Origin of the sequence: Clostridium sp., assembly GCF_016650035.1 — a bacterium.
Lineage (GTDB): Bacteria > Bacillota > Clostridia > Clostridiales > Clostridiaceae > Clostridium_AD.
This window is the reverse complement of sequence record NZ_JAENWM010000026.1, coordinates 1-42,723: the sequence shown is the minus strand read 5'-3', so window position 1 is coordinate 42,723 and position 42,723 is coordinate 1. Positions and strand designations below refer to the sequence as shown.

Below are 42,723 nucleotides of genomic sequence, written 5' to 3'. Positions count from 1 at the left end.
CCCTCTGCTTGTAAGGCAGATGCTCTCCCAGCTGAGCTATGCTCCCATATATGTTTTTTGGTGACTCCTAGGGGAATTGAACCCCTGTTACCACCGTGAAAGGGTGGTGTCTTAACCGCTTGACCAAGGAGCCTTATTAAAAGTTGTAACTTATTAAGTTTGTGCTTTAGTTAACATTGCACTTCCGTCTCGCAACCCAACATAGACTATAATACATAATTTTTGTCGAAGTGTCAACATATTTCCGTATTTTTTTTATTTTTTTTTTTTATACAACGAATAAGTTGAGTAAATTCATCAGTTTTTATTATAAATTTAATATACATTATTTAATACATATTGGTCTTCACTCATCAAATTCTATAATTTATCGTGTCCTAAAATAAAAATTCATGTTCAATCTACTCATTTTAGGGTAAACTCATAAGTAAAACACTTTATATTAAAAACATAATTCACTTTCTTGAAGGGAGAGATTTTTTTGAAACATTCTCTTATAATAATTGGCGGAGGAGCCGCTGGTCTAACCTCCGCTCTTATAGCTAAAGACTACGGAATAGATGTAGCTATAATTGAAGGCACTGATCGAATAGGTAAAAAAATATTAACCACCGGTAACGGAAGATGTAATATTAGCAATGCAAACATAAATAGCGATAGATATCACAGTGAAAATTTATATTTTCAAAATAACATACTAGATTCTTTTACCATAAAAGACACTATAGATTTTTTTGCATGTTTAGGATTACCCTTAGTAACTTTAGATGGCGGTAAAATGTTTCCTATGTCCTTACAAGCCTCCTCAGTTCTGGATATACTGCGCTTTGCTCTAGAAGAGAAACACATTCCTGTATATATAAACACTAAGGCTAAAAAAATTGTAAAGAAAAAGAATGAATTTATTATTTCTAGTACAGATGATGCTACATACAAGTGTGAAAAGTTGATTATTGCTACCGGTGGTAAATCCGCCCCTAAAACCGGTTCTGACGGCTCTGGATATACCTTGGCTAAACAACTAGGCCATAGTATAATATCTCCTGCACCAGCCCTTGTGCAGCTTAAATTAAACTATAACAGATTAAAGGCTTTATCTGGAGTAAAATTTGATGGTTATGCAGAAATATTTATAAATGATAAATGTGTACAAAAAGAATTTGGAGAAATACTCTTCACAGACTATGGTATTTCTGGCCCTCCAATTCTTCAACTTAGTAGAATTGCATCCCTTGCAATAATTGAAAATAAAAAAGTATCTTTAATAATTGATATGTTACCAACTACTCCGCATAAAGCGCTAAATGATTTTTTATCTAATCATTGGTCAATATTTGAAGATCGTTCGGTTTATGATTCATTCATTGGAATAATTAATAAGAAAGTCATTCCAATAATTTTAAAAGAAGCAAGAGTAGAAGATATTCATAAACCTTGCTCCAATCTAAACATAAAAGAAAAAAAAGCTATATATGAACTTCTAAAAAAATGGAAATTCGAGATTTCTGGCACTAATTCTTTTGCCAATGCTCAGGTAACTGCTGGAGGCATTAATACAAAAGAAATTAATGCTGATACTTTAGAATCTAATATCGTTTCAAATTTATTTTTTGCAGGAGAAGTATTAGATGTAGATGGGGATTGTGGTGGTTATAATCTTCAATGGGCATGGAGTTCTGGTGCGATTGCAGGGAAAAGTGCTTCCAAATAAATAGACATATAAAAACCGACTTTTCTTTAATAGATAAGTCGGTTTTTATATGTCTATATCCTAAATTTAAATTACTTAAACCAAGTACTTTCTAACAATGTAAGCTCAGTTCCATCCTCATTTACAATTTTATGTTTACATATTGTTTTACTTTCTTCTCTTATAATTTCCGTGCTTACATTTACGGTTTCTCCATAGGTTGTTTCCTTTATGTATGTTACCCTAATGTTCTTTAGTTCATAATTTAGAACTATATCCTTAGGAATTGTTTCTAACGCCCACGCCACATATTTAACATTATTTACATGCATATTTGTATCAATGTCACTATACCTAACATTAAAACTTTTCTCTTCATGAACTGTATTTATTCCTTGTATATCCTTAATGTTTAAAGCATCATTATTGCTGTCATCTATTCCATAGACCTCATACATATCACTGATAATTCTTATTGGTCTTCTTCTATCTGTGTTTATTAGAATCCACACAGAACTTGCATATCCTATTTTATTTCCTCTTCCATCAATAATTTCATATTTTCTATAGGCATAAAATTTCCTAAATGAATGAGCAAAAGTTTTTACCTTTATAGTTTCGTTTAGCAATGGATATGACTCCATTGTTATATCCCATTTATATAATACCCAAGCCATCTTGTTCTCTTTAAGATAATCTACCCCTACTCCAAGTATTTCACTTTGGTACATTGCCATATCCCCAAGATAATCTATAATGCTCGTAATTAAAGCTCTTTTATGAATATCTACTTCATAATAATGAACGTTATAATTTCTATCTGTAATTACTGGAATTCTACTCATAATACCACCCCTATATTTCTTATTATTACATCGTAATTATTAATTTTTAATTTTTAATTTTTAATTTTCTTCATTACTAAAATAATATCAAACTAAAGTAATCGGGTAAACATTAACAATCAAATGTTTACATAAAGTTTTATATTGCTATCTACATAAATTTATAAAATTCTTTATATCTATGTAATTTTTATTAAAAAAGTGCTAAAATATTAATGTCGGTATTCATTTATGAAACTGAACTATTAATAAGGCTTATAAATAAGGTCGACTTATATCCTTATGGAATAAGAGCGGAGGGAAAACATGATTACGAATTCTATTAAAAGAAGAAAAGCAAAAACAAATCAACTTACAACAATCGGTATGCTATCAGCTATTTGTGTAGTACTAGGATTAACTGGGTATGGGTTTATTCCACTTCCAGGTGCAAAAGCAACAATTATGCATATTCCTGTTATTATAGGTTCAATAATTGGCGGCCCAATCGTAGGAATGACTATAGGACTCATATTTGGGATTTTTAGCATTATGCAAAATATTATGGCTCCAAATATATTATCTTTTGCCTTTATAAATCCTCTAGTATCCGTATTGCCAAGAGTTCTTATTGGTCTTACTTCTTATTATGTTTATAAACTAAACTTTACTAAAAATGATAGCCTAAAAATTGGCCTTGCTACCGTAATCGGTTCTTTAACTAACACCTTTGGAGTACTTACTATGATATATTTTCTATATGCAGCTAAATTTGCTGTTGCTAAGGGTATACCAGCATCTACAGCCGCTAAAACCATATATGGTATAGCTATACTAAATGGTGTTCCTGAAGCCATCATAGCTACTATAATTACAATACCTGTTGTACTTTCAATAAAAAAAATGAAAAAACAATAACATTTTAATCTCCACTAATAAAGTAAAAAATGAAGACACCTAGCATTTGCTAAGTGTCTTCATTTTTTTATGCGTTTAATTTAGTCATTAATTCTTCTATATTAAGACCATGAACCATTGCTGCTTCTTCTAATGTTTCAGCTTGTGCTGAAGGGCATCCTACGCAACCCATTCCAAATCCCATTAATATCTCTACTGAATCTGGAAATTGTCTTACAACTTCTCCTATTGTCATATCCTTAGTTATTTTCATATCATCTACCTCGCTTTTTTAAATTTGAAATAATTGTACCATAATTAGCTACTAATTAAAATAATTATTTAGTAACTAATTATCATTCTCATTGTACTTTATTTAATTGAATTTTACAAGTACCACTTTCTAATTTTAATTATGACCTTTTATGCATAACTATATGTCTCAATCTACTATATTTCTGTTAATACCATAGTTTGATCTCTTTTAGGTCCTACTGATACTATGGAAATTTTTGTTCCTGTAAATTCTTCTATTCTCTTTAAATATATTTTTGCATTTTCAGGAAGTTCTTCATAACTTCTTGCATCTGCAATACTCGCGTCCCATCCATCAAATTCTTCATATACTGGAACACAACAAGCTAAATCCTCTAGACTTGCTGGGAAATAATCTATAACGCTTCCTTCAAATTTATATCCTACACATATTTTAATTTTTGGGAGTCCCGCTAAGGTATCTATTTTAGTTACAGCAAAACTAGTAAGACCTGAAATTCTTGCTGAAGTTTTTAATATAACAAGGTCAAGCCATCCACATCTTCTTGCTCTGCCTGTTGTCACACCAAATTCAAAGCCTTTTTCGCGAATCCATTCTCCTACTTCATCATTAAGTTCTGTTGGAAATGGTCCTTTTCCTACTCTTGTAGTATATGCTTTTGCTATTCCTATAGCATTTGTTATCATAGTAGGCCCTATTCCTGTTCCTGTACAAACTCCTCCTGCAATAGTGTTAGATGAAGTTACAAAAGGATATGAACCATAATCTATATCTAGAAGAGTACCTTGTGCCCCTTCAAATAAAACATTTTTCCCTGATTTTATTGCATCATAAATTTTAACTGATATATCTTTTACAAATGGTCTCATTCTCTCTGCATACTCTAAGTACTCAGTATATATTTTATCAAAATCTAATGCTTTTCCACCCAAAACTTTTGTTATAATATCATTTTTCATTGATAAACTGGTTTTAAGTTTTTCTTTAAAAACATCTTTTTTAAGTAGGTCACACACTCTTATTCCGCTTCTTTCAAACTTGTCAGTGTAACATGGTCCTATACCTTTTTTTGTAGTTCCTATATCATTTTTACCTCTTGCTATTTCGTATAAATTATCTAACTCTCTATGGTATGGCATTATAACCTGTGATCTATCACTGATCATTAGTCTTTCTGGAGTTATGTTTTCACCTAATGCTTCTAAGTAATCAATTTCTACAAATAACGCTTTTGGGTCTATAACCACCCCATTACCTATTACATTCAATTTATCTTTATATAATATTCCTGATGGTATTAAGTGTAGTTTATATTCCTTTTCTCCTACTACTACAGTATGACCTGCATTGTTTCCACCTTGGGATCTGACAACTAGGTCAGCTCCTTCAGCAAGATAATCCGTCATCTTCCCTTTACCTTCATCGCCCCATTGGGCTCCTAAAACAACAAATGCTGACATATAAATTCCTCGCTTTCAATTATTTTTACAATAAAATTCATTTCATACTAAGTTCAAAAATTTTACTGATCATATGTTTACTTACTCTTTAAATTATACACGTTAACTGTTTAAATAACCAATTATTCAAGTCACTTCTTCTTAATATGACTTTTCTACTATGTTTCTCGCTACTACTACACCAGTTGTAGATGCTTGCATAAGTCCTCTAGTTATTCCCGCTCCATCTCCAATGGTGTACAAATTACCAATAGATGTTTCAAATTTATCATTTGTACTAATCTTACTAGAATAAAACTTAACTTCCACTCCATATAGTAATGTGTTCTTGCTATATAACCCTGGTGCTATCTTGTCAAAAGCCTTTAACGCTTCTACAATGGATGTTAAATGCCTTTGTGGCAATACAAAGCTTAGGTCACCTGGCACTGCTGATTTTAGAGTAGGAACAGTAGTTGATTTAGCTAATCTATCATAATCTGTCCTTCTTCCCTTTAGTAAATCCCCCAGTCTTTGAACCATTATACCCCCACCAGTTAACATATTACCTAACTTAGCTATATACTTACCATAATCGATAGGTTGATTAAAGGGCTCTGTAAATGTAGTAGATACAAGCATTGCAAAATTTGTATTAGTTGTTCTAAGCTCTTTATCTGAGTAGCTATGACCATTTACAACAGCAAGTTTATTATCATCATAATATTCAGCTGAGACTACTCCACCGGGGTTCATACAGAAGGTTCTAACCTTACTGTCAAAGGTATCAGAATAATATACTAATTTTGCTTCGTATAAATCCTTTGTTAGATGGTCCATAACAGAATTAGGAACCTCTACTCGAAGTCCAATATCTACTGCATTGTTAGTAACCACAATATTATGTTTTTTAGCTTGATTTGAAACCCACTCTGCTCCACCTCTACCTGGTGCTGCTACAACGTAATTTGCATTAACTTTAACCATACCTTCACTACTTCTTAATAAGACTCCAGTGGCTTTGTTATCTTCTACTAATATTTCTTCTACTTCACTAAGTTCAACGAATTCTGTGTTTGTATTATCCATTAAATGATGGTACATAGATTTTAAAACTTCATAGGCAAGTTCTGTTCCTAAATGCCTTACAGGACATTCAATAAGGCGAATATTATGTTTGCTTGCTTCATATTTAACTTCTTCAACTTTGTCACTATTAAGTCCATATACTTTTTCATTTGCTCCAAATTTTATGTATATATCATCACAATACTTAATTAATTTTTTTGATTCATCTTCAGAAAAATATTCAAGAAGTCTTCCACCCACTTCAGGGCTTAGCGAAAGCTTACCATCCGAAAAGGCTCCTGCACCTGACCATCCAAATGTTATACCACAAGGATTACATTTAACGCATTTGCCACCGTTATCTCTAGCTGGACATTTTCTCTTCTCTATACTTCTTCCCTTGTCAACTATAAGTACACTAAGTTCAGGTTTTTTATTAGAAATTTCTAGGGCCGTAAATATACCCGCAGGTCCAGCTCCTACAATAACTACATCGTAAAAATTTTTCATCTCACTGTTCCTCCTGTCTTCTTCGACTTAAAATAAAAGTTATCCATGTTTTTATACCTACTTAATAATATCAGAGCAGTTTAACTCAGTCAATACAAAATGCGAATACTAATTAAATATTTGCACTAATAGTTCGTATATATTCGGATTACTAACTTAAAATGAACAACACACTTACTCACAATACTGAATAAGTGTGTTGTTCTATTCGATAACTAATTATAATTAGTTATCGTCCCACAAATTTTCTGTCAATTTCTCTATTTCACTTCTTCGTTTTATAGTCTCCTCATTGTTAATAGTTATACACTCTGTGATATCTATAACCATTCCTTCCTCTACTTTTATTGGTAATTGTTCTTTATTTATATTAATCATTTTCCCATCTTCTAATTCTACAACAGCATATTCCACTTCAAATCTATCTATTATCCCCTTCATTTTCATCACCTTCATAAAAAAAATTGAGCCTATTTACTAATAAAACTCTTATAAACACTTATGTTATCTAGTGAAAATATTCTTTCTGAAAATTTACCTTCTTCTGTATCCCTTAAAGCCTTATTAATGTCATACATTCTAGCATCCATTATATCCAAATGATGTAACATTTCTGCTTCTGGTATCATAGGCTTTTTAGGGCTTCCATATTCAGCCTCATAATGATGAGATAATACCATATGCTGCAGTAACATGGATACTTCCTTGCTTGCTTTCACTTCAATACTTGCCGTTTCTATCATTTTAATTCCCTGAACGATATGGCCTATTAGTTGCCCTTCCACTGTATATGTACTTACAATTCCAAGCTCACTAGCATCCATTTCATATATTTTACCAATATCATGAAGTATTATACCTGCATAAAGTAAATCCATATTTAGAAAGGTATAAATTTCACTTAACTTTTCTCCTGCCTTAAGCATAGTTGTCGTATGATATAAAAGGCCTGATTTTACAGCATGATGGTTAGATTTAGCCGCAGGATAATACATTAACTTTTCTTCATTATCACTTAAAATATTTGTGACTATATTTTGAATATCTATATTGTTAATTTTAGATAGGTAATTTAAAATATCATCGTACATACTTTCTGGAGAATATGGTGCAACTGCAACGTAATCTCCAATTTTAACTTCATCTTTTTCTTCAACAAGTCTTATAGCTTCAATTTTTAATTGAAGTTTTCCTCTCCACTCATTTACACTGCCTTTAACTTTTACTAAAGTATTTTGTTTAAACTTATTTTCTAATTCCTCATTACATTCCCAAAGCTTTGCATTTATATCCCCTGTGACATCCCCCAAATTAAAATCTAAATATTTATTTGTATTACTATTGTTGGGAACCTTGCTATCTACAGATTTTATAATATAAAATCCTTCAATCCTGTCGCCTTTTTTTATTTCACTAATTTTTTTCATTTCCATATTTATCTCCTTATATTGTATTAAACTTATTATATATTAACCCCATAGTAACATATTCATACTACATTATATAGTAATCTTAATGACGAGTAACCCGTTTTTCGAAAAAAGATTCAGACTAATATTAGCCTGAACCTTTAAATTTTTTCTATATATTTTACTTTTATTTAAATGATTACTTATTTTTTGTAAAAATACCATTTTCAAGTATATCTATAATTTGGTCAACAACAAGATCATAATCTAAATTTTCTTCATCAAACATTACATATTTTAAACCTATAAAGTTTGAGATTCCCATAAGAAGATAACTTATAACCATAGGATCACCTTGTATTACCTCTCCTGCCCTCTGAGATTCTGTCATTCCACTCAAATACCTAGCCGCAAAGTTATCATAGTAGTTAATAAAAAGATTTTTATCAATATATAATGCTTCCCAGATTATATTATAAGCATGCTTATTTTCTCTAATATAATTAAGAAAGGTTTTAAGTCCAACTCTTTCTTTTTCTCTTCTTCCTTGCACCAACTTAGTTTTGGTGCTTATTTCCTTACGAATCTGATGACTGTATCTAAACAGAAGATATTTATATAGGTAGTACTTATCTTGAAAATATATATAAAAGGTTCCTGTAGCTATTCCCGATAAGTTAGTTATATCTACTATTGAAGTATTGTAATAGCCCTTCTGGTAGAAAAGAGTTTTCGCAGCCTTACATATTTTTTCTAAGGTTGCCTGACCTCTTTGGGTTTTGGGCATATGTACTATCTCTTCCATACAAATTCTCCTTTCCATCCAGCAACTGTTTTTTCAAGCTTAACGTAAATAATTTCAATAAGCTTAAAAACTATACTATTTGAAACTTCTTTTGCACCATATTAATAAATCCTAGCACCAAGGTTACAAATAGCACAGGTCTCTCATACATTGATGCATGCCCTGTGCTAGGTAGCACTACAAGCTCTGAAGTACTTATAAGCTCATGAAGCCTTTCTTGTTCAGGCATAGGTGTGACATAGTCATTCTCACAGCTAACTATTAAAGTAGGCGTTTTTATTTTAGGTAAATCCTTAGTAACATCATGGTTATCTGCACTTTCCGTGAGCCTTACCATCGCATCCATGAATGGTTTCTGATTAAATACCTTGTCTACCAGTAATTTCTTTCTATTATTCACCCACTCACTATTTGCATTATAAAAATTTGGGGAATAAATTACAGGAATAGTTGTACAATAATAATTCAAAGGATCTCCTGCGCTTCTATTCCATGCAATTCCTATATCCTTAAGCCATGGTGTTGTTTTTGATGTGGTATTAAATAAAACCATCTTATCAACATATTCCTCATACTTTACCGAGAAGTTTAAAGCAACCTCTCCCCCATAAGATATACCTACAAGATTTATTTTTGTAAGATTAAGTTCATGTGTCAACGCCTTCAAAGCCTCAACCTGAATATCTAATGTGTAAGAAACATCCTCCATCTTGTCAGATCTCCCTTGGTCAAGAAAATCCAAAAGTATAAGTTGATTGTTTACAGAAAGCTCACCCTTAAACATCTGCCAGCTTAGAGTTGACATCATAATTCCATTTAGAAGGACTATAGGTTTTCCCTGTCCATATGTTTCGTAATATACTTTCTTTCCCTTAAAATTAAAATAAGACAATGTTTTACCCCCTTACTTATCATATATTAACCCTATTTCATGAGCCCTTAGCCTAAGTTCTTCTTTGAATTTAGGATGAGATATTTCAATAAGTCTTTCCACTCTTTCTTTTATATTTGTACCTCTAAGTGAAGCTACTCCATATTCAGTTACAACATAATCCACATCATTTCTTGAAAGACTTACTATAGCACCTTGCTTAAGCATGGGTACGATTTTTGATATTTCTTCCTTATTACCGGTTTCTTTACTTCTAACCATTGCAGTCGAATAAAGTGCTATAATTGAACGACCATTTTTAGCTTTCTGTGCTCCTATTGCTGTGTCTGCCTGGCCACCTGTTCCACTGAACTGAATAGGACCTATAGATTCAGAGCAACATTGACCTGTTAGATCTACCTCTATAGTTGTATTTATGGATACCATATTATCATTTTTAGCTATTATATGAGGATCATTTACATAATTTCCATCCATTATAAGAACTGAAGGATTATCGTCAAGAAACTCGTAAAGTTCCGTAGTTCCAAGAGCAAAGGTACAAACTATTTTTCCCTTGTGTAGAGTCTTCTTACTTCCATTCACTACCCCAAGCAATGCAAGCTCAACCATTCCCGAAGTCATCATCTCTGTGTGAATTCCTAAATCACTCTTACCTTTTAATGCCGCAGCTACTGCATTTGGAATACCACCTATACCAAGTTGGATGCAATCCCCATCGTTAACCATATCTGCAATGTATTTTCCTATGCTCATATCTTTTTCACTAGATACGACATCTGGAATAGATGGGACCTGGTATTCAGCTTGAATTAAATAATCTATCTCCGAATAATGAATTTCTACATCACCAAAGGTTCGTGGATAATTAGAATTTATTTCAAGTATAACAATATCCGCTTCATCAATCATTCGCCTTTCATAGGTATTACTTAATGAAAGAGAAATATACCCATGCTTGTCAGGCATTGTTGCACTTCCTACATATATATTAGGTTTTATATGAGCTAGTCTCTTTACCCCAGCTAGATGAAGATGGTTAGGAATAAAAGAAATATTCCCGTTTGGATGTGATTTTCTTAAAGGTGGGCAATAAAACCACCCATCAATATTGAATGCTTTTCTATATTCAGCCTTTAAAAACTCACCACTTGACATAGGCAGACAATTTGTGATCGTAACATTCTCTACTCTATCCGCTATGTTGTGAAGGTTGTTCATGAAAAGTTGAGCCTCTGCAGCGCCAAGTCCTGTAACAATCATATCATTTGACTTCACCATACTCAGAGCATCTTTAATAGTAATTATCTTATCTTTATAACTCATTTTCCCCCTCCAAATTATAGAATAAAAAGGCAGGCACTACCTGCCCATTTAGTTTTAAGTTATTTAATACATTCTTTTAATATACTATATATAAATATTAATTTATATATAGTGATATTAATTTCCCACTATTTCTTTTATAGATTGAAGTGGTTTCACTGCATCCCAAGCACCTTCTAAATTTGTATGACTAACTTTAGAAAGATTCATCTCTTGAGTTCCTGCTCTAAGTCCATCACCAAAGTTTATTTCACCACCAAATGGATTTTTTATAGGATCTTTTTCTAAAGCATCCATGTATTTTTCCCAGGTTACAGTTCCTTCAACTCTCTTTAATCCTTCAACAAAGAAGTGAGCTGCTATCCATCCTGTCATTGCATATACATTGTCTTTATATTCTGGAGTAAATTTTTGGTATTCTGTTAAAGCTGCTGCTCTATCTCCGTCAAACGAAACCCATCCATTACCATATACATCAAATTTGCCCTTAATTTCATTTACTACTGCTTTTGCAATAACTGGAGAAACATTAACGTATGTTGTAATAACATCTTTTTCTACTCCTTGGCTTGCTAATTCCTTTACAATTGTTGGAATTGTTGCTTGAATTGCAGCACCAATAATAAAATCAACATTGGCATCCTTAATTTTTGTAACCGCCGAGGATACATCTGTAGCCCCTGCAGTAACTTGTTCAGCTACTACTTCTACCTTTAATTCCTTAGCTTTTTCCTCAATACCCCAAAGCAGATCTTTTCCAGCATCATCATTAGTATAGATAACCCCTAATTTTTTAGCCTTAAAATCTCCCACAGCACGAGCAACCATTATTTTGCCTTCTGTCTTATAAATAGGCTGTACTGGGAATATCCCTCTGTCTGCACCTTCTGCTTTATCGTTATAAAGCTGTCCAATTCCAGTAGCCAAGTAAACAACAGGGATTCCTTTATCTTTTAAATCTTGCAGAGTTGCACCAACTACTGGAGTTCCAAAATGTCCAACCATAGCAAATATTTTATCATCTTCTACTAGCTTTGATAGTATTGCTTTCCCTTTAACTGGATCAAATTCATCATCCTGATGTACAAATGTAATTTTACGACCATTTACTCCACCAGCATCATTTATCATCTTTATATAGGAATTTATGCCAGCATTAAATGGAACTCCAACTGGGGCATAAACTCCAGATGTAGCTGCACTGTTACCAATCTTTATTTCAGTATCAGTAACTCCTTGTGCTTGTGTTTCGGTCTTCGCTGTAGCACAACCAACTAAACTACCTACCAGGGTTAACGTTGTTAAAATAGGAATTATTTTTTTCATTTAACTTTCCCTCCTTATTATATAACAATGCATTCGCATTATTTACAACTAATGTACACCTAAATAAGCTTCAATTAACTTTGGATCATTTCTTAACTTTTCTGCTTTCCCATATGTTGTAATATTTCCAAGTTCTAAAACATATGCATAATCAGCAATTTTTAATGTCTGAGCTGCATTTTGCTCCACAATTACTACAGTTGTTCCTTCTTCTTTTATCTCTTTAATAATTTTCATTATATCTTGAATAATTAAAGGTGCTAGCCCTAAAGATGGCTCATCTAAAAGGAGAATTTTGGGACTACTCATTAAAGATCTAGCAATCGCAAGCATTTGCTGTTCTCCTCCAGATAAAGTAGCTGCTGTTTGATTCTCTCTTTCTTTCAGCACTGGGAAATATTTATATACCCTCTCAAAGTTTCTTTGAATTTGCTCTGAATCTTTTATAGTGAAGGCCCCTATTTTAAGATTTTCTTCCACTGTTAAATCTTTAAATACCTGCCTACCTTCGGGACATTGTGCAATTCCAAGCTTTGCTATTTTCTCAGGTTCAAGCTTTGTAATATCATTTCCATAGAATTGAATTGAACCTTCTTGAGCCTCAATGAGTCCGGATATCTTATGAAGAGTTGTAGTTTTTCCTGCACCATTTGCACCTAAAAGCGCAACCACTTGGCCTTGTCTAACTTCAATATTAATACCTTTTAAAGCCTCAATTGCACCATATTTAACTTTTAATCCACTTATGGACAATGCTATTTTCTTCTCCATCTTATTCATCTCCATCATTTCCTAAATAAGCTGCTTGAACGTCCTTATTTTGTTGAATTTCCACTGTAGTTCCTATTGCTAAGAATCTTCCAAAAGAGATAGCGCAAACTCTATCGCAGACATCCATAACTAATCTCATATCATGTTCAACTAAAAGCACTGAACAGTTAAATTCGTCCCTAATCTTTCGAATCATCTTTGTAAGTTGCAACGTTTCAATATCATTTAACCCTGCAGCTGGTTCATCTAAAATGATAAGTTTTGGCTTACACATTAGAGTTCGAGCGAGTTCTACCTTTTTGAGTATTCCATAAGGCTGACCAGCTACAATCATATCTTTCCGCTCTTCGAGTTCTAAACTTTTAAGAATACTTATTGCTTCCTCTCTTAATACTTTTTCTTCTCTTAAAGCTCTTGGAAGTTTCAATGCTTGCTCAAAAATTGATGCTTTAAAATCAATATGCCCGCCAACTAATACATTATCTAAAATACTAAGTTCTCTTATAAGTTCAACATTTTGAAAAGTTCTAACTAATCCCAGCTTAATAATTTCATGTACCTGATGATCAAGTAAATTTTGAACATTATTAACTCTATCTCTAAAATATATATTTCCTGAGTCTGGTTTATAAAATTGAGTTATACAATTAAATGCAGTGGTTTTACCTGCTCCATTTGGTCCAATTAATCCAAATATTTCATTTTCTTTAATATCAAAAGATAAATTATCAACTGCTTTTAGACCACCGAAAGCAATACTCAGATTTTCAAGCCTTAGAACAACACCCTCTGGCAGTATCCTCTCTTTATTCATTTTTTTGCCCTCTCTTTTTAAATTTCTCTCTCCATTCTTTGATATCATGCCCTATGTAGATAATACCGTTTGGATAAAACATAACAACGAGTATTATAAGCACTCCATTAAATACATAGGATAATTGATTAAGAAATGGAATTTGTTTTAAAAATAAATCTGGAACTGCAAAAACTATAAAAGCTCCCAGAACCGTCCCAAAAATTGATCTTAAACCACCAATTATTATCATAGCTAAAAAGTCTAATGAAAGCTTTAAGTTCCATGTAGTAGGATAAGAAAACCGAATAAAATGAACATATAAAACTCCCGCTACACTTGCAAATATTGTTGCTAGTGCAAATGCTACCAATCTGTACTTTAGAAGATTTATACCCATAGCTTGTGCTGCAGCTTCACTGCCACGCATAGCGTTTAGTGCTCTTCCCAGTTGGCCATTTATCATGTTGTAAGTTATTAGCATAATTACTATTAGAACAAAAACTATTAAATAGTAAGTCGTTGTTCTGTCTAGTTTTAAAAATCCGAATAATACTGGAAATCCAGCTTGTTTTCCACTGAATCCATTGGTAAACATATTTAATTCTTCAAAGGTTTTTTTTAGAATTTCAGATACGCATAAAGTTGCAATTGCAAGATACATTCCTTCCATTTTTAATGAAACTAGTCCCACAAGAATTCCTATTAAAGTTGGAATTATCACCGCTAAAAGTAATGCAACTTCAAACGGTAATTTCATATTTATAGTCACGTAGGCAGAAATGTAAGTAGCCAGGCCCATAAATCCAGCAGTTCCTAGTGAAATAAGCCCTGAATACCCTAAAAGAATATTTAAACCCAGTGCAGCTATTGCATAAATAAGTGTTCCACCTATAATTGTAATATGGCTTGTTTTAAGCATTCCAATATTTGCCAAACTAGGGATAGTAGCGAGCACAATACCAAATAATATAAATTGAAAACGTGGATTTCTTAGTTTTTCTATTATTATTTTCATATTCACACCTATACTTTCTTTACAATTTTCTTACCAATAAGACCATGAGGTCTAAATACCAAGAACACAAGAATAAGGATATATAATATTTGTTCTCCCCATATTGAAGACACATAATATAATAATAAATTTCTGCTAATTCCTATGATATAAGCACCTAATACAGGACCATAAAAGGACTGAAATCCTCCTAACACACAAGCAATTAAGGCATCAATCTGTATTCCATCCATTAAATTAAGCGTAACTGATGTCATAGGTGCAACCATGACTCCTGCTAAAACACCAAGTATCCCCGCAACTGCCCATGCTCCCATAGTCACGGTCTTCGTAGGAACTCCCATTAGCTTCGCAGTGTTTTCATTAGATGCAGTTGTTCTTACCGCGAGCCCCCACTTAGTCTTTTGAAGAATGAAGAAAAGACTTGCCATAATAGCGAGACCAAAAACTATATTAATCAATCCATTGTAAGAAATTGAAGCAGCCAGTAGTTTAATATCTCCACTTTCTATTAATCTTGGAAGGCGCATTGGATCCACTCCAAATAATAGTGGTACGATTCCCAGTAAGACCATCATTAATCCAAGAGTTATAATCTGCTTTGCAACAGCTGAAACTTTTTTTGTATGCCTAATTATCAAAACATCTATTAAAAGTCCCATGATCATAGCACTTATGACTCCAATAATGATTGAAAGCCATAAAGGAAGTCCAAATTTTGAAAAAAAGAATGTTACGACATAAGCGTTGAACATGCCAATTGCACCTTGAGCAAAATTTACAGTATTAGAAGTACGATAAACAATGATTATTCCAAGTGCGGCAAGGGCATAGATACTTCCCGTTTCCAAACTCCTTAATAGGATTTGCAAAAGAACTCCCATTACATTACACCCCATTTAATAACATTTGCTGCCCATACATAACCTATCCCCGCTGCAATCATAGAAATTACAGACCCATCTCTTATTTTCCCTTGTTCAAGCCCAAGATGAAGCGATAATATTTGATCAACCTGCCCCATATGACCATAGTCTTCAAGATAAATTGACTGTTCAGGTCTAAGCTTTAGCTCCTTAAGCATATCTATATGTGATGAACGCTTCATATGAAGTATTGCTAAATAGTCTACCTCGCTTTTATCAATACCTGATTTTTCAAAAGCACTATCTATACATTTGTACCAATTTGGCATTGATACTAGTTTAAGTCTATTTTTCATGACTATAGGCTCCATTAATCTTAAGGATTTACTCGCCTCATTTATATTGCCGCTATTTATAGGGTTGCATATACCTCCTATTTCAACTCCTGCAGCTCTAGATAAAGAACCGTCTCCTATTATATGAGAACCAAGTACTAGGTTTCTCCCATAATTTTTCTTAAGGATTATAGCACCTCCTCCAGCTGAAAGATTGTACATCATAGACATATTTTTATCAGTATAATCCACAAAATCCCCATTTCTATAGCCTCCAGCTATCATTATTGTATTTATAGAATCATCAGCTATAAGCATATCTTTTGCTATCTTTATTGCAGAAACAGTTGTACAACATCTATTTTGAACATCTATTCCCCAAGCATTTACGGCTCCTAGTCTACCCTGTATATATAGTGCTGAAGTGGTAAGTGGGTATTCTTTCCACTCCTCTCCCATACAAATAATAACATCTATCTCTTCTGCACCAATTCCCGTATTCTTAAGGCAGTCAAGAGCAGCCTTTGCGCCCATTTCTTGAGTGCCATCATCCGTACCTGGTACTGGCTTCTTTCTTACTCCAAGCTTTTCGAAAATTGCCTGTTCAGACCAAATACCCTTTGTAGCCTTTGCAATGTCTGCTGCTGTCATAAATTTTTCAGGTATATAAATTCCAGTGCCTACAATACCTACATTTGCCCCCATTTTAACCCTCCTGTATTTCTTTTATAATCTCATGTTTTTTAATATAATTCACAGAAAATATATTAAACATAACGCACCCCCCATGTTTATTGCATTATACAAATATTATTCTTTAAATACATTTATTGTTAATTAATTGTTTTTAATATTTATGCTTAAATGGGAATTTAAAACGCATATAATTAATATGAGTGATGCCTCATGTTTCATTTTATGTAAAATATTCAAATATTATGATTACTTTATGAAGAAAGGATGGAATAAAAAATTATTATCCTTCCTTAAAAATATATAATAAGTTGACAATACTTCTATTAAATATTTTTGTTTAGGTGTAATCCATCTATATCCGTAAATGAATTAGTAGCAATCAAAATAATATCAATTATTGTCCATAATCCAAATCCACCAAAGGTTAATAACATTAAAACTCCTGTACCTGTTTTTCCCACATAAAACCTATGAATGCCAAAGGATCCAAGAAAAATTGATAGTAATAATGCAACTAGCCAATTCTTTTCACTTATATTCCTTATGCCTGTTTTCTCCGAATTAATTAATAAATTAATCCCACAAGTTTTACAAAAATTTGATGTATCATCATTTTGAGACCCACAAATTGGACAGAACATTAAATCACCCATTCCTATTATTTTATTCCAACTACATTTTATCATATATGCAAAAGATTTAATATATGTATTAGATTTATCTGTTTAAACTGAAAAAAGGAATGGCCTTTTGGTCACTCCAATCTATAAAGACATATCTTTAACACAATTAAGCTTTTTCATATACTCACTCTCAACAGAATCTATATCCCTCTCTTGTTGTTCTCTCTTTAATTTTTTAACTATATCTATATCATTAATTTGTGAATCAGAATTTGGTATAGCACTTCTAAAAAGATCTCCAACTATATTACCTATATATTTTTTAACTTCAGGGTTATCCAGGATGTTTGCAATATCTACTGTATCTAGTTGTTTAACTTTATTTCCATAGTCCCTGTAAAATCTTAGTGCCTGCTTTATAAGTTTAGAATTATTGATACCCTTCTTCTCCATATTGCTCACATAAACAATTAAATCTTTATCTGTTTCCTCTCCTAAGTTTGATGATACAGTTTTACGGAGTGCTCCCATAATTAATATCCTACTTCTGTAGTTGCAGCAACTTCTTTATTTCCATCTAAAAATTCTAATACTAACAGTTCCTTATATCTTTCAGCAAATAGTATAGCATTAGCACATTGAGGATTTTTATTGTCTATTAATTTTGGCTCGGTTCTAATAAATTCATTTTGTAAGTATTCAAGTAGTATCTCGGCAGGACCTCCTATTATTCTAATATCTTTACAAATGTTAGGCTTGAAAGAGCTATTAATCGAACTTATTGCTTTCTCCACATACGGTCTCAACACTTGGTCCTTAATTTCTTGTAACACATTTGATTCTCCAAATGGTAGTTCGTTATCTTCTAAATATTCAATAGCATCTGATATATCATAATTACCGTCAGACCCTTCTGCAGAATTAAATTTAGTTAGTATAGATTCAATTATCGGCTGGAACCCGTGTTGAGCAAAACTACTAGCCTTAGTCATTCCAAGCACCTTGTTACCAAATTCATCTTTTTCATATTTCCAATGAGATACATCTAAAGTACCACCACCAAAGTCAAGTAGAAGCATTGGGTAACTAAATATTTCCATAGTTTCAGCACTAAGTGTACCCCCTTGTTTAAATACTTGTACATCTAAAATTTCTATATCATATGTTTTACTATTTAATGTTATAGATTGCTTTTCCATCTTCTTAATCTCATTTTTAAGAGAGACACTATGATCTATATAGTATTCCGCAGGAAGTCCAACAGCAAGTCTTACCTTTATGCTAGTTTCACCTTTAAAACTTAGCGCAATAGCATTAAGCAAGTTCAACTTATAATGGTCTGACATGTATTTGTTAGCTTCCATATTAAGCTTACCTTCTTTGTTGCCCACTGTATATAACTTTCCATTCCAAGTGATGTTACTTACTCCAGTAGCCCTTGAACCATGTTTATTTACTGATGATACCCTACTAGCAAAAGTAACATCCGTACTTGTTTTTGTAAAAGTATTTCCTATGTCTACAGTTAGTACAGAGGCTAACACTTTACTTAGCGCAGGGTATTTTTTTGATATTTCAACTAAATTCATTTTTTTATCCTCCTAAATGTTTCTTTTTATGGTTTATAACTATATATTCTGTATTAAAATGTAATATCCTTCTTTTATATTGAAATACTTTCAAATATTTGTAAACTTATATATAGACATTTATATATCTACTTATATACATTTGTAAATATATCTATAAATGTTTATATATATACCTCTTGCTACTCTTTTGTCTTATTCTCATTATATATTACTAATCTTTATATAAAAACATAACTATGTGGCTTCTTTTGATTTTACAGTTCGTTATTTGCTCTAACTAAATATTATTTAATCACCTATTTGTAAATATATATGTTTATCTACCTATATATTTATTTATATATATAGATATATCTACAAATGTAGATATATCTATATTGAACCAAATAGCCACAACAGCTCATTTGTAATAGAAAATTCTTGTTATTATCTATAAAAAATAGGATAACAAAACTTTATAAGTTTTGTTATCCTATTCTTGTTTTAAAAATTTAGTAAATGATTAATCACTATAAATCACATCAAGTTTTGCAAATTTACTAAATTGACCTATCCATGCAAGCTTAACTGTTCCTATAGGGCCATTCCTTTGTTTTGCTATTATAAGCTCTGCTATATTTTTATCTTCCGTTTCAGCATCATAATACTCATCTCTGTATAAGAACATAACAACGTCAGCATCCTGCTCAATAGACCCTGATTCTCTAAGGTCAGATAGCATAGGTCTATGGTCAGCTCTCTGCTCTGGTGCACGAGATAGCTGTGATAGTGCAATAACTGGACACTCCATCTCTTTTGCAAGAGCTTTAATTGATCTTGATATTTCTGATACCTCTTGTTGTCTACTTTCTGTATTGCTACCAGACATAAGTTGAAGATAGTCAATAACTATCATATCGATACCGTGCTCCATTTTTAATTTTCTACACTTTGAACGCATATCCATAACAGAAGTTCCCGCTGTATCATCAATGAATATTTTAGCAGCCGCTAGGGGACCAGAAGCTTTGGCTATGTTTTCCCAATCCCTATCTTCTAAAGCACCATGTCTAAGCTTTGACATGTCAACATTTGCTTCTGAACAAAGTAATTTATAAGAAAGCTGTTCCTTAGACATTTCCAGAGAAAATATGGCTACGCTTTTTCCTCCCCTAAGTGCTGCATACTCAGCTAAGTTTAGTGCGAAAGTAGTTTTACCCATAGAAGGTCTTGCCGCAATAAGAATCATATCTCCCTTTTGAAATCCAGCCGTTTTATCATCAAGTTCTGGAAACCCACTAGATATACCTGTTGTTTCACCTTTATTATTAAAGATTCTTTCTATTTCTAAAAAACCTCTCTCAAGAACTGTATTCATCGGTTCTAATTCACTTGAATTCTTTCTCTCTGCTATATTAAATACCTTTTGTTCTGCAAGATCCATAACTGCTTCCACGTTGTCTTGCTTATTATAACAATTCTCCATAATCTCAGTTGAAGCTCTAATAAGTTTTCTTAAAATAGATTTATCATCTACAATTTTTATATATGAACTTAAGTTAGCAGTAGATGGTACTGAATTACTTATCTCTGAGATATATGTAATTCCACCTGAAGCTTCTAATTTTTCAGAAGAACGTAAATGTTCGAGTAAAGTAATCATGTCAATAGGTGTATCCTTTTGGTATAATTCAAAAATAGCGTTAAATATAACCTTATGAGAATCTCTATAAAAATCTTCAGTTATTAAAACCTCCACCACCCTTGATATGGCGGTTTTATCAATAAGCATTGACCCAATTATTGATTGTTCTGCTTCTAAATTATAGGGTAAACTTCTAAGAGGTGTATCCATTTTTTATCGCTCCTAAACTAATTATATTAGTTAAAACTAATTGTATTAGTTAAAAAACTAATTTCATTAGTTGTTCTATGTTTGATATAGCTTTTGTTTCAATGTCCACAAGACCAATAGGTACTTCTTTTTCATTGTCCTTTGGAAGTATAACCAGCTTTATTCCCTTTCTCCTTGCGCCGTAAACTTTTTCGAATATACCACCTACAGGTTTTATAATGCCTCTTAGTGATATCTCTCCAGTTACTGCAACGTCTTGTCTTAATGGCTTATCTAGGAGTGAACTGATTATACATACCGTTATAGCCGCTCCCGCTGAAGGTCCATCAATTTTACCGCCACCTATTATATTTACATGTATGTCATAATCCTTTATATCTCTATTAGTAGTTTTTCTTATTACGGATGCAGCATTAAATACTGAGTCCTTAGCCATACTTCCAGCCGTATCATTGAATCTTACTTGGCCTTTACCACTTTCCTTTGCCTCAAACACTGATGTTTCTATTTCAATAGTTGACCCTATATAGCCTGATACTCCAAGTCCATATATATGCCCAACTTCAAATTTAACCTCATTATTTAATTCTTCATATGGAGTTAATCTACTTATAGATATAATATCTAATAAATCCTTAACCTCAATTTTAACTTTAGAATTAGATGATATTTCCCTATTATGCAATACATATCCATAAGCATCCGCTAAAATATTTATAGCTTTTCTTCCCTCAATAGTATATCTACTAATAGTCTCTGCAACTCCATCACCAACTTCAACCTCTAACTTATTCGCAGCGTTTACTACGATATTTTCAATATCCACAGCAGATAATGGTTCGAAATAAACTTCAGTACACCTTGACCTTAGTGCCGGACTTATTTCTGATGGTTCACGAGTTGTAGCGCCTATTAAAACAAAATCTGCTGGAGCACCTTTATCAAACAAATATTTTATATATTTAGGTGTGTTTTCATCCTCAGGATCGTAATATGATGATGAAAATTCAACTCTTTTATCTTCTAATACTTTAAGTAATTTATTTTGGAGTATGCTATCGAGTTCTCCTATTTCGTCAATAAATAATACCCCTCCATGAGCCTTTGTTACAAGACCCGTTTTTGGTTCTGGGATTCCAACATCAGCTAAATCTCTTTTACTTCCCTGATATATTGGGTCGTGTACAGAACCGAGTAGTGGATTTGTTATTTCTCTTGGGTCCCATCTCAGCGTTGTACCATCCACCTCTACGAATTTAGCATCTTTATCGTAAATTGTATAGCTTAACTTTTTAGCTTCCTCAAGAGCAAGCCTAGCTGCAGTGGTTTTACCAATGCCTGGCGGTCCATAAAGAATAATATGTTGAGGATATGGCGATGCCATTTTAGATAGCAGAGATTTTATTGCTCTTTCTTGTCCAACTATCTCGTTAAAACACTCTGGTCTTAAAATAGCTTGTATATTTTTAGTAAGTTTTCTCCTATCAAGTGCTTTTAACTCTTCATATTTTTTAAGTGTTTTAGCATTTTCAGGACCCTTTTGTTTCTTAATTATACCAAGTCTTACTTCGTCAATATACTTATCTTGCTTTTCCATTAGGTTTTTTTCTACTTCAGCCTCAATCTTATTTTGGACATATCTTTTAGCTATTTCTTCAGTGAGCCACTCATTAGTATTGTCTAGCACCTCATGTATATTTTTCTTGTTAGGTACTACTTCTATACCTTTACCATTACTAATAATTTTATTTAAAGCATATGCTCTTCTATATATATCATCACTTTTAATATATTTTTGAAGTTTAAACTTTACAGTTTTCGCTTTTATACTACTCTCATCTATTACATTTCTCATTATTTCATATAAAACGTCAATTTGGGTATCTATTGGTAACGCATCTTTTGCCATCTCTTCTCCTGCTTTATTAACGAATAATGTATTCAAAATTAGTCCGCTCTAATAAATAAAACTATCATTTATTTACTAAAGCGTTTCCCCCCTCCGTTTTATATAATTATTACTCACAAACAAGAACTTTTATCTTAGTAGATATTTCTGGATATATTTTAATTTCTACATCATAAGTTCCTAATAATTTTATTGTGTCTGTTACTATTTTCTTTTTATCAATATCTAAATTACATTGTTTATTTAAAGCTACTGCTATATCTTTAGTTGTAATTGCTCCAAAAAGTTTTCCATTTTCTCCAGCTTTCATAACCATTTTTATAACTTTATCTTTAAGCTCATTAGCTAATTTCTGCGCCTCTTCAATTTCAGAAGTCTTCTTTTTTCTTTCATTTTCATCTTTCCTATTTAATATGTGCATATTGGCATCTGTAGCTTCCTCAGCAAGTTTCCTAGGAAATAAAAAATTCCTGGCATACCCATCTGCAGCATTTATCACATCGCCCACTTTACCTACACTTTTAATATCTTTTAATAATATAACCTTCATTATTTTCCACCTTCCCTTAAGTATTCCTGTATAGCACTATTTAATTTTGCTACTACTTCTTCCATTGTAAGTGACGTAAATTTTGTTCCAGCCATAGTCATATGTCCGCCTCCCCCTAAAGTCTCCAGGATTAACTGCACATTTATTTTTCCAAGAGACCTTCCGCTAATAAATATTTCATCTCCTATTTTAACAACTACAAATGACGCTTCGATACCAGTAATGTTTAGAAGTTCATCTGCTGCCTGAGCAGCGAGTACTGTATCTTCTATAGCTTTTGGACAAACTGCTACGGCAATTTCATTTTCAACTTTTGCTGATCTTATAATATCAGTTCTTTTTAAATAAACATTTAGGTCATCAGAAAACATTTTTTTCACATCCAAACTATCTGCACCATGACGCCTTAAGAAAGCAGCAGCTTCAAATGTCCTAACCCCTGTTTTAAAATAAAAATTCTTTGTATCCACACATATCCCTGCCAAAAGGCACACCGCTTCTATATGTTTAAGCTTTGGTTTATCTACCATATATTGAATCATTTCAGTAACTAATTCAGAAGCAGATGACGCATAAGGTTCCATATAGCTAACCACTGCACCCTGTATAAAATCCGGTGACTTTCTATGATGGTCAATTATAACTACTTTTTCTACTTCTTTAACTATTTCAAAGTTTTGCACATAGCTTTCATTATGAACATCTACTAATATAAGCAGATTATTTGATTTTTTAACACTTTTAAATTTTTCGGTTGTTATAAAAGTATTTTTATAATCTACATCTTCTGATATTATATCCATCATACTTTTTATGCCAGTATTTATTCCTTCTAAAATAATATAACATTCTTTATTTAAGTTTTTAATAACACTATACAGTCCTATGGCAGAACCTAAACAATCAGCATCGGGATTTTTATGACCCATAATGAAAATTGCGTCACTCTCATTTACTAAATCCATTAATACATGAGCAATAACCCTTGCGCGAACCTTAGTTCTTTTTTCAACTTCTTTTGTTTTTCCTCCGAAGAAAGATAGTTTATCACCTTTTTTTACTACAACCTGGTCTCCCCCCCTACCTAAGGCAAGCTCCTTAGCCGATCTAGCAAATTCAAAGTTTTTAAGAGGTGTATCTTCTCCTCTTCCTACTCCTATACTTAGAGTAACTGCAAGTTTGTTTCCATTACTTATTTCTCGAACATTATCTAGTATATCAAACTTTTTTTCTATTTCTTTTTCAATATACTTATCTTGAACTATAATAACATATTTATTGGATGTATATTTTTTTACCACAGCATTCACACTCTGTCCATAGCTGTTTATTGTTCTTTCAATATCTGCCATAAGGAGTGGCGCCTTATCTTCATCTGTAGTTTTAATAACATCATCGAGATTATCAACCTCTACTAGCATAACACTTTCTCTATTACCGTTAATACTTTTTATTAGATTAGTTTTTTCCGTTATATCGTAAAAATATAAAAGCATAATCTTATCTTTAATATTTTTATTTTCGTTTGTATCCACCATATTAGTATAAACTTCGTAAAAATTATCTTTTATTTTAACATTTGGGAATAAATTCTTCTTACCCTCTAAAACTTGTTTTAGGTTAAGTTCCTTAATTATATCTTTAATGTTTTTATTTAAAAGATCTTCACCTTCGAGCATTGTAGTTACACTCTGATTATACCATAAAATGTTTCCCGTATAACCTATTATTAATAATGGAAAAGGAAGCTTTACTAAAGTACTTGTGGTTGCTATATCAAGTTTAGATGAAAAGTTTTCGATGAATTTTTTCCATTCACTTTTTTTAACTTTTGAGTTGTAAATATTATACACTACTAGTATTGCGTATAATCCAAGTGCTAGCATTCCTGCTTCAATGTGTCCATAATAAAATATTATACATATGAGTAGGGCCATGGTCACCATATATATTTTATTATTAACACTAAAGTTATTATATTTATTATCCATAATAAGCCCCCATTATTTTCTTTTAATTCTATAAGGGTCAAGCTTTCTAAAATCAAAAGCCATTTCCATGAATCCTATTGAAAAGTAAAAACTACTTAGTTGTGTGAGCATTGTTAACCCTAAAATTAATACTACTACTGGTTTAGATAACTTTCTTTTGACTCTTAGATAATATGTACTTGCAGCGAGTCCATTTATAATAAATACCCACCAGGCAAGAAGCTGAGAAGCATTTAGTATATATTCTCCACCTGGTATGTTTTTCGAAGAAAATATTATGCCTATACATACTATGCCTATTAATAACGCTCCTACAATGTTAGAAACACAAACTTTGCTAAAAGGTAATACTTTATCCATTTTATAATTTAGTTTCTTTAGTATTGCTCTAGACACCATATAATTCATATAAGCTGCTATAACTGCATAAATAAATATAGTAGCCGGTATTAATATCAGAACTAGCCCTACATCTATTTGTTTTATAAGTTTAAAATTTTCATCTAACTGCTGGATCTGTTTTGTGTTTACTCCTGATTGTAAGTAAAGCGTTTTTACTTCAACTATGGATGCCTCTATTGTTTTCTTCATAAACTCTAAGTTTTTAGAAATAAAACTAATAAAACTTGTTTTTTCTATAAGTAACATAGTAAAAGCTATCGTTAATATATTAGATATTGCACAACTTATAGCTAAATACCATAGAGTCATTGTTGATGTTTTATTACGCTTAACACAATAGCCAAGCGTAATACCAACAATGCTACAAGTTATAGCAGTATATATTGCCATTATTGGATTATAGACTAAGGATGTTAAAATTACACTTAAAAATATAGACGTGATTGTTATTTTATAATTATGCCTAATATAGAGTATTGCCACAGGAATTGGTAATATTAAAGTCCCTATAAATGATACAATAGGCAGGTATCCTGTTATGATCATTATTATTGAAATTATAACAGATATAAGCGAAGCCTCTACAATTGCCTTTGTGCTAAAACCTTTATTATCTATTTTTTTATCCATTATTACCTTCCTTTTATGTGCATATATAATTTACTTAGATCTTTTCCATCCTTTTCTATATTATCTCCTTCAACTATTCCAACTTTTAGTTTCTTTTTCATACTTTCATCTACAGCTACATTGGAGTATCCTAACCTTTCTCCTAAAATATATAGGAGTATTATTGCCCCTGAAATGCAATCCAGTATAGCATCTTGAGCTACATTACTTCCCTTACTTAATAATTTGAAGAAATCCCCTATTATACATAATAGTTCAGCCTTCAAGCTTTCAATTATCCTAACGTTAGACATTATATTAAAATCTTCTTTTTTCATATTATACCATCTCCCCTTGTAGCCTTATACATATAACTCTATTTTAGTGATTTGTCCCTGTTTATGCAACTAAAGTTTATTTTTATATATGTAATTTATAATTACATATATAATGCTCCACAACATTTACATTATATGGGTTATAACTACAAGTATACTACAAATTGTACTGTAGCATATACACTTTTATAATTATATATTGATTATTTACTAAAATCTTTATATTTATTTACAAATATTATAAATAAAAAATAAAAGCAGCTACCATAAGGTGCTGCTTTCAGTCATTTACTATTCAGTAGTAAATGGTAATAATGCTATGTTTCTTGCTCTTTTTATAGATACAGTAAGCATCCTTTGATGTTTTGCACAGTTTCCAGAAATTCTTCTAGGAAGAATCTTTCCTCTTTCTGTAACATATTTTCTAAGTTTATTTATGTCTTTATAGTCGATTGCAGTTGCTTTGTCCATACAGAAAGCACAAACTTTTCTTTTCATTCTCTTCCTGTTTCCACCAGCACCGCCGCCGCTTTTTTTACGCTCGTTCATAGCCATTGTTTTTTTCCCTCCTTACCTAATATTAGAATGGAATATCTCCATCATCAATTGGTGTTATATCGCTAGCACTGCCAAAATCATTTGATCCAGCATTTGCATCGCCTTTATAGCCACCTTGATTAGTATTCGTATCTGATGTTTTATTTCCTCCCCATTCAAGGAAGTCAACTTCATCAGCAACTACTTCAGTAACATATCTTCTAGTACCGTCTTTAGCTTCATAATTTCTAGTTTGAATGTTTCCAGATACGCTTAAAAGTTTGCCTTTACTCATGTAATTGGCAGTATTTTCAGCTTGCTTACCAAATACCACTACTGGTATAAAGTCAGCGTCTGGTTGACCTTCTCTTTTAAATCTTCTATTAACGGCAATAGTAAAAGTGGTTACAGCTGTTCCTGTTCCTTGAGCAAATTTTAACTCAGGATCTTTTGTTAATCTACCAACTAAAACAACTTTATTCATAAAAGCACCACCTATTTCTCTGGATTTATTATGATATGTCTTATAACACTGTCTGTAATTCTGAATACTCTATCTAATTCTTTTGGTAAATCAGGATTTGCATTGAAATTGATTAATGTATAGTGGCCTTCACCAACCTTTTGTATTTCATAGGCTAATTTTCTTTTACCCCAAGCATCAACATTTTCAATTACTCCACCATTGTTTTCTATTACACCTTTAAATTTTTCAACATTAGTTTTAACTGCTTCTTCGTCTAATGATGGATGTAATATGAATATAGTTTCATATTTTCTCATTAATTTCACCTCCTCCCCTCGGACTAACGGCCATGCATTGCACGGCAGGGATTACAATAATAAATTATATCACTTATTAGTATAAAAAACAAGTTATTATTCTTTTAGAGGGTTTTCTCTTATAATTTTCTTTACCGCCGAATCAAATTTAATTCTTGGAAGCATAACTATTCTTGCACAACCTAAACATTTTATTTTTATATCAGCACCCAACCTAATAATTTCCCAGTTCTTACTTCCGCAAGGGTGAGTTTTTTTCATTTCAACAATATCTCCTAAATTAAAAACTTTCACTACACATCCCACCTTTGTATTCCACAACTATATAATCATAACTTTTATACTTTCTCCATTTCGAATAAATATTTCTTTAACTTTTATAATTTCTGATTTTATAAGTTCAATTATATTTTGAATGTTCTCTTCTCCTATTTTCAAACTAATACCACAGCTCTTAGTTATATAAGTAGGTGTAGGAATCACTATTACCTTAATTTGTTTTTTTATAGCTTCTCTTTCTGCTTTCATAGCTTCAAGTGTATTCTGAAATGTTACTATATAATATTTATTCAATGTATTTCACCCTATTTCATGTATTATAGTTTTATAGTCTTGTCTGCATTATTCATTAATTGTACTATGGTGTACATGTTTGATATTTCTCCAAGAGAAAGCTCATCCTTTAGATTATAAAAATCAAGACACACCCCACAAACTAATATATTTGTTCCTCTTTGTATAAGCTGTTTTAAGCTGTCAAGTACCGGTGAACTGTTTATAATAAGCTTTACCCCGCCGTTAATAAGAAGTAAATCATCAGGTATTAAATCTGCTTCTGATAATGCAAATATATAGCTTTTCATAAGAATATCTCCAAGCTTGTCATCCCCATGGCCTAGCTTATCACTAGATAGTACCAATGTAAATTTTTTCTTTTCTTTAGTTTCAGTATTTAAGACTTCACATTTTTCTTTAGATATTTTTATAAAATACATTTTATCTTTTACTTCTACAATACTCTTATATCCACTACCTTCAGCTAATTTTACTATATTGTTTTTAGCAACTAAATTATCTACAATTATTGTACTATCTCCACTTTCTATGGAATCAAAATATTTTTTAGTCTTAACTACAGGCATTGGGCATTTTAAACCCTTGCAATCTATTATATTATTCATATTATTTACGTTTCAAATTAATTTTTAATAATTAACTTAAAACTTTCACACCCCTTTCTCTAGGAAAACTGCTAATTTCATATACATTTACTGTGCTTTAGATTATAATATTCTATTATACGTTAATTAATAAATATGTAATTATTTTTAGTTTTTAATCTTTTATATATATAATGTTGTTTTATTTATTATAATAATAGTTTATTTTATCTTTTTATAATATTATTATAGACTATTTATCGTATAAATACATCAAAACAAAATTTATCTTGTTATTGATAATATTAATAGATATTACACCTTCTATTAGATGTAGTAATACTATTGTATTTTTCTTTAAAATTGGAGGGAATTATGAAAATATATTTAGATAATGCAGCCACTACATTTCCTAAACCATCGCTAGTTTATACTTCAATGATGAACTATATGATGAACGTGGGAACAAATCCTGGAAGAGGTGTAACTACTGCTTCCCTTGAAGGAAATAAGGTTATTTTGAATTGTAGGTACGCATTAATGGAACTTTTCAACTTTGATAAAGTTGAAAACGTAATTTTCACACCAAACATTACCACTTCTTTAAATACACTTATAAAAACAGTGGTAAAAAGTGGTTGGCATGTAATAACATCCTCAATGGATCACAACGCGTCGCTAAGACCTTTAAACTCTCTTTTAGAAAAAGGTATTATAGAACTAGACATAGTTCCCTGCTCAAAACAGGGCCTTATTAACATAGATGATTTTATTAATACAATTAAACCTAATACGAAACTCGTAGTTCTATCCCATGCCTCAAATATTGTTGGAAGTATTCAACCACTAGAAGCTATAGGTAAAATATGCAAAGAAAAAGGCATCTTTTTTATTATAGACTCTGCACAAACCGCTGGAGTAATACCTTTAGATTTTTACAAATTAAATTGCAACGCCCTAGCTTTTACTGGCCACAAAAGTCTACTCGGACCTCAGGGCACCGGTGGATTTTTAATTGACGATAATCTAAATGAAGCATGTACTTCATTTATGGAAGGTGGAACTGGTAGTCTTTCTTCAAGTATTATTCAACCGGATTTTTTGCCTGATAAATTTGAAAGTGGGACACTAAACGCTCCTGGTATAGCCGGACTTTTAGAAGGTATAAATTTTATTAATACGCAAGGTATAGACGCAATTCGCCAGCATGAAGAATATTTGTTAAAAAAATTTGTAGAAGGACTATTAAATATAGACACCATTAAAATTTATGGATTAACAGATAATTCTAAAAGAACAGCAACTATCTCTGTTAATTCTACAAAAATTGATAATTCAGAATTGGGATTTATACTTGATAGTGACTATGGTATTATAACAAGAACTGGACTTCACTGTGCGCCACTGGCTCATAAAACCATAGGCACATATCCATGTGGCACCTTAAGATTTGGTATTGGCCCTTTTAACGATATTAAAGACATTAATTATACCCTGAATTCTCTAAGTACTATTATAAGGAAGGTGTGATTTTTTACATGGATAAATTTCTACAAAAAATTGATAAATTAGCTATATTCTTTATTTTGTATACTTTAGTTTTTGTAATATTTTTTGGAACAATAGGCTACACCCTTCCTTTTGTACTAGCTCTTATTTTAGCTTTAACTCTTAAATTTCCAACAAAATATTTGATGCAAAAGTTTAAAATTAAAAACACTGTAGCATCATTATTTACGACTACCATTTTTTTCACTATAATTGTAGTGGTAATATCCTTAATAATTACCACTATAACTTCAGAAACGATACAACTTGCAAAAAATATTCAATCTTATATCTCCTCTAACGAAGCTAGTATAGTTGATTTTGTTAATAATTTACGGAATTATTATAAAAATTTGGACCCCAACATAATTACTAATATCGAGCTAAATATTACTAATTATATAACCAAAACTATAGATATTAGTATGAATGCATCTACAAAAATTTTTTCACAAACGCTATTATTTGTATCTACTATACCCTATGCTATAATGGTTTTATTATTTACTTTACTTGCCACATATTTCTTCACAAAAGATTTATCATCATCAAGTAAAAAACTATCGGATTTAATTCCTCATAAAAATGAAGATAGAATAACCTCCATTTTCGAAGAATCAAAAAAAATGTTTAAAAATTATTTACTTTCTTACTTATTAATAATCACTATAACATTTTTAGAAACCTTAGTTGTTTTTTTAGTTTTTAAAGTTAAGTATGCCGTTTCATTAAGTATATTGTGTGGAATATTTGATTTGCTACCTATTTTTGGTATAGGAGCTATATATCTTCCTTTAATAATAATATTTTTTATATCACATAATTATGTAGCAGCTTTAGGACTTTTAATATCTTATATAATTATAACTATAGTGAGACAAATCATTGAACCTAAAATTGTATCTACCTCACTAGGGATTCATCCTGTAGCGGTTCTAGCCTCTATATTTATAGGACTCCGAGCAAACGGTATTCTTGGAATGTTATTCTGCATGTTTTTAGTAGTTTTTTACAATATATTGAAAAAAGTTGAAGTTTTATAGAATAAAAAACCTCCTACATGGATAAAATCCAAATAGGAGGTTTTTTTATGGTAGATAAAGTTATTTTAGATTCTATGTCCAAAGATTGCACTTATAAGTTAAGAGATATTATAAGCCAGTATATCGTTCCCATAGCTAAATGCTCACGTCCTATTGTTGTTTTATGTATTGGTACAGATAGGTCTACTGGTGATAGTTTAGGCCCCCTAGTTGGAAATAAACTTAAATTTTTAGTTAGAAATGAAATTCATCTTTATGGTAGTCTTGAGTGTCCAGTACATGCTAAAAATTTATGTGAAACAATTGATGAAATCAACTATTCTTACACCAATCCTTACATTATTGCAATTGATGCTTGCCTAGGCAGTTTGCAAAATGTAGGAAAAATCATTGTTGAGGAAAAGCCCTTAAGCCCTGGTGCAGCTATGAATAAAGATTTGCCTAAAGTGGGTGACCTAAGCATAACAGGGGTTGTAAATATATCTGGTGCCTTTGAATTTATGGTTCTCCAAAACACAAGATTATATACAGTAATGATGCTTGCTGATGCTATATCAAATGGTTTATATCATTCAATACTCAAAACTATAGGTGGTCGAAAATTTAATTCTCTTTATAATGAATCAACTATAAAGGATGTTGAAGTTTAATTCCAGTATATAAAGAGAAATAACAAGAAAAGTATAATAGTCTACTTTTCTTGTTATTTCTTTTTGTATTCCAAAGTATATTTTATAATAGTGTTTGTACATATTTATTATCAATTTAAAAATATACTCAAAATTAATTTTAAAAAATATTACTATACACTCTATTACTTAATATATATTCTATTTCATCAATAGTTTTACTTCCACTATCGATAATTAAAGTTCCTTCTCTTCTTATGTTATTTTGCATGTTTAATTTTATGAGTCCACCGTCTTTAAGATTACATATAATTGCGTCACAACATACATTATTTTCTTTATTATTTACTATTGTATGTCCTCTTTTGATTAGTTCATTTTGTAAAATTACAAGTTCTTGTGAAATACATATTACCATAAAAAAACTCCTTTGTTTTTATCTTTCCCTAAAAGAATTTTTTTACTATAATATATTTACACTTATTGTTTTGGATACATAGCTTGCTCTAACACTTTGTTCTCTTCCTGCGATAAATCATACCTAGATATCCCTTTATCCACTGGTTTAGCATAGGTAGTGCTTTCGTTTCTACCATATATACTAGTTAATATAACGCCATTTTGGTTTCCATCAAGTAATGCTATTGAAAAACTCAAATCACTTCCAACGTCTTCAAAAGCTTTATATCTTATTATTGAAGTTTTTTGAACACAAGTTTTTAGCCGCCCATTTAATCCATTAAACATTTGTTTCATAACATCATTTTCTTCTTTAACTTCATCAATTTTATCTAAATATGATACAACCACATCTTCTAAATTCTTTTTATTTACCCCTCTCATTAGTTTTCTATATTTGTTCTCTAATTTATTTAAAAACCTATATGTCATTATAATTATTATTGTTAAAACAAAAACAACAACTATAAGTGATAGTATTATATATACCTCTGCATTACTTATGAAATTAAATATACTCTGCATTTTAAATTACATCCTCCCATTATGTTTCACGTGAAACATTATATATTAAAAACCTCTAAAATTCTTTCAAAATCTTCTTCTGAGTAATACTCAATTTCTATTTTACCTTTGTTTTTATTTTTAGAGTTTATAAAAACTTTAGTACCAAAATGATCTTCTAATTTATTCAATACATCTTTATAGTATATATTGTTTTGTTTTTCAACCACTTTCACTTTTTTTTCGTCATCATAATTTTTTACTACTTTCTCTGTTTGTCTAACATTAAGACTATCATCTATAACCATTTGTGCAATTTTATGTTGAATTTGTTTATCGTTTATTCCGAGTATTGCCCTTCCATGGCCCTCAGATATTACCCCATCTATTATGTAATCTTGAACTCTTTCATCTAAGTTTAATAATCTCATGCAATTTGTTATAGCTGTTCTTGACTTGGATACCTTTTTACTTATATCTTCCTGAGTAAGATTAAAATCTAATATTAGTTTCTTATATGCTATTGCTTCTTCAATAGGATTTAGATCTTCTCTTTGAATGTTTTCTATTAATGATATTTCTAATACTTTTTTATTATCTACATTCATTATAACTGCAGGTATATTCGTTAGTCCAATACTTTTAGCTGCTCTGAATCTTCTTTCACCTGCTATAATTACATATATATCACCTTCTTTATTCAATATGATAGGTTGTATCACACCATGTTCTTTTATTGATTGTGCCAATTCAGATATTTTCCCAGGATCAAAACTTTTTCTTGGTTGATCTTTGTTAGCTTTTATTAAATTCATAGATACTTTTATAATTGAAGAACCATCCTCTAGAACTTCTTCTTCTGGTATTAAAGCACCAAGACCCTTACCCAACCCAAATTTTTTGCTCAATACTAATCATCTCCCTTGTCTATTTAAAAATTCATTTACTAGTTTCGCATAGGCTTCTGCGCCCTTGCATTTGTCATCATACAACATAATCGGAAGTCCAAAACTTGGTGCTTCTGCCAGTCGTATATTTTTAGGTATAGTTGTCTCGTAAACTTTATCATTGAAGTATTTTTTAACTTCTGATACAACCTCATTACAAAGTTTTGTTCTATTATCATACATACTCAAAATTATACCCTCAATTTCCAGCTTTTTATTTAAAGATTTTCTAATAAGGCTTATGGTATTAACTAATTGACCAACACCTTCTAATGCATAGAACTCACATTGAATAGGTGTAAGTACAGTATCTGCTGCAGTAAGTGCATTTATAGTTAGTATTCCAAGGGATGGTGGGCAATCTATAAAAATATAATCAAATTCACCGTCTATTTCTTTTAGCTTTTCCTTTAGCATATTTTCACGATTACTTCTATTAATTAGTTCTACTTCTGCGCCTACAAGTTCCATTGTAGAAGGTACTACGTATAGATTATTTATTAGCTCACATTCCTTTATAGTTTCTCTTATTGAGATATCTGATGTTAATAAATCGTACATTGATAAATCTATCTTTTTTTTATCAAATCCGAGTCCACTTGTAGTGTTACCTTGAGGGTCGATATCTATTGTTAAAACTTTTTTACCCCGCATAGCTAAATATGCACATAGGTTTATATTCGTAGTAGTTTTACCTACCCCGCCCTTTTGATTAAAAATACATATAGTTTTCATGACTACACCTACCATTCATAATGTTATTTTTATTTTCATAAGTTATTTTGATATAAAGTTCTTTATATTCTATAAAGCTATTATATATTTATGTGTAACAATTTAATAGTCTTTTCTCAAAAAAATATAAAAAAGAGAATGTTTCACGTGAAACATTCTCTCTTTATATACACATTATTTTTTAGGTATTCTTATTGTAACTTCTATACTATCTTCTAATTCCTTAGATCTATATTCTGCATTTATACCATACTTTTCGAAAACTTGTTTAATCGTATTTATATATACTCTAGGCGAAAAAATTCCTTTAATTTTTTTCTTTCCCTCCACAGCTACTCCATCCCTGGATAACTTTAATAATTCTCTTTCAATAAGTTGTTCTGTGAATTTAACATTAAGCGATTTATCAATAATTACTTTAAGCACTTTCTTTTGAATATGTATATCAGGCAATTTTAACAGTGCTCTAGCATGTCTTTCAGTAAGTTTATTCTCTACCAAGACATTAGTTATTTCTTTATCTAGTTTTAGCAATCTTAGTTTATTAGCTATAGTTGATTGTTTTTTTCCTATTATTTGAGCTAATTGTTCTTGTGTGTAGGAATGATCTTGAATAAGATTAAAATAAGCCACTGCTTCTTCTAAAAAATTTAAATCTTCTCTTTGCAAGTTTTCCAGTAATGCAATTGCAGCAGAATCTTTATCTGTAATATCTATAATAATTACTGGAACCTGCTGTAATCCTATTTTTTTAGCTGCTCTTAGTCTTCTCTCGCCCGCCACCAATTCATATCTGTTTTCTCCACTTTTTCTAACTGTTAATGGTTGAATTATCCCGTAAGATTTGATTGACTGCGACAGTTCCTCAATAGTTTCTTCATTAAAATGCTTTCTAGGCTGATAAACATTTGGCGATATTAATTCAATAGATACATAATTTACGTTGTTTTGCATAATATAATATACCATCCCTCAAGTTTTTTCCTTATATTAACAGTTCTCTCTTTTTGTCTAATTTCCTTCTTTTTTTTTATTAAATCGTACGACAAATTATAACATTATAACAGTGGATTTTTAGAAACTATACCTGCTTTTCTAGGATACTGCTTATGAGTTCCAGAGATTTTACTTATTATTATAAGATTATGTTTTAAATCACTGTCTTCAATTTGGACTTTTTCTATATGTTCGATTCGTCCACCTAATTTCCTTATTGCATTTTGTGAACACTTAATTTCATCTTCAGCAGCAGGTCCCTTCATTGCAACAAAATATCCTCCAACCTTTACATAGGGTAAACAATATTCACTTAAAACTGTTAAATTAGCAACAGCCCTTGAAACTGCAATATCAAACTTTTCTCTATACTGATGCACTTGTGCAAAATCTTCTGCCCTACCATGAATTGCACTAATATTCTTTAGGTTTAAATCTTTTATTACTTCGTTTAAAAATTTAATTCTTTTATTCAGTGAATCTAATAGTACTATATTTATTTCAGGTTTCATTATTTTCATAGGTATACCAGGAAATCCACCTCCAGTCCCTATATCTATTACATTTTTTGCACCCTTAAGTCCTTCAAAATTAAAAACTTTCATAGAATCAATAAAATGTTTTTTTACTATATCTTCATCTTCTTTTATAGCTGTTAAGTTTATTTTTTCATTCCATTCCTTTATAAGTTCCTTATATCTCATAAATTGTTGGTACTTTTTTTCACTAAAATCAAGTCCAACATTATTGCTAGCCTCATTTAATATATCGAAGTATTCCATAATTCACCTCCATGTATCTTTTATTATCACTTAAATAGTAACTTTAGGTACTGAGCTATTTTTAATTCTATTTTGTTGCTCAATATATATCATTAAAACCGTCATATCTGCAGGTGATACCCCTGATATTCTAGAAGCTTGACCTATACTTTCAGGTTTGATTTTGCCTAATTTTTGCATAGCCTCTATCCTTAATCCTTTTATTTTATCATAATTTATATCTTTTGGTATAAATTTGTTTTCAAACTTCTTAAATTGTTTAATTTGGTCTAATTGTTTCTGGATATATCCTTCATACTTTGAAATAATGTTAACTTGCTCTTGTATATATTTATCTAATTTAGGTCTATGTATATCAAGTTCTGAAACTATATAATAATCAAGCTCCGGTCTCTTTATTAGCTCATATAGACTAATAGGCTTTTTTAGTGGCGTAGAGTTACAAGAAATTAAGAATTCCTCAATCTCTTTTTTATTTGTAATTTGTAAGTGTTTAATTCTATTAATTTCTTCTTCTAGTTGCATCTTCTTTTTCACAAATATATCATATCTATGTTCTTTAACAAGGCCTACGCCATATCCTATTTCAGTTAACCTTAAATCAGCGTTATCTTGCCTTAGAAGCAATCTATACTCCGCTCTTGATGTCATCATCCTATATGGTTCATTGGTACCTTTAGTAACTAAATCATCAATTAAAACTCCTATATATGCATCAGATCTTTTTAATATTAATGGATCCTTATTTTGAATAATAAGCGCAGCATTAATTCCTGCCATAAGCCCCTGAGCTGCAGCTTCTTCATATCCAGAAGAGCCGTTTATTTGACCAGCTGAAAATAATCCACGAATATTTTTAAATTCTAGGGAAAGTTTTAGATCCGTTGAATATAAACAATCATATTCTATGGCATAAGCAGTTCTCATAATTTCTACATTCTCAAGTCCTGGTACTGTTCTTAATACTTCAACCTGAACCTCTTCAGGAAGTGAGCTTGACATACCTTGAACATACATTTCCTCAGTAGTTTCACCCTCAGGTTCAATAAATATTTGGTGTCTTTCCTTATCCGCGAATCTCATTACTTTATCCTCAATGGAAGGGCAATATCTAGGACCAGTACTGACAATCGACCCATTGTATAGTGGAGATCTATGAATATTCTTTCTAATTACATTATGAGTATCTTCATTTGTATAAGTCAGATAACAAGATACCTGTTCCCTATGTATATCTTCACTTATAAATGAAAATGGAACTATCTCAGTGTCACCACATTGCTCTTCCATTTTAGAAAAATCCACTGATCGTTTATTTATTCTAGCTGGAGTTCCTGTTTTGAACCTTCGAAGTCTAATCCCTATTTGTTCTAAAGATTTAGAAAGCTCGTTTGCTGGAAGAAGTCCACTAGGTCCTTCCTCAAATTTAAGATCTCCAATTATAACTTCTGATTTTAAATATGTCCCAGAAGCTATAATTATAGCCTTAGTTTCAAAGTATGCTCCATTTTTAGTAAGAACCCCTTTTACTTTTCCATCTATTACATCTATAGATATTACTTCTAATTGTCTTAATTGTAAATTTTCCTGTTTTTCTATTACATTTTTCATTCGCATTCCATATGCTTTTTTATCAGCTTGAGCTCTTAGTGAGAACACAGCTGGACCTTTGGATGTGTTTAACATTCTTGATTGTATATATGTATTATCAATGTTTACTCCCATTTCGCCACCAAGAGCATCTATTTCCCTTACTAAATGTCCTTTAGCAGTTCCGCCAATATTAGGATTACATGGCATTAGTGCCACACTATCTAAATTTATAGCACAAATTAGTGTTTTACATCCCATTCTTGCTGCAGCAAGAGCCGCCTCACAACCTGCATGACCAGCTCCTACGACTACAACGTCAAAATCCCCTGCAAAATATTTCATTTTTATCCCTACTTTCCTAGGCAAAATTCTGAGAATATCTTATGTATGATATCTTCTTCTAAAGATTCTCCCGTAATCTCACCTAAATTCGTCCATGCATTTCGTATATCAATTGATGCCAAATCTATAGCCTTAGTATATTCTAATGCTTTTAAAGATGATTCTAAATTTTCACTTGCTCTTATTAAAGCCTGTTTATGCCTATTATTTGTAACAAATATTCCTTCAGTTTTTATTTCACCATTAAAAAATAAATCTTTAATATATTCTTTAACATGATCTAATCCCTCGCCTGTTTTTATAGAAACATTAGTTATATATTTTGATTTAAGATTTTTTAGTTCACTCATCTCTATTTTACCACCTAAATCACTTTTATTTAATAGTACAATGTACTTTTTATCTTTAATATATTCAATGATTTGCCTATCTTCATTCTCTATCTTACTACTTAGGTCTAAAATTAAGATAACTAAATCAGCCTCATCAATTTTTTCCTTTGATTTTTCTACTCCTATTTTTTCAACTACATCCTCTGTTTCTCTAATACCTGCAGTATCTACTATTTTAATTGGTATACCTTCAATATTTATATATTCCTCTATCGCATCCCTTGTAGTACCTGGAATGTCCGAAACAATAGCCCTTTTTTCCTTAACAAGAGCATTAAGTAGTGATGATTTTCCTACATTAGGTTTTCCAACTATAACTGTACTTAAGCCTTCTCTTAAAATTTTACCTTCATCTGCAGTGCTTAAAAGCATGTCGATCTCACTTATTAATGCGGTAACATCTTCATTAACCTTTTCTGCAGTTACTTCTTCCATATCCTCTTCAGGATAATCCACTGTAGCCTCTATATGTGCAATCACAGTAAGTAATTTATTTCTTATGATTTTTATTTCCCTGGAAATTGTACCTTCTGATTGCATAAGGGCTGATTTTAAACTTAGTTCTGTCTTAGCCCTTATTATGTCAATAACTGCCTCAGCCTCACTTAAATCAATTCTTCCATTTAGGAATGCTCTTTTAGTGAATTCTCCTGGCTCTGCCATTCTTGCTCCTGCGCGAATAATTTCTTTCAAAATTATATTAGTACCAACTACTCCACCGTGACAATTTATTTCAATAGTATCTTCTGCCGTAAAACTTTTTGGTCCTTTCATATAAGAAATAATAACTTCATCTAATCTGCTTCCATTTTTATCAATAATATGACCATATCTCATAGTGTAAGGTTTTATATCATGAAGTCCTCTGTTTTTTTTGCCTAGAAATATACTTCCTACCATTTCTATAGCCTTGTCACCAGATACTCTAATTATAGATATACCAGCTTCACCTATACTAGTTGCTATTGCAGCTATAGTATCGAATTCTTTCATTAAATGCTACCTCCTAATTTTATGCGTATCTATTATTATATCCTTATTAGAATATTATATCTATATAATTTCTGTAATTTTATTACATCACTATAATTTTTTTTTATAATTTAAAAAGAAAGCCCTTAGGCTTTCTTTAAATCAACTACAACTCTTCTATATGGTTCATCACCTTCACTAAAGGTATAAGTGTATGAATCATTTTGAAGCGTAGAGTGTATTATTCTTCTCTCATAAGGATTCATAGGTTCAAGTTTTAAAACTCTACCACTAGCCCTTACCTTATAGGCAATTTTAGATGCAAGTCTTTTTAGTGTCTCTTCTCTTTTTGCTCTATAATTTTCAGTATCTAATATTACTCTTCTATATTCTTCATTATGATTTTTGTTTACAACTAAGCTTACAAGATATTGAAGAGAATCTAAAGTCTCACCTCTATATCCTATTAGTAGTCCCATATTAGGTCCAATTAAGTTAATTTTAATTTCATTATTTACTTCTTTAAGTGATATTTCCGCTTCCATATTCATAGCTTTAAGTACATCAGTAAGGAAAATATTCGCTTCAAATAAAATATCTCTTTTTACTGAAACTATAATTTTAGCAGGTTTTACACCTATAATATTTAAAAACCCTCTACTACCTTCATCTATGGTTTCCACTTCTACTTTATCTCTTGTAACTTTAAGCTCATTCAATGCATTATTAATTGCATCCTCTACGGTTTTCCCCATCATTTCTATAACCTTCATATTGTGCTACACCCGCCTTTCTAAATATCAAAATTATTAGGCACTTGTGTTAAATTTGTTTTTTTGAATCTTCTAATTTATTAATCCATAGTGTTTGAAGTATTTGTAGTATGTTATTTAATACCCAATATAATACTAATGCACCCGGAAAGTTAAGACTCATAAATCCCATAAAAATGGCCATTACAGTATTCATTGTAGAAGTTTGTTTAGATTTAGCATCGTCTCCTACTACTTTTGGTTGCATAACTTTTGATGAAAAGTATGTTGTAACCATAGATAATACTGGTAATATCATCTTAGGGTCCTTTAATGTTAAATCATTCATCCATAAGAAACCAGCACCATTCATATCTAAGTTTCTAAATACATAAAACATAGCAAATAAAACAGGCATTTGAATAAGCATTGGCAAACATCCACCCATTGGATTTACTCCATTTTCTTTGTAAAGTTTCATTACTTCTTGCTGAGATTTTTGTGGATCACTTTTATATTTAGCTTGAACTTTCTTCACTTCTGGTCCAATTGCACCCATTTTAGCTGTTGATTTTGTTGATTTAATGCTTAATGGTAACAATAGCACCCTTATTAAAATTGTAAAAAGAATTATTGTTATTCCAAATGATAAATCCTCAATAGGTATGACACTATGCACTCCACTATGTATAAAGAAAAATAGCTTTTCAAGTGGAACAGTTAAAAAATCAAAATTCAAATATAAAACCTCCCGAGCGGTTATTTAACTGGATCAAATCCACCCTTATTAAAAGGATGACATCTGAGTATTCTCTTTATTCCCATAATAGAGCCTTTTAACGCTCCATATTTTTCAATAGCTTCTAAAGTATACTGAGAACATGTAGGGTAAAATATACAGCAAGGCCTTTTTATAGGTGATATATATTTTCTATAAAGTTTAATGCCCAGTATAAATATTTTTTTCATCATTAATCAAACCTGCCTTCTTAAGCAAATTTTTAAGTGCACTCTCTATTTCTTTATGATTTTTAGAATTGGAAGGATTTCTTGCAATAAAAACCAAATCATATCCAGCCTTCAATCCTTCATTGTTAAGCCTATAGCTTTCAGAAATAAGTCTTTTTACTTTACCTCTAATCACACTATTTCCAACTTTTTTACTCACGGATATTCCCAATCTATTAATATCTTTATTGTTTCTATAAATATATAGAACTAATGATACATTAGAAAAAGATTTTCCTCTCCTATATACTGTTCTAAATTCAGCATTCTTTCTAATTCTGTATTTTTTCACGTTAATGTTCAAATTAGCCGCCCTCTTTTCCGCAAATTGCAGAAAAAGGCCACATTAGCGGCCCTTATGCTGTCAATCTTTTTCTACCTTTTTGTCTTCTTATTCTAAGAATGTTTCTGCCAGAAGCTGTTTTCATTCTCTTTCTGAATCCGTGCTCTTTCTTTCTTTGTCTCTTTTTTGGTTGGTAAGTCATGAACATATCTACTACACCCCCTCGTTTTAAATCTTACATTATAGCAATCACGTTACAATCGCACATTTATAGTTTTACTATTAGATTATATATTCATAGACTTGTAATGTCAAGATAAGCATTTTCACAGAGCTGAAGCATGATTTTTTTTAAAAGCACTAATTTAACTTAAAATTATAAATTACTATTACTATTTGTGATTCGCAGATTTTTTTATATAATATTGCTGATAAAATAAGTTTCAATTCATTTTCATAGTTCACTTT

48 protein-coding genes and 1 tRNA gene are annotated in these 42,723 nt (G+C 31.2%); 5 read left to right on the top strand and 44 right to left on the bottom strand.

All coding sequences use genetic code 11. The features are described 5' to 3' along the window. Window positions 1-58 precede the first annotated feature (58 nt). A tRNA-Glu gene (locus JJD95_RS08265) sits at window positions 59-133 on the bottom strand. A gap of 348 nt (window positions 134-481) precedes the next feature. On the opposite strand from JJD95_RS08265, the gene JJD95_RS08260 reads away from it, so the two are divergent. Further along, window positions 482-1,711, top strand: coding sequence for an NAD(P)/FAD-dependent oxidoreductase (locus JJD95_RS08260; RefSeq protein WP_291642225.1), 1,230 nt, complete (start codon window positions 482-484; stop codon window positions 1,709-1,711). 71 nt (window positions 1,712-1,782) lie between these two features. Here JJD95_RS08260 and JJD95_RS08255 read toward each other — a convergent pair whose 3' ends face one another. Then, window positions 1,783-2,535 carry an acyl-ACP thioesterase domain-containing protein gene (locus tag JJD95_RS08255; RefSeq protein ID WP_291642222.1) on the bottom strand — a complete coding sequence of 251 codons (753 nt, stop codon included), beginning with the start codon at window positions 2,533-2,535 and terminating at the stop codon, window positions 1,783-1,785. 306 nt (window positions 2,536-2,841) lie between these two features. Here JJD95_RS08255 and JJD95_RS08250 point away from each other — a divergent pair, with 306 nt between their 5' ends. Continuing rightward, window positions 2,842-3,432 carry an ECF transporter S component gene (locus JJD95_RS08250; protein WP_291642220.1) on the top strand — a complete coding sequence of 197 codons (591 nt, stop codon included), beginning with the start codon at window positions 2,842-2,844 and terminating at the stop codon, window positions 3,430-3,432. 67 nt (window positions 3,433-3,499) lie between these two features. On the opposite strand, the gene JJD95_RS08245 is transcribed toward JJD95_RS08250, so the two are convergent. The 29 genes from JJD95_RS08245 to yedF all read right to left on the bottom strand — a co-directional run bounded on the left by JJD95_RS08245 (window position 3,500) and on the right by yedF (window position 29,291). After that, window positions 3,500-3,685 carry a DUF1858 domain-containing protein gene (locus tag JJD95_RS08245; protein WP_291642218.1) on the bottom strand — a complete coding sequence of 62 codons (186 nt, stop codon included), beginning with the start codon at window positions 3,683-3,685 and terminating at the stop codon, window positions 3,500-3,502. A 176-nt stretch (window positions 3,686-3,861) separates the two neighbouring features. After that, window positions 3,862-5,148 (bottom strand): adenylosuccinate synthase, encoded by a 1,287-nt coding sequence (locus tag JJD95_RS08240; RefSeq protein WP_291642216.1) that lies wholly within the window; start codon window positions 5,146-5,148, stop codon window positions 3,862-3,864. A 141-nt stretch (window positions 5,149-5,289) separates the two neighbouring features. Beyond that, window positions 5,290-6,705 carry an NAD(P)/FAD-dependent oxidoreductase gene (locus JJD95_RS08235; RefSeq protein WP_291642214.1) on the bottom strand — a complete coding sequence of 472 codons (1,416 nt, stop codon included), beginning with the start codon at window positions 6,703-6,705 and terminating at the stop codon, window positions 5,290-5,292. A 225-nt stretch (window positions 6,706-6,930) separates the two neighbouring features. Further along, the gene (locus tag JJD95_RS08230; RefSeq protein WP_291642212.1) at window positions 6,931-7,146 is read right to left on the bottom strand and encodes a DUF3006 domain-containing protein; all 216 of its coding nucleotides are present in this window, start codon (window positions 7,144-7,146) and stop codon (window positions 6,931-6,933) included. A gap of 29 nt (window positions 7,147-7,175) precedes the next feature. Further along, the gene (locus JJD95_RS08225) at window positions 7,176-8,138 is read right to left on the bottom strand and encodes an HD domain-containing protein (RefSeq protein WP_291642209.1); all 963 of its coding nucleotides are present in this window, start codon (window positions 8,136-8,138) and stop codon (window positions 7,176-7,178) included. A gap of 175 nt (window positions 8,139-8,313) precedes the next feature. Continuing rightward, window positions 8,314-8,919, bottom strand: a complete 606-nt coding sequence (locus tag JJD95_RS08220; protein WP_291642206.1) for a TetR/AcrR family transcriptional regulator — start codon at window positions 8,917-8,919, stop codon at window positions 8,314-8,316. 70 nt (window positions 8,920-8,989) lie between these two features. Further along, window positions 8,990-9,811: an alpha/beta hydrolase gene (locus JJD95_RS08215; protein ID WP_291642204.1), complete on the bottom strand. Its 822-nt coding sequence runs from the start codon at window positions 9,809-9,811 to the stop codon at window positions 8,990-8,992. Between the two features lie 12 nt (window positions 9,812-9,823). Next, window positions 9,824-11,137: an acetyl-CoA hydrolase/transferase C-terminal domain-containing protein gene (locus JJD95_RS08210; protein ID WP_291642202.1), complete on the bottom strand. Its 1,314-nt coding sequence runs from the start codon at window positions 11,135-11,137 to the stop codon at window positions 9,824-9,826. 117 nt (window positions 11,138-11,254) lie between these two features. Next, window positions 11,255-12,463 (bottom strand): ABC transporter substrate-binding protein, encoded by a 1,209-nt coding sequence (locus JJD95_RS08205; protein WP_291642200.1) that lies wholly within the window; start codon window positions 12,461-12,463, stop codon window positions 11,255-11,257. 48 nt (window positions 12,464-12,511) lie between these two features. Continuing rightward, the gene (locus JJD95_RS08200) at window positions 12,512-13,234 is read right to left on the bottom strand and encodes an ABC transporter ATP-binding protein (RefSeq protein ID WP_291642198.1); all 723 of its coding nucleotides are present in this window, start codon (window positions 13,232-13,234) and stop codon (window positions 12,512-12,514) included. 1 nt (window position 13,235) lies between these two features. Beyond that, window positions 13,236-14,048 carry an ABC transporter ATP-binding protein gene (locus tag JJD95_RS08195; protein WP_291642196.1) on the bottom strand — a complete coding sequence of 271 codons (813 nt, stop codon included), beginning with the start codon at window positions 14,046-14,048 and terminating at the stop codon, window positions 13,236-13,238. Continuing rightward, window positions 14,041-15,045, bottom strand: coding sequence for a branched-chain amino acid ABC transporter permease (locus JJD95_RS08190; RefSeq protein ID WP_291642194.1), 1,005 nt, complete (start codon window positions 15,043-15,045; stop codon window positions 14,041-14,043). The genes JJD95_RS08195 and JJD95_RS08190 overlap by 8 nt, the downstream gene beginning before the upstream one ends. Before the next feature lie 8 nt (window positions 15,046-15,053). Beyond that, entirely contained in the window at window positions 15,054-15,929 is an 876-nt protein-coding gene (locus JJD95_RS08185) for a branched-chain amino acid ABC transporter permease (RefSeq protein ID WP_291642192.1), read from the bottom strand. Beyond that, the gene (locus JJD95_RS08180; protein WP_291642191.1) at window positions 15,929-16,951 is read right to left on the bottom strand and encodes a 3-oxoacyl-ACP synthase; all 1,023 of its coding nucleotides are present in this window, start codon (window positions 16,949-16,951) and stop codon (window positions 15,929-15,931) included. The genes JJD95_RS08185 and JJD95_RS08180 overlap by 1 nt, the downstream gene beginning before the upstream one ends. Window positions 16,952-17,265: 314 nt before the next feature. Then, window positions 17,266-17,628: a TM2 domain-containing protein gene (locus tag JJD95_RS08175; RefSeq protein ID WP_291642190.1), complete on the bottom strand. Its 363-nt coding sequence runs from the start codon at window positions 17,626-17,628 to the stop codon at window positions 17,266-17,268. A 78-nt stretch (window positions 17,629-17,706) separates the two neighbouring features. Further along, the gene (locus JJD95_RS08170) at window positions 17,707-18,096 is read right to left on the bottom strand and encodes a hypothetical protein (protein ID WP_291642187.1); all 390 of its coding nucleotides are present in this window, start codon (window positions 18,094-18,096) and stop codon (window positions 17,707-17,709) included. A gap of 2 nt (window positions 18,097-18,098) precedes the next feature. Continuing rightward, window positions 18,099-19,154: a ParM/StbA family protein gene (locus JJD95_RS08165; RefSeq protein WP_291642186.1), complete on the bottom strand. Its 1,056-nt coding sequence runs from the start codon at window positions 19,152-19,154 to the stop codon at window positions 18,099-18,101. Window positions 19,155-19,659: 505 nt separating this feature from the next. Beyond that, a complete protein-coding gene (locus JJD95_RS08160) occupies window positions 19,660-20,991 on the bottom strand; it encodes a replicative DNA helicase (protein WP_291642184.1) in 1,332 nt (443 codons plus the stop codon). A 49-nt stretch (window positions 20,992-21,040) separates the two neighbouring features. Further along, complete coding sequence (gene lonC / locus JJD95_RS08155; protein ID WP_291642231.1) at window positions 21,041-22,900, bottom strand: Lon family ATP-dependent protease; 1,860 nt, start codon at window positions 22,898-22,900, stop codon at window positions 21,041-21,043. 109 nt (window positions 22,901-23,009) lie between these two features. Next, a complete protein-coding gene (rplI, locus tag JJD95_RS08150) occupies window positions 23,010-23,450 on the bottom strand; it encodes a 50S ribosomal protein L9 (RefSeq protein WP_291642181.1) in 441 nt (146 codons plus the stop codon). After that, window positions 23,450-25,441, bottom strand: coding sequence for a DHH family phosphoesterase (locus tag JJD95_RS08145; protein ID WP_291642179.1), 1,992 nt, complete (start codon window positions 25,439-25,441; stop codon window positions 23,450-23,452). Before JJD95_RS08145 ends, rplI begins: the two co-directional genes overlap by 1 nt. 12 nt (window positions 25,442-25,453) lie before the next feature. After that, window positions 25,454-26,473 carry a DUF2232 domain-containing protein gene (locus JJD95_RS08140; RefSeq protein WP_291642177.1) on the bottom strand — a complete coding sequence of 340 codons (1,020 nt, stop codon included), beginning with the start codon at window positions 26,471-26,473 and terminating at the stop codon, window positions 25,454-25,456. A gap of 2 nt (window positions 26,474-26,475) precedes the next feature. Further along, window positions 26,476-26,790, bottom strand: a complete 315-nt coding sequence (locus JJD95_RS08135) for a MazG-like family protein (protein WP_291642175.1) — start codon at window positions 26,788-26,790, stop codon at window positions 26,476-26,478. A gap of 291 nt (window positions 26,791-27,081) precedes the next feature. Beyond that, complete coding sequence (gene rpsR, locus JJD95_RS08130; RefSeq protein ID WP_291642173.1) at window positions 27,082-27,345, bottom strand: 30S ribosomal protein S18; 264 nt, start codon at window positions 27,343-27,345, stop codon at window positions 27,082-27,084. Between the two features lie 25 nt (window positions 27,346-27,370). Further along, window positions 27,371-27,811 carry a single-stranded DNA-binding protein gene (locus JJD95_RS08125; protein ID WP_291642171.1) on the bottom strand — a complete coding sequence of 147 codons (441 nt, stop codon included), beginning with the start codon at window positions 27,809-27,811 and terminating at the stop codon, window positions 27,371-27,373. 11 nt (window positions 27,812-27,822) lie between these two features. Further along, complete coding sequence (gene rpsF / locus JJD95_RS08120) at window positions 27,823-28,110, bottom strand: 30S ribosomal protein S6 (RefSeq protein WP_291642168.1); 288 nt, start codon at window positions 28,108-28,110, stop codon at window positions 27,823-27,825. Window positions 28,111-28,206: 96 nt separating this feature from the next. Next, window positions 28,207-28,404, bottom strand: a complete 198-nt coding sequence (locus JJD95_RS08115; RefSeq protein ID WP_291642166.1) for a DUF951 domain-containing protein — start codon at window positions 28,402-28,404, stop codon at window positions 28,207-28,209. 27 nt (window positions 28,405-28,431) lie between these two features. After that, window positions 28,432-28,683, bottom strand: a complete 252-nt coding sequence (locus JJD95_RS08110; protein WP_291642165.1) for a DUF3343 domain-containing protein — start codon at window positions 28,681-28,683, stop codon at window positions 28,432-28,434. Between the two features lie 23 nt (window positions 28,684-28,706). After that, window positions 28,707-29,291, bottom strand: coding sequence for a sulfurtransferase-like selenium metabolism protein YedF (yedF, locus tag JJD95_RS08105; protein WP_291642163.1), 585 nt, complete (start codon window positions 29,289-29,291; stop codon window positions 28,707-28,709). A 354-nt stretch (window positions 29,292-29,645) separates the two neighbouring features. Between yedF and JJD95_RS08100 the strand changes: the two genes are divergently transcribed. From JJD95_RS08100 to yyaC, 3 genes are read left to right on the top strand one after another with little or no spacing between them, the layout of a single operon-like run. Next, window positions 29,646-30,800 carry an aminotransferase class V-fold PLP-dependent enzyme gene (locus JJD95_RS08100; RefSeq protein WP_291642161.1) on the top strand — a complete coding sequence of 385 codons (1,155 nt, stop codon included), beginning with the start codon at window positions 29,646-29,648 and terminating at the stop codon, window positions 30,798-30,800. 8 nt (window positions 30,801-30,808) lie between these two features. Continuing rightward, a complete protein-coding gene (gene ytvI, locus JJD95_RS08095) occupies window positions 30,809-31,861 on the top strand; it encodes a sporulation integral membrane protein YtvI (protein ID WP_291642158.1) in 1,053 nt (350 codons plus the stop codon). 47 nt (window positions 31,862-31,908) lie between these two features. Continuing rightward, complete coding sequence (gene yyaC / locus JJD95_RS08090; protein WP_291642156.1) at window positions 31,909-32,511, top strand: spore protease YyaC; 603 nt, start codon at window positions 31,909-31,911, stop codon at window positions 32,509-32,511. A gap of 139 nt (window positions 32,512-32,650) precedes the next feature. Here the strand turns inward: yyaC and JJD95_RS08085 are convergent, their stop codons facing one another. From JJD95_RS08085 to rpmH, 13 genes are all read right to left on the bottom strand, one after another. After that, window positions 32,651-32,908, bottom strand: coding sequence for a YkuS family protein (locus JJD95_RS08085; RefSeq protein ID WP_291642155.1), 258 nt, complete (start codon window positions 32,906-32,908; stop codon window positions 32,651-32,653). A gap of 62 nt (window positions 32,909-32,970) precedes the next feature. Continuing rightward, on the bottom strand, window positions 32,971-33,474 hold the full coding sequence (locus JJD95_RS08080; RefSeq protein ID WP_291642154.1) for a DUF4446 family protein: 504 nt from the start codon (window positions 33,472-33,474) through the stop codon (window positions 32,971-32,973). A gap of 38 nt (window positions 33,475-33,512) precedes the next feature. After that, window positions 33,513-34,361: a ParB/RepB/Spo0J family partition protein gene (locus JJD95_RS08075; RefSeq protein WP_291642152.1), complete on the bottom strand. Its 849-nt coding sequence runs from the start codon at window positions 34,359-34,361 to the stop codon at window positions 33,513-33,515. Window positions 34,362-34,367: 6 nt separating this feature from the next. Continuing rightward, window positions 34,368-35,135, bottom strand: coding sequence for a ParA family protein (locus JJD95_RS08070; RefSeq protein ID WP_291642150.1), 768 nt, complete (start codon window positions 35,133-35,135; stop codon window positions 34,368-34,370). A 174-nt stretch (window positions 35,136-35,309) separates the two neighbouring features. Continuing rightward, window positions 35,310-36,089 (bottom strand): nucleoid occlusion protein, encoded by a 780-nt coding sequence (gene noc / locus JJD95_RS08065; protein ID WP_291642147.1) that lies wholly within the window; start codon window positions 36,087-36,089, stop codon window positions 35,310-35,312. 104 nt (window positions 36,090-36,193) lie between these two features. Next, window positions 36,194-36,913, bottom strand: a complete 720-nt coding sequence (rsmG, locus tag JJD95_RS08060; protein ID WP_291642145.1) for a 16S rRNA (guanine(527)-N(7))-methyltransferase RsmG — start codon at window positions 36,911-36,913, stop codon at window positions 36,194-36,196. Window positions 36,914-36,943: 30 nt separating this feature from the next. Next, window positions 36,944-38,848 carry a tRNA uridine-5-carboxymethylaminomethyl(34) synthesis enzyme MnmG gene (gene mnmG / locus JJD95_RS08055; protein ID WP_291642143.1) on the bottom strand — a complete coding sequence of 635 codons (1,905 nt, stop codon included), beginning with the start codon at window positions 38,846-38,848 and terminating at the stop codon, window positions 36,944-36,946. Window positions 38,849-38,856: 8 nt separating this feature from the next. Continuing rightward, window positions 38,857-40,233, bottom strand: a complete 1,377-nt coding sequence (mnmE, locus tag JJD95_RS08050) for a tRNA uridine-5-carboxymethylaminomethyl(34) synthesis GTPase MnmE (protein WP_291642141.1) — start codon at window positions 40,231-40,233, stop codon at window positions 38,857-38,859. A gap of 125 nt (window positions 40,234-40,358) precedes the next feature. Continuing rightward, the gene (jag, locus tag JJD95_RS08045; protein ID WP_291642139.1) at window positions 40,359-40,985 is read right to left on the bottom strand and encodes an RNA-binding cell elongation regulator Jag/EloR; all 627 of its coding nucleotides are present in this window, start codon (window positions 40,983-40,985) and stop codon (window positions 40,359-40,361) included. Window positions 40,986-41,034: 49 nt separating this feature from the next. Next, complete coding sequence (yidC, locus tag JJD95_RS08040) at window positions 41,035-41,703, bottom strand: membrane protein insertase YidC (RefSeq protein ID WP_291642137.1); 669 nt, start codon at window positions 41,701-41,703, stop codon at window positions 41,035-41,037. Between the two features lie 20 nt (window positions 41,704-41,723). Beyond that, complete coding sequence (yidD, locus tag JJD95_RS08035) at window positions 41,724-41,933, bottom strand: membrane protein insertion efficiency factor YidD (protein WP_291642229.1); 210 nt, start codon at window positions 41,931-41,933, stop codon at window positions 41,724-41,726. After that, the gene (gene rnpA, locus JJD95_RS08030; RefSeq protein ID WP_291642227.1) at window positions 41,905-42,264 is read right to left on the bottom strand and encodes a ribonuclease P protein component; all 360 of its coding nucleotides are present in this window, start codon (window positions 42,262-42,264) and stop codon (window positions 41,905-41,907) included. Before rnpA ends, yidD begins: the two co-directional genes overlap by 29 nt. Before the next feature lie 64 nt (window positions 42,265-42,328). Then, window positions 42,329-42,463: a 50S ribosomal protein L34 gene (gene rpmH, locus JJD95_RS08025; RefSeq protein ID WP_291642134.1), complete on the bottom strand. Its 135-nt coding sequence runs from the start codon at window positions 42,461-42,463 to the stop codon at window positions 42,329-42,331. Window positions 42,464-42,723 lie beyond the last annotated feature (260 nt).

What these genes read in the sequence shown, in the direction of transcription:
- JJD95_RS08185 (WP_291642192.1), bottom strand. Translation starts at nt 15,929, where the DNA reads ATGGGAGTTCTTTTGCAAATCCTATTAAGGAGTTTGGAAACGGGAAGT.
- JJD95_RS08230 (WP_291642212.1), bottom strand. Translation starts at nt 7,146, where the DNA reads ATGAAGGGGATAATAGATAGATTTGAAGTGGAATATGCTGTTGTAGAA.
- JJD95_RS08170 (WP_291642187.1), bottom strand. Translation starts at nt 18,096, where the DNA reads ATGGGAGCACTCCGTAAAACTGTATCATCAAACTTAGGAGAGGAAACA.
- JJD95_RS08240 (WP_291642216.1), bottom strand. Translation starts at nt 5,148, where the DNA reads ATGTCAGCATTTGTTGTTTTAGGAGCCCAATGGGGCGATGAAGGTAAA.
- JJD95_RS08220 (WP_291642206.1), bottom strand. Translation starts at nt 8,919, where the DNA reads ATGGAAGAGATAGTACATATGCCCAAAACCCAAAGAGGTCAGGCAACC.
- JJD95_RS08135 (WP_291642175.1), bottom strand. Translation starts at nt 26,790, where the DNA reads ATGAAAAAAGAAGATTTTAATATAATGTCTAACGTTAGGATAATTGAA.
- JJD95_RS08245 (WP_291642218.1), bottom strand. Translation starts at nt 3,685, where the DNA reads ATGAAAATAACTAAGGATATGACAATAGGAGAAGTTGTAAGACAATTT.
- JJD95_RS08145 (WP_291642179.1), bottom strand. Translation starts at nt 25,441, where the DNA reads ATGGATAATAAATATAATAACTTTAGTGTTAATAATAAAATATATATG.
- rpmH (WP_291642134.1), bottom strand. Translation starts at nt 42,463, where the DNA reads ATGTTCATGACTTACCAACCAAAAAAGAGACAAAGAAAGAAAGAGCAC.
- noc (WP_291642147.1), bottom strand. Translation starts at nt 36,089, where the DNA reads ATGCAAAACAACGTAAATTATGTATCTATTGAATTAATATCGCCAAAT.
- JJD95_RS08140 (WP_291642177.1), bottom strand. Translation starts at nt 26,473, where the DNA reads ATGGATAAAAAAATAGATAATAAAGGTTTTAGCACAAAGGCAATTGTA.
- lonC (WP_291642231.1), bottom strand. Translation starts at nt 22,900, where the DNA reads ATGGCAAAAGATGCGTTACCAATAGATACCCAAATTGACGTTTTATAT.
- JJD95_RS08200 (WP_291642198.1), bottom strand. Translation starts at nt 13,234, where the DNA reads ATGGAGAAGAAAATAGCATTGTCCATAAGTGGATTAAAAGTTAAATAT.
- JJD95_RS08190 (WP_291642194.1), bottom strand. Translation starts at nt 15,045, where the DNA reads ATGAAAATAATAATAGAAAAACTAAGAAATCCACGTTTTCAATTTATA.
- rplI (WP_291642181.1), bottom strand. Translation starts at nt 23,450, where the DNA reads ATGAAGGTTATATTATTAAAAGATATTAAAAGTGTAGGTAAAGTGGGC.
- JJD95_RS08160 (WP_291642184.1), bottom strand. Translation starts at nt 20,991, where the DNA reads ATGGATACACCTCTTAGAAGTTTACCCTATAATTTAGAAGCAGAACAA.
- JJD95_RS08125 (WP_291642171.1), bottom strand. Translation starts at nt 27,811, where the DNA reads ATGAATAAAGTTGTTTTAGTTGGTAGATTAACAAAAGATCCTGAGTTA.
- jag (WP_291642139.1), bottom strand. Translation starts at nt 40,985, where the DNA reads ATGAAGGTTATAGAAATGATGGGGAAAACCGTAGAGGATGCAATTAAT.
- JJD95_RS08235 (WP_291642214.1), bottom strand. Translation starts at nt 6,705, where the DNA reads ATGAAAAATTTTTACGATGTAGTTATTGTAGGAGCTGGACCTGCGGGT.
- rpsF (WP_291642168.1), bottom strand. Translation starts at nt 28,110, where the DNA reads ATGAGAAAATATGAAACTATATTCATATTACATCCATCATTAGACGAA.
- JJD95_RS08080 (WP_291642154.1), bottom strand. Translation starts at nt 33,474, where the DNA reads ATGCAGAGTATATTTAATTTCATAAGTAATGCAGAGGTATATATAATA.
- JJD95_RS08180 (WP_291642191.1), bottom strand. Translation starts at nt 16,951, where the DNA reads ATGGGGGCAAATGTAGGTATTGTAGGCACTGGAATTTATATACCTGAA.
- JJD95_RS08225 (WP_291642209.1), bottom strand. Translation starts at nt 8,138, where the DNA reads ATGGAAATGAAAAAAATTAGTGAAATAAAAAAAGGCGACAGGATTGAA.
- JJD95_RS08205 (WP_291642200.1), bottom strand. Translation starts at nt 12,463, where the DNA reads ATGAAAAAAATAATTCCTATTTTAACAACGTTAACCCTGGTAGGTAGT.
- JJD95_RS08175 (WP_291642190.1), bottom strand. Translation starts at nt 17,628, where the DNA reads ATGATAAAATGTAGTTGGAATAAAATAATAGGAATGGGTGATTTAATG.
- mnmE (WP_291642141.1), bottom strand. Translation starts at nt 40,233, where the DNA reads ATGAAAGAATTCGATACTATAGCTGCAATAGCAACTAGTATAGGTGAA.
- JJD95_RS08085 (WP_291642155.1), bottom strand. Translation starts at nt 32,908, where the DNA reads ATGGTAATATGTATTTCACAAGAACTTGTAATTTTACAAAATGAACTA.
- yidD (WP_291642229.1), bottom strand. Translation starts at nt 41,933, where the DNA reads ATGAAAAAAATATTTATACTGGGCATTAAACTTTATAGAAAATATATA.
- JJD95_RS08195 (WP_291642196.1), bottom strand. Translation starts at nt 14,048, where the DNA reads ATGAATAAAGAGAGGATACTGCCAGAGGGTGTTGTTCTAAGGCTTGAA.
- JJD95_RS08210 (WP_291642202.1), bottom strand. Translation starts at nt 11,137, where the DNA reads ATGAGTTATAAAGATAAGATAATTACTATTAAAGATGCTCTGAGTATG.
- JJD95_RS08250 (WP_291642220.1), top strand. Translation starts at nt 2,842, where the DNA reads ATGATTACGAATTCTATTAAAAGAAGAAAAGCAAAAACAAATCAACTT.
- JJD95_RS08255 (WP_291642222.1), bottom strand. Translation starts at nt 2,535, where the DNA reads ATGAGTAGAATTCCAGTAATTACAGATAGAAATTATAACGTTCATTAT.
- rpsR (WP_291642173.1), bottom strand. Translation starts at nt 27,345, where the DNA reads ATGGCTATGAACGAGCGTAAAAAAAGCGGCGGCGGTGCTGGTGGAAAC.
- yedF (WP_291642163.1), bottom strand. Translation starts at nt 29,291, where the DNA reads ATGAATAATATAATAGATTGCAAGGGTTTAAAATGCCCAATGCCTGTA.
- mnmG (WP_291642143.1), bottom strand. Translation starts at nt 38,848, where the DNA reads ATGAAATATTTTGCAGGGGATTTTGACGTTGTAGTCGTAGGAGCTGGT.
- yyaC (WP_291642156.1), top strand. Translation starts at nt 31,909, where the DNA reads ATGGTAGATAAAGTTATTTTAGATTCTATGTCCAAAGATTGCACTTAT.
- rsmG (WP_291642145.1), bottom strand. Translation starts at nt 36,913, where the DNA reads ATGGAATACTTCGATATATTAAATGAGGCTAGCAATAATGTTGGACTT.
- JJD95_RS08070 (WP_291642150.1), bottom strand. Translation starts at nt 35,135, where the DNA reads ATGAAAACTATATGTATTTTTAATCAAAAGGGCGGGGTAGGTAAAACT.
- ytvI (WP_291642158.1), top strand. Translation starts at nt 30,809, where the DNA reads ATGGATAAATTTCTACAAAAAATTGATAAATTAGCTATATTCTTTATT.
- JJD95_RS08100 (WP_291642161.1), top strand. Translation starts at nt 29,646, where the DNA reads ATGAAAATATATTTAGATAATGCAGCCACTACATTTCCTAAACCATCG.
- JJD95_RS08165 (WP_291642186.1), bottom strand. Translation starts at nt 19,154, where the DNA reads ATGAATTTAGTTGAAATATCAAAAAAATACCCTGCGCTAAGTAAAGTG.